A 55,783-nucleotide genomic window follows, 5' to 3' on the forward strand; every position below is an offset into this window, starting at 1 on the left:
ACCAGCACGGCATCACCCTCAACCGCATCGTGTTCGTGCAGCCCACCAGCATGCACAAGACCACCAGCGGCAAGATCCAGCGCGCGAAGATGCGCCAGCTGTACCTGGCGAGCGAGCTGGACCTGTTCGATGAAACCCGCTGAGCCGCTGGTGCAGTGGCTGGCAGACGCCGAAGCGCCGGTCAGCCTGGTCTGCTTTCACTGCGCGGGCGGCAGCGCGCAGAGCTTCTTTGCGTGGAAGCAGGCGGCGGCTGGGGTATGCGAGTTGTACGCTGTGGAACTGCCGGGGCGAAGCCGGCGCTTGCGCGAGCCGTTCGCCCGCTCGGTAACGGAGGTGGCCGCGGCGTTTGCCGAGCAGTGCCAGGCGTTGCCCGACAAGCCGCTGGTGCTGTTCGGGCACAGCCTGGGCGCCCTGCTCGCCTACGAGACTGCGCGGGTGTTGCTGGCGCAGGGGGTGCGCAAGCCCGTGCACCTGCTGGTGTCTTCTCGCCAGAGCCCGGACTGGCTGCCCGTGTGCGCTGGCCTGCCAGCACTCAATGACCAGGCCTTGCGCGATTACCTGGCGAACCTTGCCGGCACGCCACGGGAGGTGCTGGCGAACCAGGCGATGATGGACCTGGCGGTGCCGATACTGCAGGCCGACCTGGAGTTGATTCTGGGGTATCGCCACACGCATGTGCGCGGCCTGGACATCCCGGTGGATGCGTTTGGCGGTATGGGTGACGAGCAGGTGCGCTTTGAATCGCTGGGTTGTTGGCAGCGCGTGACCGAGGGTGGTTTCAGCTTGCGCATGATCGAGGGCGGGCACTTTGCGGTGATGCAGCAGCCGCAGGTGGTGATGGCGCGGGTGCGGGTGATCGGTGACGGCCTTGCAGCGGCCGAGGGGCAGCATCGGCGCCCTTCGCCCGCTGCTGTGCGGGGTGGCTAGTCGGTGAGCATGGCGTGAGCCACGTCCTCGACCAGGGCTTTTGACATGCCGCTGAGGCAGTGCGCGGCCCAGATCAGCGAGGTGTCCTGCTGGGTGCCGGCTTGCAGGGTGAGCCTATACACGCAGCTCATCAGCGCGGCGGCTTGCTCCAGCGCGAAATGCGCATTGTGGCCGGGTTGCACGCAGAACAGCCGGTCGGCGTTGGAGGCTGCTTCGCCTTCGCCGAAGGTGCCGACGCCGATGGTTTTGATCGCGTTTGTGGCGGGTGCAATCGAATCCTTGTCCATCCAAAATGCTCCTGCAGCGTTGCCAATTTCAGGAGGTGTGGGGGCTCTACAGGCGCCGCATAACCCTGTAGGAGCTGGCCTTGCCAGCGAATGCAGACACCGCCGTAGCCGAATGCACACCACAAAACCCTGTAGGAGCGGGCTTGACCCGCGAACGACCGCAACGCGGTCGCATAGCACCCAAGCCCCCTACTACCTCATCAGTGAACAGCCTGAACCCGACTCAACGCCACCTCCACCAACCCCCGCGCGTGTTCTATCTCATGCACGGCCGCCAGGCTGAGCATCTGCTGGGGGGCTTGGGAATGAAGTAGCACCGCGTGCTGCGACACGGTCTGTGCGCAGAGCAGGTATTCGGAGAGTTGGATGAGGATGTCTTCGAGGGATTGGGTGGCGTGGTGCGGTGGGTCTGGGACGATTTTCAGCATGGCTATCTCCAACACTGGTGGAGCCGCCACAGACCCGCTGTCAATCAGAAAGGTGGCAGCTGTACGCGGGTTGACAGACCGAGAGCATTGGAACCCGGCGCACACGAGTGTGCCCCACGCACAGCCGCCATAAAGCGACACACGCAGAACAATGCTCGTCGGCCTGTCAAAACCGGTCGTTGAATTGGCAACGACGGGGGGAGCCTAGTCGGCTGACAGAGCCGGCGCAATGGCTGGCGTGGGGCGGGAGTATGATTGGGAAAGAGGCTACAGGGAATAGGGGAAGGCTGAGGTTTGGATGTAACGGATTGCAAATCCGTTGTGAGAAATGCGCTTTAGCCAGGACTTTAGTTCGCTGGTTGATAGGCCAGGATCGCCTTCGCCAGTTGCATCTCGTCCTCAGTAGTTACCGTGCTTGCGGGCCGCAGCGCTGACAGGGCAGCTTGCAGCTCCACGCCCAGAATGGCGCCGTCGCTTGCCACGTAGGCCGCCGCGTCATTGCGGGCATCCACGATTTTTTTTTCCTGGCTTTTGCTGCTATTTCGGCTGCTGGCTTGCGCGTCCTCGGTCAGGGTCACGGGAAACAGCGTCACGGCCAGAGACGAGGTAACGATTACTCCGAGGAACGTGGGTTCTACGGCGCGTCCATCCCCCGCCAAGGCGGGCAGAGAGCAGGAAAAACCGAGCACTATTGCCGCTAGTAAATGACGCACCTACTCGCTCCATGCGTTAGACCGATCATCAAAATCGAAATGTGCGCGCATTCTGGCGGAGTATCGCCTGGAGGAGAAGTGCTACTCACAAATGCCGAGCTCGGCATTTGCTGGGAAGTCCGGTATGACTTGCCCGTCGAGACCTGTCTTCAGTAAATACCCGTCTTCCGCCGGCTGGCGCATTGCCAGTCGGTGTGCTATCCCTCAGAGACCACATCGATGATCAATGAGGGCATTTATGAAGCTTTTGGCATCATTTCTTCCCGCAATATCTTTGTTGGCCGTACCCCAGGCTTTTGCGCTCGACAGTGTTTGCGATGCAATTCTTAAACACGGAATATACGACAAGGAGAACGTCTTAGACTTCCAGCACAAATACAATCTCTCGAAAGATGTAATTTGTAACTCCGAGGCCAGATCAAGCAACTATGACGGCAGCCTCAACTACAACACTATAACCGGCTCTGCAAGCTCAAATCAGTCGTACTCCAGCAGTTACTGCTCATCGGATTATGATGAAGCCTTATCTAACACCCTCTACAAGAAAATCGCCCAAAAAGCCAGCAACGTGATTGCCAACACTTGGTCTGAATGTATTAGACAAAACAGCTCTGGCGTCAGTCATTATATACAGCCATCTCAAGACCCAAAACGTTTTATTTATCATATCCAGTATTCACCCGGGGGTGAAAAAGGCTTCACAGAAGTTCGCCAGTGGGCAATATCACCCAGTTCAGATGTCAATTGCCAGGGCGATATACCGAAAGCAGGAGACCAGATTACCGCGTCGGGATTTTCATTAATTTGCACTAGAAGGGAAGCTGACCTTGCTGTAATAGTTGTGGCCACTACTACAGAAGGCGGTAAAAATTTGAAATCTGTTGAGCTTCCTCCATACGTTTCTTCACCCGTTCCCGTACCAGAGCCCGAGCCCCCCACACCACCCACTGGGGTTGTCGATGTGACTGCCATTTGGCCTGCGACCGGTAAAAGCGCAGCTCAAAAATGCAGCACGCTTGGAGAAGGATGGTCTTCTTTCTCATTTGATGGAAAATCAGATATTGCTTATTGCAAAAAAACCGGAACATCCAACAGATACATAACAGACTTCAAAGGGTACAACACCGCCAACTCAAACCTACCTTGCTCCAATACATTTGGGAATGACTGGGAGCGGGTCATTTGGGACGGAAAGTCCAAAACGCTAATATGCAAACAAGTCAGGAGTCTAGCTATTATAAATACCGGCCAAGCAAGTTACTTGAAGGACATCGGCTCTGCATGGCCTCATGAGTGCCCACCTACTCAAGGGCGCCTCTACAAAATTAACTATTCGCAAATATCTTTCTGTGGCACGTGGGCAAAGCAGTAAACTTAAGGCCGCTGGAGCATCTCCAGGGGCCTCCAGATAATATCCCGCTATCTTTAATCAGGCACTCTTACAAAAACTGCCTATTAACGAACTCAGCATTTCATGCATAGAATGGCTATCTGGTATTTGAACTAGCCGCCCCTTACTATGAGCGTTTCCTGCTTTCCGGCGGGGGCGACGCTGTCTGCCAACGCAGTTAACTCAAAAGGATCCTTGAAGAGCTCGGGCTCCTAAACCCCAGATTCACGCGCCGGACAGTAGCTAACAGCTAAGCCCGAGGCAACCGCCTCGCAGAAGGAAATCAATCACTGAAAGCGTTGTGCTTTGTTTGTGTCCTGAAACCAGGGCACAAAAATCACGCACATGAAAAAGGCCATCCCTTTCGGAAATGGCCTTACTCACTGAATATATGGTCGGGACGGAGTGATTCGAACACTCGACCCCTTGCAGCTCATGCGTGCAGCAGGCCATAACCCCCTGTAAACGTTGGATTAACCTCAGCGCTCGCTGCAATCGACTGCTCATAGGTGTTTTCAAGCGTTGCCAAGAGTCACGCAAATCTCACGCAGGCTTCCTGCGCCTCCACCGGCGTTCTGCCGACCGTTTCCCTTCCTTTATATGGCTACTCACCCTTTCGACGCATGCCATCGACCACAGCCTCACAGGCCAGACCAGCTATTCGACTTCGCTCAAGCGCTGCCGAGCAGCTTCCCGCCATTCGATCAGCGTCTTCAAGCAATCCCCCGAGCACCACGACGGCAGAGGTTCCTGCTTGGCGCTGCTGGGCAGCGATGGCATTGCAGGTGGCTGAATGTCCGGCGCGCAGCCGGCTGATTTCTCCGCGCAGCCCACCAGCAGCAGACTCGGCAGCAGCAGCGCGATCCGCCGCCAGTTCAAGCTGTTTCCTCGCATTGCTCTCCTCCTCATCCACCACCGCCTGCCGGCGAAGTTCTTCTTTTCTGGCCACCTGCTCAGCCAGGGCCCAGGCCTGCTTGTCACTGGCATCGCGCGCAGCCCACCTGCCCTGCCACTCGGCGTCCATCGTCGTACGCCCATGCTCATAGGCACCCCAGTACAACACCAGAACCAGGGCAAGACACACCGCCGCGCCGGCGGTACGCCACCCGATCACGCCAACACCTTCAGTGCCCGCTCGTACAGAGCCACCCGATCAGCCTGGCCATTGAGTCCGCCGTTGATCTTGCGGGTGATAGCCTCGAACTTTCCGGCGTCCGCCAGCTCGCTCAGTCCGTTCTGCGACCACCACCACGCGGCCGACTGGCAGGCAAATTCAGGCTGCTCCAGAAGCTCAGGCTTATCGATCAGGGGCAGGCCCAGCCCATCAGCGGTGGCGCGGTAGTTCGCCCGGCCGGTGAGCTGGATCAGCCCGCGGCCCCGGTACCGCCAACCAGCGCCCGATGACTCGGGGCCATTCGCCATGCGATCGGCATATACCTTGTTCGCGATCTTCTCAGGTTGCCGGGCATAGGCGGCGCTCGACAGCGCAGTGAACCGGGTGGGCCAGGTCCGTGCCAGCGCATCGGCGCTGTAGTTCAGGTTCTCCACCAGGTTGCGCATCTGGCCGGATTCATGGCCGACTTGGGCAAGAAACGCCGCAGTGCGCAGCCTGCTGTTGATCTTGAAGCGAGCCATCGCACGGTTTAGTGCAGGCAAAAAAATGCCCGCGACTTGGCGAGCATTGGGGAGGATCTGCAGCAACTGCTGCTCGGTGATGGGCATGGTTTCTCCAGGCAATAAAAAACCCGCTCAAGGCGTGTATCGGCATTGAGCTGTGGTCAGGTCGGCCTTGCGGGCCGCCGCCCGATGTCAGGGGCCCTATTGCCCTTCCGTCCAAGCCCGCCAGGGCATCGGGAAGGGCCCACAACATCTGCTGCTCTGAAATATTCATAATCGTCTCTCTATTTGCTACGATAATCGGCTAATCCAAGGTAGGTCCGTAAATGAAAAAACTACTATTAGCATCTGCACTAGTCCTGGGCGGGTGTGGGGACACCGCGCCCGCAGGCCTGATACTGGGCGATGTAATATTTGGTATTGATTCCTCCAAGCCAATGCCAGTAGAAAACGCAAGGCTTAATTACCCAGAAGACGCAGTGGAAGCAAGCGATGGAACTATCTATGTTTCGGATACGCACTTGCACGTGATCAGAAAAATCAAAGATGGCATAGTGGAAAACTTCGCAGGAACTTTTGAATCAGGATTCAATGGTGACGGCCCCAGAGAATCTGTCATGCTCAATCTTCCTACGGGACTGCTTATTTCTGACGATCAGAAGTATCTGAATTTCGCAGACAGTGGCAACAATCTAATTAGAAGAATAAACATAGAAAGCGGTGAAGTTTCAACAATTGCCGGAATTCGTGGCGGAGAAGAGCTGCCTAACGTGGGCACAGCAGCCGCCACCTCTCCAATCGGATACACAGCCTCTTTAAAATATGACGAAAATGGCAATTTATGCTTTCCCTCAACACGCATGATAAAAGGAATTTCTGTTGAGGGTGGCATTTTTTGCATAGACAAATCTCAGACAATAATACCCAGCGCCACGACATCTACTCAAAAATTCGAAAAAGCAAAAGACATACTGATAGGAGAAAATGAATCCTATGTTACGGAAGTAAACAAACTCTACAGATTCAAGCAAAATAAAGATACAGAAGTTCTTAAAATGCAAAGTGGTTACGGGAAGGGGCTTGCGAAACTCGGCAACACTCTTTTCGTAGGCAATCATACATTGCTTTACGCGGTAGACGAGAGCTTTAACTCAAAAATTGCAGCATCTGGGTTTGCTAACATTTCGAATGTCAAACCATATCATGGCGGATTACTGATTACCGACTCCGACCAAGGTGTTATCTACTCGTTCGATGGTGTAAACAAAACCCAGCTCACTGGCACGAGCCCTAATGCGATAGGTGCTCTTACCAGTGTTGCACAATATGGTGAAGGGAAGCTTTTAATACTCGACAATCAGCGACCAAGAATTTTTATACTTGATATAGCTACGGGCGAGTCGTCCGTTTGGGCTGGCACTGGAGAGCAGGGCTGGGCATCGATTAACGTAGATAAACTAAATACGAAATTTTACTACCCAACTACACTGGCAGTAGACAAAAACCTCAATGTATTTGTATCAGAGCAACATCGAATCATGAAGATTGATGCAAGCGGGCAGGTAAGCAGATTCGCTGGCCATGACACCTACGGCGATGTTGACGATGAAAACCCTGAAAATGCTCGCTTCAAATCTATTGCTGGAATGTCATTTGGTGCAGATGGGACCCTATACGTAACGGACACATATAACCACAAGATTCGAAAGATAAGCCCTACCGGAAAAGTTACTACCTTGATAGGGAATGGAAGCGCAGGAACTCCTGTCATAGGGGGCACGGCAAACATGTCAAAACTGAATCACCCTCTCGGTGCTATTGCACTGAAGGATGGTGACGTGTTGATCGCGGACGGCTGGAACAACTCCGTACTTAGAGTCGATACAGATGGAATAATACACAGCTTTGCCGGTAAACAAAAATATTCAATTTATCAAGGAATGGGGTCATACGCTGGCGACAACGGATTGGCTGTGGATGCCGAGCTTAACACTCCAACCAAGCTGGCGGCGGACGAAAACGGAAACGTATTTATTACAGATCAATTCAATCATAAAATAAGGATGGTCTCCAAGGACGGAAAAATAACAACAATAGCTGGAGAGGCGCAAGGATTTGCTCCGCACGGGAAAAGATTGAATTTCCCTAACGGGATTCAAGTTATAGATGGACACCTATATGTTGCCGACAGCGGCAACAGGGTCGTAGTGAAATATAAAATAGCCAAATAACTGCGCAACATAAAATTGGCAGGATGATTACATCCTGCCTTTTTATGCCTCAATGTATCCGTTTATATTCATCTGCGAGTTGATGCGACTGTTGGTTATAGCATCTGCCCCGCCATTTGAATAGTACAGCTCTCCAGGGTATAGAAAAGCCACCAAAATTCCTGTAAAATAATATGGAAGACTTGCAGCGGCAGTTTTAATTATAGTCCCTGTGTAAGCCGTATGATTTCCGCCATCGCCTGCAAAGTACTCTGCCAACTGACCTGTAGACGATGTGCTAATATTTGCAGAGCTATCGAGCATCACGCCAGTGGCGAGAGGGGAAATATATCCAGAGCAGTCTAGCTTCATTGGGCTTGCAATTTTTCCATTGGTGGATGGCGACTGAATAAAAATTCCTCGTGATCTAACTATAGATCCAGTGTCATGAATATTTCTGACCTCTTGGGTATCCATATAGAAAGTGCCCAAATACCCAAACTCTTCAGATGCTGGAGGGGCAGGCAACAAAAAGTCTCCAAAACCAAGTTCCCCTACATCATGGAGAGTTACAGTTCCGTTATTGTTCGCAGTTACAGTGGTTACGCGACCTGAAAATCTCCCGCCTTCAGAAATAATTAGGCACTTTGCGGTTCTTAAGTTGTTTTCTGAGGTCCACGCATAGGTTTGGGCTTGCAAAGTGTGGATGCCCTCCCCGGCCTTGTTTAGAGAGACAACCTTTCCATCAACGGAGGCCACCCTGAGAAATGGCATCACTCGATAGATGCACTGGTATCAGCCGTGTTAGCAACTGCAAACGCCGTGTACCAATTCTGTGTACGGAATGAGCTTTCCGCACCAAGTCCAGCTGGTGAAACTGTGACAATCTGCGTAGAGAGCGGTAGAACTCGCCCACGGTTTTTGGTAAAGCCTGCCATAAATCTAAACTCACCCATGCATGCTTGGCTGGCATGAATCTGCACGCTAGTTGCGTTGTAGTAGCGGATTACTGGGCGCGGCGCAAAAAGCGCCTGTATCGCTCCCGGCCCATATGCGTCCCGGGCCAAGTCTGATAGTGGTACCGGCACAGACCCACCTGTAGGCAAGACATCAGCTGCGAGATTGCCGCTCTCGTCGATGCTTACCTTTCCAGCCCGTGCGGCAGTGAAAGCCGCGTCAGCCGCGTAGTCGGCTCGGCTCACAACTTCGCGAAGCTTCTCCTGAACGGTGCGCGGCACCGTATTCGGACCTGCCGAAGAATAGCCGATTAGACCAGAACCGTTTTGCCCCGACATTGCTTGGACTACTGTGATGCTACCGTCTGGCGCGGCGTAGATCACATTTGCGGCATTGTTGACCGGCCCCTGGCCGGTTGCGAGGATAGAGGCAATAAACGCCTCCGCCCACCCCCTGGTTGCAGCATCCTGTGGGCTCAATGGGTTCGCGAGATTGGCGATCCTCCAGCCTTCGGCATCGAAGTAATCGGCGCCAACTGGGCGTTTCAGGGCACGGCTTGACTCTGAAAACCCCTGTTGAATCAGCATGGTCAGCCGATCAAAAACGTTCTCATGCGTCTCAGCCAGGAACCTGCCCTGGTTGCGCAGATCCGTTGGCTGGACGGCAATCATCACCCTGGAGATCGTCAAGGTGGTCCCACTGGCAGCATATGCCGAGGTGAGCGTACCGCCGCCTTGCGTACCAGCGCCGGTCAGCGAGTACTGAGCCCCAGTCAGCGTTTCGGTTGTTCCGTCCTGCTTGACCAGAACGGCCTCGATGTCAGAGTTCTGCAGGAATCGAAAAATGGGATCGGAAAGTTCGGTCCACCCGTGCTGTATGTTTTAACGCTATCGGTGGTCGATACGGTCAATTTTCTATGCTCCAGAAAGAGGTTCATGAACGGTGTATTGTTTTGAGCCAGGCGGAGGGCTGATGGTGTAGTGTCGTCACCCGCCTTGGCCCATAGGTTGATCAGGTCGGGGGCGGTGCCCAGGGCAAGCCCTGCAGCTGATTCGAGCGCAGTATTACCGAAGCGGTTGGGCTCGCCGAATAGGTAGTAGCCGAAGATGCCCAGGCTGCCGCCCTGCACCATCGCCGCCAGCAAGGTCTTGGGATAATCGGCCGGACGAGGCTAGCCCCCTCTTGTGACGTTCTTCGATGCGGTCGATAGGTAGCCGAACGCAGTGGTCCACAAGATAAGTTGTGCCAACGCCAGTCGCTCGCCGTTTCCGTTGCGCAGCGCCTGCACCAGGTCTCGCCCGCCACGGAAGTTACTGCTCAGGGCAGTCGGCGTGTACCCACGGCCATACAGCTCTCGACCGAGTGCCTTCTCCATGTAGGCAGCCGGGAAGCTCTTGAACTGGGTGATGAAACGCAGGAGATCACCCAGGACGGTACCGGGCTGGGTGCCCTGGGCCGGATGTGCTGATGGACTTCCGGCAACTGCCCTTCGAGGATTCGACATCCCGCGTGGTGGTGTTCGATCCGCCGCACCTCACCCGCACCGGCGTCGATAGTTGGATGCGAGCCAAGTACGGCCTGCTCACCAGCGACTGGCGCGAAGACATCCAGCAGGGGTTCGCCGAGTGTTTCAGGGTTCTGGAACCTGAAGAAATCCTGATCTTCAAGTGGAACGAAACCCAGGCGCTGGCCAGCGAACTGCTAGCCCTAACCGATGAAAAGCCCCTGTTTGGCCACAAGTCCGGCAAGCGCGAAAAGACGCACTGGACCACCTTCATGAAGCGCCCCGCCTCAGCCTACCCCCTCCCCTACAACTCAAGCCCGCCGACATGCGCGGGCGAAGATTCCCTATGTCCGCAATCAACCGATTTGTAGTGGTCTAATGATTCCGGACACCCATTTAGGCGAGAATGCTCGCTACAGAGAGGTGTCCGATGACCAAGCAACGCCGTACCTTTACCCCTGAGTTCAAGCGCGAAGCTGCCTGCCTGGTGCTCGATCAAGGCTACAGCCACATCGAAGCAGCCCGTTCGCTCGGCTTGGTGGAGTCGGCCCTGCGTCGATGGGTCAACCAGCTCCAGCAAGAGCGAGGCGGTGTCACTCCGACCAGCAAGGCGCTGACGCCCGAACAGCGAAAAATCCAGGAATTAGAAGCCCGAATCAATCGGCTGGAACGGGAAAAATCGATCCTAAAAAAGGCCACCGCGCTCTTGATGGCCGAGGAACACGAGCGTTCGCGCTAATCGATCAGCTCCGCTCTGAAGAGCCTGTTGATCTGTTGTGCTCGGTATTTGAAGTCACCCGATCTTGCTACTACGCGCACTGCCGAAAACGTCGAATTCCCGACGTTGAGCGGCTGGTTTTACGCAGCCGAGTGAACGAACTGTTCACCCAAAGCCGCAGCGCGGCGGGCAGCCGAAGCATCATGTTTATGATGCGCGAGGACGGCATAAAAATTGGGCGCTTCAAGGTGCGTAAGCTGATGAGCGAAATGAAGCTAATCAGTAAGCAACCCGGTTCACATGCCTACAAAAAAGCGACGGTCGAGCGACCAGATATCCCGAACGTGCTGGATCGAGCGTTCACCGTATCGGCACCAAACGAAGTTTGGTGCGGTGACATCACTTATGTCCTGGGCTCAAGGTCGCTGGCACTATTTGGCTGCCGTCATCGATCTATTCGCCCGCCGCGTGGTGGGCTGGGCATTTTCAGCGAAGCCCGATGCCGACCTGGTGATCAAGGCATTGGACATGGCCTATGAACAGCGTGGTCGGCCACAGAGCGTGCTGTTTCACAGCGACCAAGGCAGCTAATACGGCAGCCGAAACTTCCGTCAGCGGCTGTGGCGTTATCGGTTCAAACAGAGCATGAGTCGACGGGAAAACTGCCACGACAACGCGCCGATGGAGCGGTTGTTTCGCAGTTTGAAAACAGAATGGGTGCCAACAGTGGGATACATGAGTGCTTCCCTGGCACAGCAGGATATTGGTCGGTTTTTGATGCAGCGCTACAACTGGCAACGGCCACACCAATTCAACGGCGGACTAGCGCCCGCCGTGGCTGAAGAAAAACTTAACGCAGTGTCCGGGATTAGTTGACCACTACAGGCCGATGGCCAGCAGTGGGAAACTGAGGTGGGATTGGGAGGTATCGGTGTGGGAACTTGGGACCAGTGTATACCTGATCCCCGCTGACTTCGGCGGGAGACACGCCCGGTCGGGCGTAAAGAATGGCGACGAGCGCCTGGTGGTGTTGAACACCGTGGCCAAGTCGATCATTGAAAAGCAGCGCGGGATCAGCAAGGAATGGGTATCTCCATACAACGGCACCGCGATGTAGCGAATGAACGTCTCGGCCTGGAAGAAGGCACGGGTGAGAGCGGCGAAACTCTGGCAGGAGGAAAACCTTCGCCCCGCTCAACCTGGATATGCCTCTATCAGGATTCACGACTTGAAGCACACATTCGGTCGCCGACTGCGGGCAGCAGGCGTTACTGAAGAGGACCGGAAGTCACTGCTCGGGCACAAGAACGGCAGCATCACCAGTCACTATTCCGGCGCTGAGCTGGGCAAGCTGATTGAGGCTGCAAACATGGTATCAACAACCGACTCGCGCGGGCCGGTGTTGACGATCTTAAAGAGGAAAATCGGATGATGTTCCGAAAAAGTCCCCACACGCAGAAATGAAAAAGCCACCCGAAGGTGGCTAAGTCATTGAAATATATGGTCGGGACGGAGTGATTCGAACACTCGACCCCTTGCACCCCATGCAAGTGCGCTACCGGGCTGCGCTACGCCCCGACTGGGCTTGAAGCATGTTCCCCTTGTTGCTGAGAACGATGAAGAATTTACCTTAAGCTTTTGAATTATGGAAGCTTTTTTTCCAAAATTCGTGAAACGGCTTCGGTCACTTCTTCAACACCACCAGCACATCCTCCAATTCGACAATCATCTGCCGAATCATCTGTTTGTACTGGGTCGTGTCATCCTTGGCTTCATCCCCCGACAGGCGCAACCGCGCACCGCCGATGGTGAAGCCCTGGTCGTACAACAGCGCCCGGATCTGCCGGATCATCAGCACGTCCTGGCGCTGATAATACCGGCGGTTACCGCGGCGCTTCACCGGGTTAAGCTGGGGAAACTCCTGCTCCCAGTAACGGAGCACGTGCGGTTTTACCGCACAAAGCTCGCTCACTTCACCAATGGTGAAGTAGCGTTTGCCTGGAATCGGCGGAAGCTCGTCGTTATGACTTGGTTCCAGCATAGGCCTCAACTCGGGCTTTCAACTTCTGCCCTGGACGAAAGGTGACGACTCGACGCGCCGTGATCGGGATCTCTTCACCCGTTTTCGGGTTGCGGCCCGGCCGCTGGCGCTTGTCACGCAAGTCAAAGTTGCCGAAACCCGACAATTTGACCTGCTCGTTGTCTTCAAGAGCGTGCCTGATCTCTTCAAAAAACAGCTCGACCAATTCCTTGGCCTCGCGCTTGTTCAGGCCCAGCTCCTCGTACAGCCGTTCGGCCATCTCAGCTTTCGTCAGAGCACCCATACGCTATTTCCTTAACGTGGTGTTCAACCTTTGTTCAAGCGAGGTGAGAATGTTTTGCGTGGTGGCGTTCACCTCATCGTCGTTAAGAGTGCGCGATGGATGCTGCCAGGTCAAGCCGACGGCCAGGCTTTTTCTATCAGGATCAATACCTTTACCCTGATACACATCAAACAGCCTGAGGTCGGTGAGCCACTCGCCCGCGTTTTCACGGATTACATCCAGCACCGCGCAGGCCGCCACATCACGCCCTGCGATCAACGCCAGGTCACGGCGTACTTCGGGGAAGCGCGACAGTTCGTGGAACTTCGGCAGGCGCCCTTCCACTACATCCGCCAGCACCAGCTCGAACACATACACGGTGCGGTCCAGGCCCAGGGTCTTGACCAGCTCGGGGTGCAAGGCGCCCAGGTAGCCGACTTCGACGCCGTCACGCTCGATGCGCGCGGTCTGGCCTGGGTGCAGCGCCGGGTGTTTGCCGGGCACGAAGGTGAAGTCGTCGAGCGAACCGGAGAAGCCCAGTACCGCTTCAACGTCGGCCTTCACATCGAAGAAGTCGATGGTGTCGCGGCCGTTGGCCCAGCCTTCCGGCAGGCGGCTGCCGCAGACCACACCAGCCAGCATCGGCTGTTGCTTGAGGTCGCCCAGCTGGCCGACGAAGCGCTGGCCGCTCTCGAACAGGCGCACGCGGTCTTGCTGGCGGTTGAGGTTGTGCTGCAGTGCCTTGACCAGGCCCGGCCACAGGCTGACACGCATGGCCGCCATGTCGCTGGAAATCGGGTTGGCCAGCAGCAGCGGCTCTACGCCAGGGTTGAACAGCTCGAACTGCTTGGGGTCGATGAAGCTGTAGGTGATCGCTTCCTGGTAGCCACGGGCAACCAGCAGGCGACGCAGCGCAGGCAGTTCGCCACGCACTTCAGACCTGGCCTGCGGGGCCAGGCGCGCTTGCGGGTAACGGACCGGCAGGCGGTTGTAGCCGTACAGACGGGCCAGCTCTTCGATCAGGTCCACTTCCAGGCTGATGTCGAAGCGATGGCTGGGCACTTCGACCTGCCACTGCCCGGCCTCACCGCTGGTTTTCAGGCCCAGGCCGTTGAGCAGTTGCTCGACTTCGGCGCTGTCCATCTCCATGCCCAGCATCTGGGTGATGCGCTCGGCACGCAAGGTGACCGGGGCGATGTTGGGCAGGTGCTCTGGGCTGACGGTCTCGATGATCGGGCCGGCTTCGCCGCCTACGATATCCAGCAGCAGGCCAGTGGCGCGCTCCATGGCTTCGCGGGCCAGTTGCGAGTCGACGCCACGCTCGTAGCGGTGCGAGGCATCGGTGTGCAGGCCGTAGGAGCGGGCCTTGCCAGCCACCGAGATCGGCTCGAAGAAGGCGCTTTCAAGGAAGATATCCTTGGTGGTGGCCGCAACGCCGCTGTGCTCGCCACCCATCACGCCGGCAATGGCCAGGGCGCGATCGTGGTCGGCGATGACCAGCGTGTCGGCACGCAGGGCAACTTCCTGGCCATCGAGCAGGACGAGCTTCTCGCCCTCCTCGGCCATGCGCACTCGGATGCCACCGTTGATTTCAGCCAGGTCGAAGGCGTGCAGCGGCTGGCCCAGCTCGATCATCACGTAGTTGGTGATGTCGACGGCAGCATCGATGCTGCGCACGTCACTGCGGCGCAGACGCTCGACCATCCACAGCGGGGTCGGGCGTGACAGGTCGACGTTACGGATAACGCGGCCCAGGTAACGCGGGCACGCGGCAGGCGCCAGCACGTCTACCGGGCGCACGTCGTCGATGCCTGGCGCAATGGCCGGCACGGTCGGGCGGGTGACCGGGGCGCCGTACAGGGCGCCGACTTCACGGGCGAGGCCGGCCAGGGACAGGCAGTCGCCGCGGTTCGGGGTCAGGTCGACCTCGATGCTGGCATCGTCCAGGTCCAGATACACGCGAATGTCCTGGCCAACCGGGGCGTCTGCCGCCAGTTCCAGCAGGCCGTCGTTCTCTTCGCTGATCTGCAGCTCGGCGGCCGAGCACAGCATGCCGTTGGACTCGACGCCACGCAGCTTGGCCTTCTTGATCTTGAAGTCGCCTGGCAGTTCGGCGCCGATCATGGCGAACGGGATCTTCAGGCCAGGGCGCACATTCGGCGCGCCGCACACTACCTGGAAGGTCTCGCTGCCATTGCTGACCTGGCACACGCGCAGCTTGTCGGCGTCGGGGTGCTGCTCGGTGCTCAGCACCTCGCCCACCACGATGCCGCTGAATTGACCGGCGGCCGGGGTTACGCTGTCGACCTCAAGACCGGCCATGGACAGACGTGCCACCAGCTCGTCACGGGATACCTGCGGGTTGACCCAACCGCGCAGCCACTTTTCACTGAATTTCATCCTGCTCTCCTAAAGATTCGTTACGGGTGCGCGACCTAGCGAAATTGCGCAAGGAACCGCAAGTCGTTGTCGAAGAACAGGCGCAAATCGTTGACGCCGTAACGCAGCATGGCCAGGCGCTCGGCCCCCATGCCAAATGCGAAGCCCGAGAACTCTTCGGGGTCGATACCAGACATGCGCAGCACGTTCGGGTGCACCATGCCGCAGCCCATGACTTCGAGCCAACCGGTCTGCTTGCACACACGGCAGCCCTTGCCGCTGCACATCACGCACTGGATATCGACTTCAGCCGAAGGCTCGGTGAAGGGGAAGAACGACGGACGGAAACGTACCGCCAGCTCTTTTTCGAAGAACACGCGCAGGAATTCTTCGATGGTGCCTTTGAGGTCGGCAAAATTGATGTCGCGATCGATCAGCAGGCCTTCGACCTGGTGAAACATCGGCGAGTGGGTAATGTCCGAGTCGTTGCGGTACACGCGACCCGGGCAGACAATGCGAATCGGCGGCTGGGTGGACTCCATGGTCCGCACTTGCACCGGCGAGGTGTGGGTGCGCAGCAGCATGTTGGCATTGAAGTAGAAGGTGTCATGCATTGCCCGGGCCGGGTGGTGGCCGGGAATGTTGAGCGCTTCGAAGTTGTGGTAGTCGTCTTCGACTTCCGGGCCTTCGGCGATGCCGTAGCCGATATGGGTGAAGAACTGCTCGATGCGTTCGAGGGTACGGGTGACAGGGTGCAAACCACCGGAGGTCTGGCCACGGCCAGGCAAGGTGACGTCAATGCATTCGGCAGCCAGGCGAGCGCTGAGCTCGGCTTCTTCATAGGCGGCCTTGCGGGCGTTGAGCACCTCGGTCACGCGTTCCTTGGCTTCGTTGATCAGCGCGCCGACTTTGGGCCGCTCTTCAGCCGGCAGGTTGCCCAGGGTCTTCATCACCTGAGTCAGTTCGCCTTTCTTGCCAAGGAATTGAACCCGGATCTGCTCCAGGGCATTGATGTCTTCAGCGCGCTCCACAGCCTCGAGGGCTTGGGAGACCAACGCATCCAGGTTTTCCATGTACAGACTCCAGATACAAAATAGGGGAAGAGCTTACAGGCTCTTCCCCTATCTATGACGTTTAACATCCGCCGCCGACATCGACGGCGAATGATTGTCGTGGGTACTTAAGCCAGAACGGCTTTAGCCTTTTCGACAATCGCAGCAAACGCCGCTTTTTCGTTCACTGCCAGATCAGCCAGAACTTTGCGGTCGATTTCGATCGACGCTTTTTTCAGGCCAGCGATCAGGCGGCTGTAGGACAGACCGTTGACGCGAGCACCAGCGTTGATACGAGCGATCCACAGAGCGCGGAACTGACGTTTTTTCTGGCGACGGTCGCGGTAGGCGTATTGGCCTGCCTTGATGACCGCTTGCTTGGCAACACGGAATACGCGCGAGCGAGCGCCGTAGTAACCTTTAGCCAGTTTCAGAATTTTCTTGTGACGCTTACGAGCGATGACGCCACGCTTTACACGAGCCATGAGTAATTTCCTCTATCTATAACCAAAAATTAACGAAGGCGCAGCATGCGCTCGACTTTTGCAACGTCCGACGCGTGCAGCAGGCTGCTACCGCGAAGTTGACGCTTACGCTTGGTCGACATTTTGGTCAGGATGTGGCTCTTGAAAGCGTGTTTGTGCTTGATGCCGTTAGCCGTTTTCAAGAAACGCTTGGCTGCACCGCTTTTGGTTTTCATTTTTGGCATGTTCGGATACTCCGCATTCAGTTGATAAACATAACCGCAAGGCCTGCCGTGCCCTGGTGGTTATTTCTTTTTCTTGGGGGCGATGACCATCAAAAGCTGGCGTCCTTCCATCTTAGGATGCTGTTCGACGGTCCCGTATTCGGCAAGATCAGCTTCGATCCGCTTCAACAGTTCCATACCCAGCTCCTGGTGGGCCATCTCACGACCACGGAATCTCAGAGAGATTTTGGTCTTGTCCCCATCAGTAAGGAAACGTACCAGGTTGCGTAGTTTTACCTGGTAATCCCCTTCCTCCGTCCCTGGACGAAACTTGATTTCTTTGATCTGGATGATCTTCTGGTTCTTCTTCGCCGCAGCCTGCTGCTTTTTCTTCTCGAACAGGCTTTTGCCGTAGTCGAGGACTTTGCAGACAGGCGGAACGGCGTCAGCAGAAATTTCTACCAGGTCCAGTTTCGCTTCTTCAGCGATACGAAGCGCTTCTTCAATCGAGACGATGCCCAACTGCTCGCCGTCAGCGCCAATTAACCGAACCTCACGTGCCGAGATATTCTCGTTGATCGGGGCTTTCGGTGCAGCTCGTTTATCTTGTCTCATATCACGCTTAATAGTAATTACTCCGAATCTTGGCGACCACGCCGGGAAACCGCTTGCGCGAGCAGGTCCGCAAATTGGGCGACGGGCATGGAGCCCAGGTCAGCACCTTCGCGGGTACGCACAGCGACAGTTTGCGTTTCGACTTCCCGATCCCCGATAACCAGGAGATAGGGAACCTTGAGCAAGGTATGCTCGCGGATTTTAAAGCCGATTTTCTCATTTCTCAAGTCGGACTTGGCACGGAAGCCGCTTTCGGCCAGAGTTTTTTCCACTTTCTGGGCGAAATCCGCTTGTTTGTCGGTGATATTCATGATCACCGCCTGCGTAGGCGCCAGCCAGGCTGGGAATGCACCTTCGTAGTGCTCGATGAGAATTCCGACGAAACGCTCGAACGAACCGAGGATTGCACGGTGCAGCATCACCGGATGCTTGCGGCCGTTGTCTTCGGAGACGTATTCGGCGCCCAGACGGATCGGCAGGTTGAAGTCGAGCTGCAGGGTACCACACTGCCACACACGGCCAAGGCAATCCTTCAGCGAGAATTCGATTTTCGGGCCGTAGAACGCCCCTTCACCCGGCTGCAGGTCGTACGGCAGGCCGGCGCTGTCGAGCGCGGCGGCCAGTGCGCCTTCGGCACGGTCCCACAGGTCGTCGGAGCCCACGCGCTTTTCAGGGCGCGTCGAGAGCTTGAGCTCGATGTCCTTGAAGCCGAAGTCCTTGTACACATCCAGGGTCAGCTTGATGAACGCGGCGGACTCGGACTGCATCTGTTCTTCGGTGCAGAAGATGTGCGCATCGTCCTGCACGAAGCCGCGCACACGCATGATGCCGTGCAGGGCGCCCGAAGGCTCGTTGCGATGGCAAGCGCCGAACTCGGCCAGACGCAGCGGCAGCTCGCGGTAGCTCTTCAGGCCCTGGTTGAACACCTGTACGTGGCACGGGCAGTTCATCGGCTTGATGGCGTAGTCGCGGTTCTCGGACTGGGTGGTGAACATGTTGTCACCGTAGTTGGCCCAGTGCCCGGACTTCTCCCACAGCGTGCGGTCGACCACTTGCGGGGTCTTGATTTCCAGGTAGCCGTTGTCGCGCTGCACCTTGCGCATGTACTGCTCGAGCACCTGGTACAGGGTCCAGCCATTGGGGTGCCAGAACACCATGCCCGGCGCTTCTTCCTGGAGGTGGAACAGGTTCAGGCGCTTGCCGATCTTGCGGTGGTCGCGTTTCTCGGCCTCTTCGATGCGCTGGATGTAGGCGGCCAGCTGCTTCTTGTCAGCCCAGGCCGTGCCGTACACACGTTGCAGTTGCTCGTTCTTGGCGTCGCCGCGCCAGTAGGCACCGGACAGCTTGGTCAGCTTGAACGACTTGAGAAAGCGCGTATTGGGCACGTGCGGGCCGCGGCACATGTCGACGTATTCTTCATGGAAGTACAGGCCCATGGCCTGTTCGTTCGGCATGTCTTCGACCAGGCGCAGCTTGTAGTCTTCGCCACGGGCCTTGAACAGCTCGATCACCTCGGCGCGCGGGGTGACCTTCTTGATGACGTCGTAGTCCTTCTCGATCAGCTGCTGCATGCGCTGCTCGATCGCCGCCAGGTCTTCCGGGGTGAAGGGACGCTCATACGCGATGTCGTAGTAGAAGCCCTCGTCGATGACCGGGCCGATCACCATCTTGGCGGTCGGGTACAGCTGCTTGACGGCATGACCGACCAGGTGAGCGCAGGAGTGACGGATGATCTCCAGCCCCTCTTCGTCCTTGGGCGTGATGATTTGCAGGCTGGCGTCCTGCTCGATCAGGTCGCACGCGTCGACCAGCTTGCCATCGACCTTGCCGGCCACGGTGGCCTTGGCCAGGCCTGCACCAATGGATGCGGCGACCTCGGCTACGGTTACGGCCTTGTCGAACGAACGTTGACTGCCATCGGGAAGAGTAATAGTGGGCATGGCGCCTCCTCTCCTAGTGGTGACCCCTACCAAAGGTCACGTGGGTTGGGATGAGCCAGTACGCGATTCGACCCTGTCTTTGCAATGCAAAGCCTGCCTCACAGTGGCAGAAGCCCAAGGGCCTGCCAGGGTACGAACCAGAGTGACTGGATACATATATATAGAAAGATTTGAGCGGCAAGACGAATCGGCCAAATCCTGAGCCAGGCATGCTAGCACAAAGCTTTCGGCGCGTAGGGCCATGGGCCGGGGATATGCAGAAATATTCTGAAATTAGACCGATGCGGTGAACTTGAGCGGTTTTTTTCCGCTCAGAGATTAGGAAGCGACCTACTCTAGATACACCCGACCTAATAAAGGAGTGACCGGTATGCGACTTCATTCTCTTCTGGCCTTGGCGGCCACTGGTGCCCTGCTGCTGCCGCTTGGCGCCAACGCAGGCACTGTTCCACCAGGCTACCTGACGTCCTGCGTGGCCACCGCCTCTGCCCAGCCGGGCATGACGAAACAATCCGCCGAAAAGCACTGCAGCTGCAGCGTGAATGTGATCGAAAAAAACTTTTCGGACGCAGAGATCAAAGAGCTCAACAGCACTGACGGCGTAGACCAGAAGCTCATAGACAAGGCAACCCAGCTGGTTACGAAGGCCTGCAAGCCCCAGAAATAAGGGCGCAGGCCATACAAAACTCAGTTAATTTGCGCCAGATCAGCATTCGGCACACGTAAAAGTCACCACAAGCGCAAAATTAGACTATGATGCCTCTGTGCACCTTGTTGGCCTCGGCGACACCGCACTACTGAAAAACATCATGTTTCCTGGAGATACACCCATGTCCAATCGCCAAACCGGCACCGTCAAATGGTTCAACGATGAAAAAGGCTTCGGCTTCATCACTCCACAAGGTGGCGGCGACGACCTGTTCGTACACTTCAAGGCCATCGAGTCTGACGGCTTCAAGAGCCTGAAAGAAGGCCAGACCGTCTCCTTCGTTGCCGAAAAAGGCCAGAAGGGCATGCAGGCTGCACAAGTTCGTCCAGAGTAAGTTCTGACGAATTAAAAAAACCCGTCCTTGGACGGGTTTTTTTGTGCCTGCCGTTTATGCAACGGCAGGCCCGGGGCGGAATCAGCCGCAGTTGACCCGGGTGACCACGCCCTTGTCGTCGGCGTTGAGGTTCAAGCGCTCGGAACGGTACTCCAGGGTGATCATGTCGGTCGGCTTGAGCACGCGGGCGATCTGCGCCCCGCTCGCCTTGCGCGCCTGCTCCAGCAGCTCGGGGGTTGCCGGCTTGCCGACAGTGAATGCGGCGTTGCTGGCATCGCAGCGACCATCGAGGTTCGGTGCTGCCGCTACCTCTGGCGCCTTGGACGATGAGCCATCGGTACTGCAACCTGCCAGAACCACGGCTGCCAACAGGCTCGCCAATGTTGCACGCGTGCGGAACATGAATCCTCCTTTCAAATACTGGAATGCTGTCTGATACGACAGTTTTAAGCACTTTTGGTTGCAAAAACGTCCCAGTCTGCCTGAGACGTGCTCGTCAGGGAAACCTCAATCGTGACCGGATTTTGCCTGAGCGCAGCGGTTCAGTAGATATCGATGTAGTCGCTGGCGGGCTTGGGCCAGTTGCTGGCCAGCACGTTGTACACCTGCATGACCCAGCGTTCGTCGTCGGCGGCAACAGGGCCCACGCAGCCCGAGCCGGCGGCCCAGGTCTCGAGGCGAAACAGCAGGCCATCGAGCTCGCGCCCGCCGGTAATCTGCGACAGGTAGGCAATGCCGCCGCGGGTGACGCGCAACTGGTTGTGGATTCGGTCGTTGCCTTCGGCCAGCAGCTGGCGCACCTGCTGGGGGGTGAGCTGCTCGGGGGTGTTCAAGTCGATCTGCACGGGGTGTCCTCGGGCGTGCGCGGTGGCTGTGGGGTGCAGGGTACATCAGGCGGACTCTGTACGCCCTCTTCGCTGGCAAGCCAGCTCCACGGCTACCGCGCCGACCCAAGTGCCAACGACGAATCGGTACAGACGTCACGAATAGGCGAACCCAACCACCATTTAGTTTGCCTAGCCCCGCTGCTTATGCATAAGTAGCAGTGCTGGCCCTGTTGCAACATGTTTAACTTGTACCTGTTGGCGGAGCGCAATCATGCCCCCGCTGTAGACGCCAGGGCCCGGCATCTGCACCAAACAGCACGCGTATTTTCGATCGAGACCCCCATGAATAGCCCCACCCTGGACACCAACATCAAGGTCACATGGCCTGACGGCCATCGTTCCTACAGCCCCGGCACCACCGAAGAGCTGTTCATCATCGCCGCCGACCTGCTGCTTCAAGACCTCGGCCACGAAGCTGCCCGCACCTTCGTCGACCAGGTGTTCGAACGCCACTGGCCCGCGACCGAACACCAGCCCACACCCATTACTGCAATCGAGCAAGACGCTCGCTGAGCAAATCGAAAAAGCCCTGGGCATCGCCGCTCTCGATCCACATCACATTGGCCGGTAGCTCGAGCGTGCCGTACCAGTCCGCAATGGTCTGACCAAAGGTCGGGCCTTCGCGGCTATCCACGCTCATGTGAATCTGCCGGCCACTGAACAGCTCGGGCTTGAGCAGGTAGGCAATCACGCTGGCATCATGCACCGGCCCACCCGGCAGGCCGTAGTGCGCCATGTCCCCCTTGACGTAAGCATCCAGAATATCGCCCACCAGCTTGCTGGCGTGGTTGTTCAACCCGCGAATCTGCTTCAGGCGCGCCTCGCTGGTGAGTACCTTGTGGGTCACGTCCAGCGGCAGGTAGGTGAGCTTGACCCCGCTGCGCAACACGACCTCTGCCGCCTGTGGGTCGGCGTACAGGTTGAACTCGGCCACCGGGGTGATATTGCCGCCATTGAAGTGGGCACCGCCCATCACCACCACTTCCTTGATGCCCTTGACGATCTGCGGGGCCTGAATCAGCGCCAGTGCCAGGTTGGTCTGCGGGCCGAGCATGGCAAGGGTGATGCTGTTGGGTTCAGCGCCACCGAGGGTGTCGATCAGGTACTGCACCGCGCTGCCCTGGGCCAGGCCCTTTTTCGGCTCGCGCACCGCCACGCCAGGCAAGCCCTCCTCGCCATGGATGTTCTCGGCATAGATCGGCGTGCGCACCAGCGGCGTGGGCGCGCCGGCGTACACCGGCACCTCTTCGCGCCCCGCCCACTCCCGGGCCAGCCGTGCGTTGCGCGAGGTCTTGTCGAGTCGCACATTACCGGCCACGGTGGTAATGGCGCGCACCTTCAGTTCCTCTGGCGACGCCAGGGCGAACAACAACGCCACCACGTCATCCGCGCCGGGGTCGGTATCGATGATCAGGTCGCGGGGCGCGGCCAGCACGGCAGTACTCGACAGGGCAGACATAAGCACTACACCTCGTAGCAAACGTTTGGCTTTATGGACACGTTCAGGCATCGGGCACTCCTTGTGCTCAGGGGACAACAGTCAAAAGGTCACGCCCGCCACCAGCGCGATGTTGGTATAGGGCTGGCATTCGCCAGTGCGCACGATGGCCCTGGCCTGCGCACCGAGCTGCTTGAACGCCGCATGGCTCATCAAATGGCGCGCGCCCAGCTCGCCGCGGGCATGCAGTAGCTCGATACCTGCCAGGGCCGGCGGCCTGTGTTGCAGGGTCTCGTCGGCCAGCACGTGGCTTTCGACCTGCATTTCGGCCAGCACCGTGTGCAAGGTACTGATGAAATCCGGTATGCCGGGCGTCAGTGCAAGGTCGATCAGCTCGACACCGGCAGGTACGGGCAGGCCGGCGTCGCCGATCAGCACCACATCGCCATGCCCCAGCGACGCGATCAGGCGCGACAGGGCGATGTTGAGCAACGGGGTCTTCTTCATGGCGTGCTCCCCTGCAGTTCGCTCAGATACGGAATGGAGGGCTGGGCACCGGCGCGGGTGACCGAAATGGCGGCGGCCTGCTGGCCGAAGGCAATGGCCTCGCGCTCCGACCTGCCAGCGGCCAACGCAGCGGCAAAGCCACCGACGAAGGTATCTCCGGCCGCCGTGGTGTCCAGTGGCTGCACCCGCGTCGCCGGAAAATGCGCAAAACCCTGGCCATCGGCGAACAGAGCGCCTTGCGCGCCCAGGGTGACGATCACCTTGCCCACCCCCAGCGCCAGCAGTCGGCTGGCGGCTGCCTGCGCCTCCTGCAGCGAAGCCACCGGCAGCCCGGTCAGGGCGCTGGCCTCGCTCTCGTTGGGGATCAGGTAGTCGATGTTGGCAAACCAGTCAGCCGGCAGCGGCCCGGTGGCCGGTGCCGGGTTGAGGATCACGGTCTTGCCCAGCGCCCGGCCACGGGCCAGGGTATGTGCCACGGTGGCCTGCGGTACTTCGAGCTGGCAGATGATCACATCGGCAGCCTGCAGCAGGCTGTCCAGGCGCTGTACCGATGCCGGCAGCAAGTGCCCGTTGCCACCGGCCACGATGACGATGGCGTTCTGGCTGCTGGCATCCACCACGATCAGTGCCACACCACTGGAAACACCCGCCGCCGTGTCCACGCCCTGGCAATCGATGCCCTCGTCGAGCAGCGCCTGACGCAACTGCGCACCGTAGGCGTCCTCCCCCACACAGCCGATCATTGCCACCGCTGCCCCCAACCGCGCAGCTGCTACCGCCTGGTTGGCGCCCTTGCCGCCCGGCACGGTGCCGAACCACTCGCCGGCCAGGGTTTCCCCCGCCTGCGGCAGGCGCTCGGCGCGGGTCACCAGGTCCATGTTCAGGCTGCCTACCACCACTACATTTGCTTGCATGGCATGTCGGTCCTAGCGGTAATCATTGAAGAGGTCGGGACGCGGCCCGGTGGACTCGCGCAGCACGATGCTCGGCGCGACGATGCGCTGCTCCACCCCACTGCGCTGCGGCTCGCCGATACGCCGCAGCAACAGTTCGGACGCCATCTCGCCCAGCTCACGGATCGACTGCCCTACCGTGGTCAGCGCAGGGTAGACGTACTGGCTCATCTGGATATCGTCGAAACCGATCACCGACAGTTCGCTCGGCACGCAGATGTTGCGCTCGGCCGCGGCACGCAGCACGCCCATGCCGATCATGTCGTTGGCCGCGAAGATCGCGGTCGGGCGGTCGTGGCCCAGCAGTTGCGCTGCGGCGCCATAGCCGCCCAGGCTGGTGAAGTCGCTGTCCACCACGCGGCCCTCGCGCAGGGGCACCCCGGCCTGGGCCAGTGCCCGGTGAAAGCCGGCCAGGCGCATCTTGGCCACGCTGGTGTGTGCCGGGCCGTTGATGCAGGCGATGTCCTGGTGCCCCAGCTCCAGCAGGTGCCGGGTGGCCAGGTAGGCCCCCTGCTCGTGGTCGATGCGCACTAGGTCGGCGTCGACGCCCGCCAGCGCGCGGTCGACGATCACCATGGGCGTGCGCACGCTGGCCAGGCTGTCGAGCAGGTCGGCCTCCTCGCCCACCGAGGCCACGATCAGACCGTCGATGCGTTTCTCCAGCAGCACGCGCAGGTAGCTGCGCTGCTTGCGCGGGTCGTCATCGGAGTTGCACAGGATCACGCAGTAGCCATTGCGCTCGCAGCCATCCTCGATACCCCGCGCCAGTTCGGCGAAATACGGGTTGACGCTGTTGGGCACCAGCAGGCCGATGGTGGCCGTGCAGCGCGCCTTGAGCGAGCGCGCCACCGCACTGGGCACGTAGTCCAGCTCGGCAATCGCCGCCTCTACCTTGCGCCGCACCGGTTCGCTCACCGGGCGGGTCTTGTTCAGCACGTGGGAAACGGTGGTATAGGAAATACCCGCCAGCGCCGCTACATCTTTGATGGTTGCCATTGTTCAGGTCCGCCGGCGCGCGCGCCGGCTGCGGTAAGTGTCGAGAACCACGGCGATCACGATGACCGCCCCGGTGATGATGCGTTTGGTCGGCTCGCTGGCGCCGATCTGCGCCAGCCCTGCGGCCAGCACCGAAATGATCAGCACACCGAAGAAGGTGCTGATGACCGAACCGCGACCGCCCATCAGGCTGGTGCCGCCGATCACCACGGCGGCAATCACCTGCAGCTCCAACCCGGAGCCGGCGTTGGGGTCGGCGGCCTCCAGCCGCGAGATCTGGAACAGCGCCGCCAGGCCGGCCAGCAGGCCCATCAGCGAGAACACCAGGATCTTGTACGGGCGCGGATCGATGCCGGCCAGGCGCACGGCCTCTTCGTTGGTGCCGATGCCGATCAGGTAACGGCCGAACACGGTGCGGGTCAGCACCAGTTGCGCCACCACGATCACCAGCAAGGCGATGATGAAGGCCGGCGAAATGCCGAAGGCCACCGGCTCCGACAGCCAGGCAAAGGCATCACCGATGTACGCGGTGCGCGAGTCGGTGAGCTGGTAGGCCACGCCACGCGCCATTTCCAGCACACCCAGCGAGACGATGAACGAAGGGATGCGCCAGGCCACGGTGATCGAGCCGGTAAGGGTCCCGGCCAGTGCCGCGCACCCCATGCCGAGCAGTGCCGCCGGCAGCACGCTCCAGCCCCAGCCCAGAATCGCCACGCTGACCGCCGACGCGGCCAGGGCCAGTACCGAGCCCACCGACAGGTCGATGCCGCCGATGATCAACACGAAGGTCATGCCCACCGCCAGCACCATCAGGTCGGGGATCTGGTTGGCCAGGGTGCTGAAGGTGCCGTACGACAGAAAGTGGCTGCTCAGCAACGAGAACAGCACCACCATCGCCAGCAGCGCACCGGCCAGGCCCAGGTAGGTCCCCAGGCCGAGGTAGGTACCGCTGCGCCGGGCCGGTGGGCCAGGCGGTGTGTCTATCGGGGAGGTGTTCATGCGGGGTTCCTGGGCACTGCGTCTTGCAGCAGCGCGTCACGTTTCTGATAGCCGGCAAAGGCGGCGGCCAGTAGCTGGTCCTGGCTCCAGTGCTCACGCTCGAAGGTTTCAATCAGGCGCCCTGCCGAAAGCACGCCGATGCGATCGCAGATCAGCATCAGTTCGCGCAGGTCGCTGGACACCACCACCAGCGCCTTGCCCTGGCGGGTCAGCTCGGCGAGCAGCCCATAGATGTCGAACTTGGCGCCCACATCGATACCGCGCGTGGGCTCGTCGAACAGCAGCACGGCGCAGTCGCGCTCCAGCCAGCGGCCGATCACCACCTTCTGCTGGTTGCCACCCGACAGCTCGCCCACCGTTTGTGCGGGCCCGGCGCTGCGGATGCGCATGGCCTGGATCTGGCGCTCGGCCAGGGCACGCTCGGCAGCACCATCCACCAGGCCCGCGCGTGAGATCGCCGGCATGTTGCCCAACGCCAGGTTGGCACTGACCGACTGCGACAACAGCAGGCCTTCGCCCTTGCGGTCTTCGGTAATCAGGGCCACGCCGTGGCGCACTGCAGCCATGGGCGAGTCGATGTGCACCGGGCGCAGCGGGCTGCCCAGCTCGATGCTGCCACTGTCGGCCGTGTCGGCACCGAAGATCAGGCGCAGCAGCTCGGTACGCCCGGCACCGATAAGCCCGGAGATGCCGAAGATTTCGCCGCTGCGCACCTCGAACGAGACGTCCTGCACCTTGTCGCCCCGGCCCAGGCCGCTGACACGCAGTACCGGCTCGCCGATCGTGCGGCGCCCCAGGTCGATATGCTCGCCCAGCTCGCGCCCCACCATCAGGTTGACCAGTTGCTCGCTGCTGTAGCGCTGCATCGGTTCCACGCACACCAGCTTGCCGTCGCGCAGCACGGCAATGCGCTGGGCGATGCGCTTGAGCTCTTCGAGGCGGTGGGAAATGTAGATGATCGACACACCCCGTTGCTGCAGGCGCTCGATCTGGCGGAACAGCAGCTCCACCTCGCGTGCGGTGAGCATCGCGGTGGGCTCGTCGAGAATCAGCACATGGCAGTCGCCGATCAGGTTGCGGGCGATCTCCACCATCTGCTGATGGCCGATGCCCAGCTCGCCGACCAGCGTATCGGGGTCGATCGCTTCGAGCCCCACCTGCGCCATTGCCGCGGTCGCCAGTTGGCGCAGGCGCGTGCGATTGACCCAGCCGGCGCGGCTGGGCAGGTTGTGCAGAAACAGGTTCTCGGCCACGCTCAGGGTCGGCAGCAGGTTGAGCTCCTGCATCACCATGCGCACGCCCTGGCGCTCGGCCGCGGTGCGGCTGGCGGGCTGATACACCTGGCCCTGGTAGAACATCTGCCCGGTGGTGGGGGTTTCGAGCCCGCCGATGATCTTCGACAGGGTGCTCTTGCCCGCACCGTTCTCGCCAGTCAGGGCCAGCACTTCGCCGCGCAGCAGGGACAGTTCGATATCGCCCAGCACGGGCTGGGCGTAGGTCTTGCCGATTGCACTGACCGACAACACGACATCCGCAGTCGCCGACATAAGGTGTTCTCCTGGCGCCCGCACCACGGCAGGCACCGTCAGCGGGCTAGGGCTGCTTGACCAGCTCGACCGGGGTCTGGATGACGTTGTCGGCATCCACGTCCGGCTTCTCGCCGCGCAGCATCTTCAGGGCCGCCTCGATACCGAACACCGCCTGTTTGGCGGCGTATTGATCGGCCGTGGCCAGCACACGACCGTCGCGCAGCATCGGCTGGATCGCCTTGATGTTGTCGTAGCCCACCACCTGCACCGCACCGACCTTGCCTGCCGCGCGCACCGCCGACACCGCGCCGAGCGCCATGCTGTCGTTGCCGGCCAACAACGCCTTGAGATCGGGGTATTCGTTGAGCATGGCCGAGGCCACGGCATTGCCCTTGTCGATCTCCCAGTTGCCCGATTGCACCGAGACGATCTTGATCTTGGCTGCCTCCATGGCGTCCTTGAAACCGGCGGTACGCTGCTGGGCGTTGGTGGTGGTCGGCACGCCCTCGATGATGCCGACCTGATCGCCCACGCTCAGGCGGGTGGCCAGGTACTCGCCCACCAGGCGCGCGCCCTTGCGGTTGTCGGGGCCCACGAAGGGCACGCTGAGGTTCTTGCTCTTGAGCACATCCGGGTCGAGGCGGTTGTCGATGTTGACCACGGTGATCCCCGCGTCCATGGCCTTCTTGACCACTGGCACCAGGGCCTTGGAATCGGCCGGGGCAATCACCAGCGCGTTGACGCCGGAGACGATCATCTGCTCGACGATGCGGATCTGGTTGCTGGTATCGGACTCGTCCTTGATGCCATTGGACACCAGGTCGAACTCGCCTGCGTGGTCTCTCTGGTAGGCCTTGGCGCCGTCTTCCATGGTGAGGAAGAACTCGTTGGCCAGCGACTTCATCACCAGGGCCACCTTGGGCTTGGCGGTGTCGGCATGGGCGTGGCTGAAGGGTACGGCGGTGGCGAGGGTGGCCAGCATGGCAACGGCCAGCAGGCGTCCAGCGAAGGGCAGCGTCATGGGTTCACTCCGAATCTTATGATTTTTGTCGGGTCGCAAACGTTTGCGGTTAACAACTATGGAAACGCTACCGGGTTTTGTCAAATCTGCCGACCGCCCTTCATGGCCCCAATAGTGCCGGGAATTATCCTTAAAATCTTCGGAAAACCGAACATCCGGCACCGCAATAATTCGGGTTTCCGAAAGCAGTGCCAGGCAATACGGGGCATAAGCCTAAATAAATTTCTTATAAATCAATGAATTGACGTCAACGCTCAGTTAATTGGGCAACTGGTACGCTTTCTGCTGAACTTGTGTGGGCAACACAGCAATTTCACTCATAAGGAACAATAACGATGAAAGCTGCGCTTCACTCCTTCGCTCCGGCCGCCCTGGCCCTGTTCATGTTCTTCCCTGCTGGCGCCTACGCCAAGGAAGCCGAAACCCAACAGAAACTCGCGAACGTGGTTATCCTCGCCACCGGCGGCACCATTGCCGGTGCTGGTGCCAGCGCCGCCAACAGCGCTACCTATCAAGCCGCCAAGGTGGGCGTCGACAAGCTGATTGCCGGTGTTCCGGAGCTGGCCAACCTGGCCAACGTACGCGGCGAGCAGGTGATGCAGATCGCCTCCGAAAGCATCACCAACGAAAACCTGCTGCAACTGGGCAAGCGCGTTGCCGAGCTGGCCGACAGCAAGGACGTGGACGGCATCGTGATCACCCACGGTACCGACACCCTCGAAGAGACCGCCTACTTCCTCAACCTGGTGGAAAAGACCGACAAGCCGATCGTGGTCGTGGGTTCCATGCGCCCCGGTACCGCAATGTCGGCTGACGGCATGCTCAACCTGTACAACGCCGTGGCCGTGGCCAGCGACAAGCAATCGCGCGGCAAGGGCGTGCTGGTGACCATGAACGACGAGATCCAGTCCGGTCGCGACGTGAGCAAGTCGATCAACATCAAGACCGAAGCGTTCAAGAGCGCCTGGGGCCCGATGGGCATGGTCGTGGAAGGCAAGTCGTACTGGTTCCGCCTGCCGGCCAAGCGCCACACGATGGATTCGGAGTTCGACATCAAGACCATCAGCAGCCTGCCTGCCGTGGACATCGCCTACAGCTACGGCAACGTCAGCGACACCGCCTACAAGGCACTGGCGCAAAATGGCGCCAAGGCCATCATCCATGCCGGTACCGGCAACGGTTCGGTGTCCTCGCGCGTAGTGCCGGCCCTGCAGGAACTGCGCAAGAACGGCGTGCAGATCATCCGTTCGTCCCACGTCAACCAGGGCGGGTTCGTGCTGCGCAACGCCGAGCAGCCTGACGACAAGAACGACTGGGTAGTGGCGCACGACCTGAACCCGCAAAAAGCGCGCATCCTGGCCATGGTCGCCCTGACCAAGACCCAGGACAGCAAAGAGCTGCAGCGCATCTTCTGGGAATACTGAGTGCAGTAGCCCGGCAGGCCGCCCTTCCTACAGCGGGGCGGCCTAACCTCTTGTAACCTCGCCACTTTTATTTTGCCCACGGTGCAGCAAAGCCTGCGCCGTGTGGTCACATGGGTTCTTTGAGCGACACGCAGTTGCGAAAAGCCTTACAGTAAAATACTGTATGCGCATACAGCAAAAACAAGGAACCTGTACCTGTGGCCACCTCCTCTGCCGCCAAGCCCGTCAGCAGCTACGAGCAACTGGGCATCCGCATTCAGAAAATCATCAACTCGCCAACCGCGCAGAAGTCCCGCGCGGCGCTGATCTTTCGCCTGGAGCACGAGTCGCCTGCCGACTGGGAGACCCTGCTCGAGGAAATCGCCGAAAACGACAACGTCACCCTGGCCTACCGGGATGACGGCGGCGTGCAGATTTTCTGGGTTGTGCCCAAGGAAGACTGAAGCCGTCGCCAGGCGCTGCCCGCCCACCCTGCTCCGACTTGTCGCCCTTCTGGGCGATGGTGTTATCCATAGAATCTGGAAGTAATGATGTTCAAGAATCTTGCAGCTGCAGTGATGCTGCTGATGTTGTTGTGTGGCCAGGTGTTTGCTGAAACGCGTATCGGCACCTGGAACCTGGAACACCTGAGCGACCGTTCCAACAAGGACTTCAAGGCCATTGCCAAGGTCGCCAAAAATGTGGATTTTCTGGCTGTGCAGGAGCTGATGAGCGAAGCGGCCCTGGACAAGCTGGCCAGGGAACTCAGCCGCCAGAGCGGCGAGCCCTGGAGCCACATGGCCTCCGATGCGGTAGGCAGGTCTTCGTACAAGGAAATGTATGGTTTCGTGTGGAAGGACAGCAAGGTCGCCTATGAAGACGGTGCGGTGTCCTACCTGGACCGCAAGAAGATCTTCGAGCGCGAGCCCTACTCCGCGCGCTTCAAGTCACTCACCGACAATGCCTATTTCGTGGTGGCCACGGTGCATATCGTGTACGGGAAAAAGCCGTCTGACCGGGTCGCTGAAATCGATGCGCTGTCGAGCTACTGGACCTGGCTGAAGGAAGTCTACCCCGGCAACAATCACATTCTGCTGATGGGCGACTTCAACATGCCACCCACTTCACCTGCCTGGAAGTCGCTCAATGCCGCCGCCAGACCACTGGTGGTCGCAGGCGCCAGCACGCTGTCCACAACCGACGGCAAATTCGCCAACCTTTACGACAATATCTTCGTCAGCCATTCCTCGCCGCTGAAGGTCAACAGCGTGGGCGTGTACGACTACCCGAAACACCTGGGCATGACTCACCAGCAAGGCCGGGCGAACATCTCCGATCACGCGCCGATATTCCTGCGTGCAGAGCTGGGGCAAGGCAAGGGCACGGCCACGACCGCCGCTTCACCGGCAAGACCCGCCGCACCCGCCAAAACCAAGGCTGCAACTGTGGCCGACGCCACCGGGCAAGTGCGCGGCAACCGGGCCAAGAAGCGCTACCACCGCCCGGACTGCCCGTCGTACAACAGCATTGCCGAAAAGAATCGGGTCGAGTTCAGCAGCGAATCTGCCGCCCAGGCAGAGGGCTACAGCATCGCCGGCAACTGCCAGAAGGCCAGCTGAGGGGATAACGGTGCAGCCTTGACGCCAAGGCTGCACCTGAAGATCACTTGACCAGCTGGAACTGACTGGCGCCCTGCAACTCCAGACGCGGCACGCCCTTGTACTGCTCGATACGCCCTATCACGCACACCGTGCGCCCCTCCAGCGGCTGCGCCAGCAACGAGGCGAACGCCGGGCGATGCTCGCCCCATACCACCAGCCCCAACCGTCGCTTGCTGGGGAAGCTGGCACCCAGGTCGATCCAGGTCGGCTGGCCCCTGGACGACGGTTTGTAGGTCACCTTCATGATCGGGCCCAGCACCGCAGCGCTCTGCCCGATATGGTCGGCGGCCTGACGCCAGTCCAGCGGGTTGTCGCAGGTGGCGCCCTGCAAGGTGGCGGGTGACGCCGGCGCCGCCACTGCCTGGCTGACCACGGCCGAGCCTGCAACCGACTCGGTGCCCTTGAACGCAAACACCACGATCAGAACCCCGATCAGCGCAGTGAATGACATGATCGTGTACTTCATGACCGAAACCTCCTTGTTGAGCCCTTTGATCCGGCTGCCCTGCGCCTGCGCCAACTGCTGCACGCTGGCGCTCTGGCGCGTGCTCGACAGCAGGTCGTGGGCTTTTTTTCGCTCGGCATCGAGCAGTACGCTGATATCCCGAGCGCAACGCTGCGGGTGATCCCTGACGTCGCGGTTGGCAAAGCGCAGCACCCGCCAGCCCTGGGAAGTGAGTGCAGACTGACGCCGCTGCCAGTCGATGAACTCGGGGTGCGACATGCCGGTGCCCGTACCGCTTTTGTCATAGCCATCGATTTCGATGGCGATGCGCACGTCTCCCTCTTCATTGATGACAAGGTCGCAGTAGCGTTGCTTGCCGTCATTGTCCTTGAAGGGGTATTGCGCACTCAGCGACTCGTAACGGATGCCCGCCACGAGGCTGAGCACGTTGCTAGCGAACAATCGTTCGTAGTCACTGCCGAACCGCGCCGCATTGGCCTTCAACCACTCGTCCTGGGTCATGTCCTGTCGTCTGCGCTGGAAAGTCGGGCCGGTGCAAAAGCACCCACTCTCGACCGATGCAGTCAAAAAGCCATAACGCAGCCGAGCCGCCGATTCTGGCCGACTCTGTAGGAAAAGTCGATTTTCAAGTGGGATCAGACGGCGGTCATTCGGGCGACTTCGCCGGCAAGGCCGGCCCGTGCAGGGGGTGACCGGTGGCGCTCAACATGGCTTCGCCCACTGCTGGTTTGCCCGACGCCTTCAACCCCTGGGCGGCGCCCTGGATATCCCGCGCCTCCTTGTTCTGGCCCAGCTTGAATTTGCCGACCAGACGGGTGATCTCGATCTCGAGCCCGACGATGGCCTTGAGCATGTCGCGGATGTAGTCCTTCGGCGCGTCGGACATCTTCCACGGCACGGGCTGGGATGCTTCGTGGGTTCGCGTGAGCAGCGCCACCAGGCCACGCACGTAGTGCTCGTCATCGTGCAAGGTCACGCGGCCATGGGCGTGCACCACCTGATAGTTCCAGGTGGGCACCTGTTTGTGGGTCTCGTGCTTGCTGGGGTACCAGTTGGGCGAGATGTAGGCATCGGCGCCGCGGAAGATCACCAGCACTTCATCGCCATCCTTGAGTTCGCGCCACAGCGGGTTGGCCCGCGATACGTGAGCATGCAGCACCCCCTGCGTGCCCTCCTGCGGCTTGAAGTGGAACGGCAGATGGTTGGCATCCAGCCCACCCTCGCCGTGGCTGACCAATACACCCAGCGGGTTCTGCATGATCAGTTGATGCAGCACCTCGGGGCGCGACTCGTTGAAAGACTGCGGTACGTACATGGTTTGCATCCATCCGGCACAGGGCGATGGCAAATTGTGTGGCGCAACTGGCCCATGGTATAGATCCACTATCGAACAAAATGACTGGACCAGAAAACATGGCGCGCAAAGCCAACGTGGTGGATATTCCTTCGCTGGGCACGCTGGACCGCAGCAGCGGCCAACTGGGGCGCCAACTGGCCCAGGCGCTGCGTGCGGCGATCCGGCGCGGCGACCTCAAGCCCGGCGAGGCGCTGCCCTCGACCCGCATGCTGGCCAGATCGCTGATGATCGCGCGGGGCACGGCCATCGAGGCGTTCGAGCAACTGACGGCCGAGGGGTTTCTGGAGTCCCGCGGCCGTGCCGGCACGCGGGTCGCGCACAGCCTTGAAGAGCCACCTGCCGCGCACACGACAGGTGTGGCGCGGCCCGCCGCCAGCTCGGCACGCATCGAACGCTTTGCACAACTTGCCCGCCGCTTCGGCGAGGTACCCCAGGTACCGTTCGCCGTCTCGGTACCGCTGGGCAAGGCCGCGCCGGATGATATCTGGCGGCGCCTTGGCAACCGGGTGCGCGCCCGCGGCCCGGGTGCCCCTGCCGGCTATGGCGACCCGCTGGGGGAAATCGAGCTGCGCGAGGCGGTGGTGGACTATGTGCGCAAATCCCGCTCGGTACGCTGCGAGGCCAGCCAGGTGATCATCACCTCCGGCACCCAGCAGGGCCTGTACCTGGCCTGCCAGGTGCTGCTGGACATCGGCGACTTCGCCTGGGTCGAAGACCCGGCCTACCGCGGTATCACCGCCATTCTCGAAAGCGCCGGGCACAGCGGGCAGATGGTGCGCGTACCGGTGGACGCCGAGGGCATGGACGTGGAACACGCCGTCGCCACCTGCCCCCACGCCCGCGCCGCCTTCGTCACCTCTTCGCACCAGTACCCGCTGGGCATGCCGATGAGCATGACCCGGCGCGAGGCACTGCTGAGCTGGGCCAGAACCCACAATGCATGGGTGATCGAGGACGACTACGACGGCGAGTTGCGCTATGCAGGGCACCCATTCCCCTCGTTGCAGGGGCTGGACCCTGAACGGGTGATCTACCTGGGCACCTTCAGCAAGATCCTGTTCCCGTCACTGCGCCTGGGCTATGCGATCGTGCCGCCGGACCTGGTGGACGCCTTCTGCGGTGCCCGCGTGCTGATGGACCGTCATCCGGCCAACGCCGACCAGCAGGTACTGGCGGCCTTCATCAACGAAGGCCATCTGGACCGGCACATCCGCCGCATCCGCGGTGTGTACGCCACCATCCACCGCCAGGTGAACGAAGCGGTGGCGCGCTGGCTGGAGCCTGAGCTGGCCTGGTTGCAACCGACCGACCAGGGCATGCACCTGGTGCTGTGGCTGGCAGCCGGTATCGACGACAGGCAGGTAGCGGACCAGGCCGCAGAGGCCGGGGTGGTGGTGCGCGCGGTATCCCCCATGTATGCGGGGCCGCACGGCAGGCCCGGGCTGGTGCTCGGCCTGGGTGGGTTCAGTGGCGAAGCCATCGATGCGGCGATGCAGCGCCTGGCACGGGTGATCGAAAGCGCCAGCGTTCAGGCCAGCGCCTGCAGGTAGGCGCTGGCCTGTTGATAGCGCTGCAGGCGCGCGATGTCTTCGGGGCCGGGCATAGCGATGCGCGAAAGGTCGCTGTTGTCGGCAAGGTCGGCAAGCTTTACCACCCGTGCCAGCGGGTCGCTGCCCAGCCGCGCGACGAAGGCCTCGTAGCTTTCGTCATCGCGCCGGCTCAGCGCCTGCACCGCCGCCAGTATCTTCAGGGCGAAGCCTTCGCGGGCCAGGTCCGACAAGCTCATGCTGGTATCTTCAAGCACGTCGTGCAGCACCGCGACGATGCGCTGTTCGGTGGTCTGCACCCTCAGCATCACCCGCAACGGGTGCAGGATATACGCAGTGCCGCCCTTGTCCTGCTGCCCTTCATGGGCCCTGGCGGCAACCGCAATGGCTCGCTCCAGTGTGGACATAAGCCCCCTCCTCTAACCCTCGCGCCGTCGCAGGCGCGCCATGCTGCAGGCATCGGTGAACACACCGTCACGTAAAGCATAGTCGCGCAAATGCCCTTCCACCTCGAAGCCGTGGCGCCGGTACAGCGCCAGTGCCGGCTGGTTATCGGCGTAAACAGTGAGTTCGACGCGCTGCAGGCCCATCCAGTTGTCCGCCACCTCGAGCACCGCCGACAACAGCCGTGTGCCCACCCCCTGCCCTTGCCAGGCCGGGGCGACGCCCATGCCGATGCCGCCGCAATGACCGCGACGTACACGTATGAACTGCTCGAGCGTACAGCTGCCGATCACCTCGCCTTGATGTAAGGCCACCAGAAACACCATTCGTTCGTTGTCGGTGGCGATGCGTTTGCGCCACAGGTCGGCGCTCTGATACGGCATCTGCAGCACCTGCCGCGCCACCTGCGGGTGGTTGTACAGGGCCGTGAGCCCCTCGACGTGCTGTTCGGTACAACGTTGAAGGGTAATGGCGAAGGGCGAATCACTCATGACGGCTCATCCTTGAAGACAAGCCGTGAGTGTAAGAGGCGCCGCCGCGTGCTGGCTAGCGCTCGGCGCCGTGCTGGATGACCACCGAATCGGTACCCAGGCGCGCCATCACATCGTTCTTGCTGGCCAGGGCCTCCTCTTTGGTCGGGTAAGGGCCCAGCAGTACCACCGGCTTGCCGTCGCGGTACACCACCGAGGATGGAATCTGTTTTTCGATCAGGCGCGCGGTCATGTCGCTGAGGGCGCCCATGTTCGGGCCCTGGATGATCTCGACGTCCCAGCCTTCGGGCGCGGGCTGGTCGGCCAGGGCATCGGCACGGCGCTGCAGGTCGGCACCACCGCAGATTTCGCGGATGCGCAGGTCGCCGCCGGTTTCGTCGATGATGATCTGGTAGTCGTCGCCCTGCTTGATGGCCACGTAGCTGCGGTAAGGCTGGAACACACCGGCCGCGTCCTTGCCACGGAACTGGCCGCAGATATCGCCCTGCTTGTTGAATCGCACGTTGGCGAACTTGGCCGTCTTCGGGTTATCCAGATGCTCGGCAACCTGCTTGTGTACCCGTTCGGCATCGTTGTCACAGCCGGCCAGGGCCAGCACTGCCATTACCACCGCCACTTTGCGCACGCGTCTATCTCCAGGTTTCAAGCGGCGGATTTTAGCATCTGTGCAAGGCCGGGGGTTACAATCACCCGGCCTTGAACTTCCATAGGGCATTCCATGCGCCAGGTACTGCTGATTATCGACGTACAACCCTCGTTCAACCCGCCGCAATGGCTGGTAGACGGCATAGCATCACTGATCGGCCGCATGCCGTCGGTGGCGAGCGTGGAGCGCCATGATGAATCGGTGACCCCGTTTCAACGTCAGCTGGGCTGGCAACCGGCGGCGCACGACCAGAGCCTGGTGGCGGCAGATCGTATCTTCATCAAGCATGGCTACGCCCCGACGGCCGAGATGCTGGATTACCTCAGGCAATTGAACCCCGAGCGCGTGCTGGTGTGCGGCATACAGACCGACACCTGCGTGCTGGCGGCGGGGTTCGCGCTGTTTGATGCGGGGCTGCAGCCGACCCTGATCAGCGACCTCACGGTAGGGTCGTCGCTGGATCGGTCGGGGCAGTTGGGGGTGAGCCTGTGGCGGCATCATTTCGGGCACGTGGTGAGCACGCAACAGTTGCGGTGAAGGCTTCGCCGGCATTGGCGGCGAAGCGGCCAGCACAAGCCATCCCTCATTCGCGGATGCAATCCACCGTATACACGTCCCCCACCTCATGCTGCAGCCCGTGCACATCGGCCACAAACCCGGGGAACCCACGGTCGAACGCCCGTGCAAAGCTCAGGTAGTCGATGATCGAGCGTGTCGACTCGGTAAAGCGCTCCCCGGGCATGATCAACGGAATCCCCGGCGGGTACGGCACCAGCATCACCGCCGCCACCCGCCCGATCAGGCGCTCGATCGGCACCGCCTCGACCTCACCGCGCACCAGCTTGTCATACGCATCCCCCGGCTTCATCACCACCTCGGGCAAACGCGTGTACAAGCGCTTGAGCTGCTTGGCCGTGGCGTTGGCGCGGTAGCATTCGTGCAACTGCTCGCACAGGTCGCGCAGGCCCATGCCGTGGTAGCGCAACGGGTCCAGCTGCGCCACGCACGGCAGGCTCTGCAGCAGCGCGGTATTGGCGTCGTAGTTGCGCTTGAACTCCAGCAGTTCGGTGAGCAAGGTGCTCCACTTGCCCTTGGTGATCCCCATCGAGAACAGCACCAGAAACGAATACAGGCCGGTCTTCTCCACCACCAGCCCGCGCTCCCACAGGAACTTGCTGACCACTGCCGCAGGAATACCATGCTCGCCCAGGCTGCCGCCCGCATCCAGCCCCGGCATCACCAGCGTGACCTTGATCGGGTCGAGCAGCACGTAGTCTTCGCTCACATCGCCAAAACCGTGCCATTCGGCCTGGGGTTGCAGCAGCCAGTCCTCGGTCGCCACGCGGTGAATGCCACCCACCTGCGGCGGTTGCCAGATACTGAACCACCAGTCGTCGTCGGCCAGGTGCTCGCGCAGGTTGGCCAGCGCACGCCGGAAGCTCAGCGCCTCGTCGAACATTTCCTGCAGCAGCGAGCGCCCAGCCGGGCCTTCCATCATCGCCGACGACACGTCCAGCGAGGCCAGGATGCTGTACTGCGGCGAGGTGGAGATATGCATCATGAACGCCTCGTTGAATCGATCACGGTCGAGCTGGCGTGCACCGCCGTCCTGTACGTGGATCATCGAGGCCTGGCTGAACGCGGCCAGCAGCTTGTGGGTGGAATGGGTGCTGAACACCAACGGGCTGTCGGCACTGCGCGAAGTACCCATGGCGTAACGCCCGGCAAAGAATTCGTGAAACGCCGCGTAGGCGTACCAGGCCTCGTCGAAATGCAGCACCTCGACACTGCTGCCCAGCACCTGCTTGATCATCTCGGCGTTGTAGCACAGCCCGTCATAGGTGGAGTTGGTCACCACCGCCATCTTCACCCGCGGCTCGCGCCCTGCGGCCAGCGGGTTGGCTTCGATCTTGGCCTGGATCGCCTCGCGGCTGAACTCGCTCAGCGGGATGGGGCCGATGATGCCCAGCTCGTTGCGCTCCGGACACAGGTACAGGGGGATTGCGCCGGTCATGATGATTGCGTGCAGCACCGACTTGTGACAGTTGCGATCCACCAGCACCAGGTCGTCACGCCCGACCATCGAGTGCCAGACGATCTTGTTGGCGGTGGAGGTGCCGTTGATCACGAAGAAGGTGTGGTCGGCGCCGAAGTTGCGCGCCGCACGCGCTTCGGCCGCTGCCAGGGGGCCGGTATGGTCGAGCAGCGAACCCAGCTCCGGCACCGACACCGACAGGTCCGAACGCAGGGTGTTCTCGCCGAAGAACTGGTGAAACGCCTGGCCCACCGGGCTCTTGCGATACGCCACGCCACCGCCATGGCCCGGCGTGTGCCAGGAGTAGTTCGATTGCGCGGTGTGCTGCACCAGGGCCTTGAAAAACGGCGGCAGCAGGCCGTCCAGGTAGTTGTGCGCCGCCCGCGCCACTTGCCGGGCCAGAAACGGCACGGTGTCTTCGAACAGGTAAAGGATGCCGCGCAACTGGTTCAGTTCGCTCATGGCGTCGGCTGGCGCGTTCTCCAGGGTCACCTGCTCGCCCAGTGCGAAGATCGGCAAGTGCGGTGCGCGCACACGCGCCAGGCGGATCAACTCGACCATGTTCTGCAGCAGGTGGGTGTTTTCCCCCGCGCCTTCGGCCGCAATCAGCATGCAGGCCAGGCCGTGGTGGGTGGCCGCTACCAGGCGGCCCTCGGCGTAGTCCACCGCCGGCAGAATGGTAAAGCCGTCCTGGGCCAGTTCCTGGGCAATGCCGCGCACGCGATCACCGGCCACACTGTCGGCCTTGATATCGCGGTGCACGATGAGTATCGGAAACTTGAGGTCCTTGTACATGGGCGCCGGCACCTTCTGAGCGACAGGCCGTGAGGCCGTTCATTTCAGGGTAGAAGGTCGGCGCCAGGTACGCGGCGGGATTTGCTTCAGCGGGCCTCGAGCAGTTGCTGCCACAAGGCGGGGCCACCGGTGGATTTTGCCACTGCTTCAAGGCGCGCCATGTGCGCTTGCAGCTCTGCCTCGGTGGCCGGGATGATGCGCCCCGGCTGACGCCCCACCAGCCGACGGATCTCGCTGCCCTGGCTGGACTGGCCTTCGCCCTCGCTGTCGCTGCCGGCCAGTGACAGGCTGGTCTGGCCGCCGGTCATGGCCAGGAACACGTCCGCCAGCAACTCGGAGTCGAGCAACGCGCCGTGCAGTTCGCGGCCGGAGTTGTCTACGCCATAGCGTTTGCACAAGGCATCGAGGCTGTTGCGCTGGCCCGGGTGACGCTCGCGGGCCATCAGCAGGGTGTCGAGCACCTCGCAGTGCTGTGCGATATCGGCGCGATCGTGCTGGCCGAGCATGGCGAATTCGTTGTTGATGAAACCAACGTCGAACGCCGCGTTGTGGATGATCAGCCGCGCGCCCTTGATGTACTCGAAGAACTCGTCGGCGATTTCGGCGAAACGCGGCTTGCCCACCAGGAATTCGTCGGTGATGCCGTGCACCCCGATCGCGCCCTCGTCGCTTTCGCGGTCGGGCTGCAGGTACACGTGGAAATTGCGTCCGGTCATGCGCCGGCCGACCAGCTCGATACAGCCGATCTCGATGATGCGGTGACCATCGGCCACCGGCATACCGGTGGTTTCGGTGTCGAGCACTACCGACCTGTTGTTCTGCATCTCCACGTCGGTCATCTCCTGCCGCGTACTGCCTGAATATTGAAAGCGGCGAATTTTACCTCACCCGGGGCAGGATGTGGCGAATTCGCTAAAGGGAGGGTTCAGCGTTGCTTGCGCAGATCGTCGACGCCGCGGTTGGCCAGCTGGTCGGCACGCTCGTTGCCGGCGTGGCCGACGTGCCCGCGCACCCACTGCCATTTCACGTTGTGGCGGTTGACCTGTTCGTCGAGCTGCTGCCACAGGTCGGCGTTCTTGACCGGCTCCTTGGCGGCGGTCTTCCAGCCACGCTTCTTCCAGTTGACCATCCACTCGGTGATGCCTTTCATCACGTACTGCGAGTCGGTCACCAGCAGCACATCACACTGGCGCTTGAGCGCCTCGAGGCCCTTGATGGCGGCCATCAGTTCCATGCGGTTGTTGGTGGTTTCGCGCTCGCCGCCCCACAGCTCCTTTTCGACGCCCTTGCAGACCAGCAGCGCGCCCCAGCCGCCCAGGCCAGGATTGCCCTTGCAGGCACCATCGGTGTAGATCTCGACGCTTTCGACGCTTTCGCTCATGTACAGCCTTTATTCATCATTGAAGGTGCGGCCCTCGGGGTGAGGCGTGCGCCGGTTGACCTTGGCCATCGGCAACGGCAGCAGCTTGCCCATCGGCTCGCGGCGCACCTGGCGCAGCGGGCGCAGGCCCACCACCATCTTGCGCGCCACCAGCACGTACACACCGCCACCGGATATCTGCCAGCGCCCGGCAGCACGCTCCCAGCCAGACAACCGTGCCTGCCAGGCCGGCGAGGCAAGCGGCGGACGATAGCACCCGAAGCGGCGTTTCTCCAGCGCGAAGCCCAGCAGGTTGAGCCAGTCGCCCACCCGCGACGGCGAGATGCAGCGCGCCTTGCGCAACGCATCATGGGCAAACACCCGGCGCAGGCCCCAGGTGCTCCAGGGGTTGATCCCGACGATCAGCAGGTGCCCGCCAGGGCGCACGCTGCTGGCCGCCTCGCGCAGCAGGCCGTGGGGCGAGAGGCTGAAGTCCAGCCCGTGCTGCAGCACCACCACGTCGGCGGCGTGCTCGCTCAGGGGCCAGGCCTGCTCCTCGCACACGATCTCGACGCCCGGCAGCGGCGCCCCCAGGCGCACGTTGCGTTGCACCTGCGGGGCATTGGGCGGTGCCTCGGCGCAAGGGCCGTAATGCACCAGGTAGCCACCGAAGAAGCGCCCCAGCTCCTCTTCGAGCAGGCGCTGTTCCCCGGCGAGCAGCTGCTGGCCCAGCGGGCCGGCGAACCACTCGCGCGCCTGGCTGATCAGCTCGAGCCACTGCGGGTCGGCCTGGGCAAAGGCTTGATCGGTCATTGCTGTCTCCCTTGGAAGGTTCTCGACAACGCACATAGCTACTAAGATGCACCCATGTCCACCGTTTGGCGAATCGCACGATGATACAGATACAGGCCCTGCCCGCTTTCAGTGATAACTACATCTGGTTGTTACAAGATGCCGTGAACCAGCGTTGTGCGGTGGTCGACCCGGGCGATGCCGCCCCCGTGCTGGCCTGGCTGCAGGCGCATGCCGACTGGCAACTGACCGACATTCTGATCACCCATCACCACCACGATCATGTGGGCGGCGTTGAGCAGCTCAAGGCGCACACCGGCGCCCGCGTCAGCGGCCCGGCCAACGAACGCATACCCGCCCGCGACCAGGCCCTGAACGACAATGACCGCCTCGAGGTACTGGGGCTTGAGTTCCAGGTGTTCGCCGTACCCGGCCACACCCTGGGGCACATCGCCTATTACTGTGCCCAGCCGCAGTTGCCGATGCTGTTCTGTGGCGACACGCTGTTCGCCGCCGGCTGCGGGCGCCTGTTCGAGGGCACGCCGGAGCAGATGCACCACTCGCTGGAGCGCCTGGCAGCGCTGCCGGCGGCCACCCAGGTGTATTGCGCCCACGAATACACCCTGAGCAACCTGCGCTTTGCCTGTGCGGTCGAGCCGCAGAACCCGCACGTTATCCAACGCTTCGAAGACGTTACCGCACTGCGCGCGCAAGATCGCATCACTTTGCCCTCCACCATCGCGCTGGAGAAGCTGACCAACCCGTTTTTGCGGGTAGCAGAAACATCCGTTAAACAAAAAATAGACGAACGGGTGGGCCGCATAAACCCTACGCCCAGTGCTGTTTTTGCAGGGTTGCGGGCCTGGAAAGACACGTTCTAAACAGGCGCTGTGAAGGTCGGAAAATTCTCAAAGGTTGACCGATGGGGGGTGCCTTTCTAGAATCGCCCGACATTTTTGCCCGGAACTTTCCCCCAGCCAATGTCGTCCCCTAGCCGCAGAACCTTCAATTCCGTTGCCCTGACGCGCCTGGCCCAAGCCAGTGCGCTGGCCCTGGCCGCCACCCTCGTGGGCTGCCAGAGCACGCGCCAGGTCGATGAATCCGATAGCGTTCGCGCGCACAACTTCCAGGCGCGGATCAAGCAGAAACCGATCTTCGTGCATGACAAGAAGCCGGTCGAGCCAGCCGTGGCCCAGGACGTCTGGGAACGCATGCGCCAGGGCTTCCAGTTGCAGGACGGCATTGCGGTGAACCCGCGCATCGAGCAGCAGCGCCTGTGGTTCGCCAGCAACCCTTCGTTCCTGGAAGGCGCCGGCGACCGCGGCAGCCTGTACATCCACTACATCGTCGAGCGTCTTGAAGAGCGCGACATGCCGCTGGAGCTGGCCCTGCTGCCGGCAATCGAAAGTGCCTACAACCCGATGGCCTATTCCCGCGCCCACGCGGTGGGCCTGTGGCAGTTCATCCCGTCGACCGGGCGCTACTTCAACCTGCGCCAGACGCGCTTCTACGATGGCCGTCGCGACATCACCGCCTCGACCAACGCGGCGCTGGACTACCTGACCCGCCTGCACGACATGTTCAACGGCGACTGGCTACTGGCCCTGGCGGCCTACAACGCCGGTGAAGGCACGGTCAGCCGCGCCATCGAGCGCAACGAGAAGCTTGGCCTGCCAACCGACTACTGGAACCTGCCGCTGCCCAAGGAAACCCGTGACTACGTGCCAAAGCTGCTGGCCCTGTCGCAGGTGGTGCTGACCCCGCAGGCGTATGGCGTGAACCTCAACCCGATTGCCAACGAACCCTACTTCGAAGCCGTGGCGATCAAGGACCGGCTCGACCTGTCGCGGGTCGCCGCACTGGCCGAGATCGACGAAGACGAGCTGTTCCAGCTCAACCCGGCCTTCAAGAAACGCATGACCGTGGACGGCCCGCAGCAATTGCTGGTGCCCACCGCCAAGGCGCAACTGCTGACCACCAGCCTGTCGAACATGAAGCCCGAAGAGCTGCTCAGCCTGCAGCCGAAAAAGGCGGTGTTCGAAGCAGCCCTGGCCGAAGCCTCGACGCCGGTGCGCAACAGCCGCTACCGGGTCAAGCGTGGCGACAACCTGGGCAGCATCGCCCGGGCCAACAAGGTCAGCGTCAAGGACCTGCAGCGCTGGAACAAGCTGCGCGGCAACAACCTCAAGGTCGGCCAGACCCTGGTGATGCAAGGTGCGCAGCCTGCCAGCGCGGCCGGCAACCAGAAGAAGCCTACCCAGTACAAGGTGCGCAAAGGCGATTCGCTGTACATGGTGGCCAAGCGTTTCAACGTTGAAATGCAGCACCTCAAGCGTTGGAATCCGCGCAGCGGCCACGCCCTCAAGCCCGGCCAGACCCTCACCGTCTACCTGCCGCACTGAGACCCGGGCCAGGCCTGCCTGGCCGCGGCCCCGGCGATCTCCGGGGCTGCTCTTTTTCCTGCCGATACAAGCTGTTACTGTAGCCGGAATAAAGCCCAAGCCCGGATCGGATCGCCGACTTGATACGTCCCCTCCTGTTGCTGTCATTCAGCCTGGCCTTGAGCTTTCCCGCGGGCGCGACCATCAGCGAAAGTCACGGTTACGCCCAGTTCGGCACGCTCAAGTACCCAGCCAAATTCACCCATTTCGATTGGGTAAACCCGCAAGCGCCCAAAGGCGGCACCTTGCGCGCCATGGCATTCGGCACGTTCGATACCCTCAACCCCTATACCTTCAAGGGCTCAAGCCCGGTCACCACGCCCAACTTCCTGCAGTACGGGGTGAACGAGCTGAACGAGACCCTGATGGTCGGCACCGGCCAGCGCGACCCCTCCGGCGATGAAGCCACCTCCAGCTACGGGCTGATCGCCCGTTCGGTGGAGTACAGCGAAGACCGCAGCTGGGTGGTGTTCAACCTGCGTCCCGAGGCACGCTTTCACGATGGCCGGCCGATCACCGCCGCCGACGTGGCGTTCTCCTACCGCACCCTGCTCAAGGAAGGCCACCCGCTCTACCGCACCAACCTGCAGGAAGTGCAGCGGGTCGACATCCTCAACCCCAAGCGCATCCGCTTCGTGTTCAAGCGTGCCGGCAACCCGCTGCTGATCTTGCGCCTGGGCGAAATGCCGGTGCTGCCCCAGCATTACTGGAAAGGCCGCGACTTCAAGGCCACTACCTTCGAACCGCCACTGGGCAGCGGCCCGTACCGCATCACCCAGGTACAGCCAGGTCGAAGCCTGGTGTTCGAGCGGGTCAAGGACTATTGGGGCAAGGACCTGGCAGTCAACCGCGGCAAGTACAACTTCGACCGCGTCGAGTTCGAGTTCTACCGCGACAGCGATGTGGCCTTCGAGGCCTTCAAGGCGGGTGAATTCGATGTCTACATCGAGCACCAGGCCAAGAACTGGGCCACCGGCTACAACTTCCCCGCTGTGCGTCGTGGCCAGGTGATCCAGGCGCAGATCGCCCACCAGATCCCGACCCAGACCCAGGGGTTGTTCATGAACAGCCGGCGCGCCGCCTTCAGCGACGACCGCGTGCGCCAGGCGCTGGGCCTGATGCTGGACTTCGAATGGACCAACCGCACCCTGTTCAGCAGCGCCTACAAGCGCGCCAGCAGTTACTACCCCAACAGCGAGTTCAGCGCCACCGGCCTGCCGGTGGGCAAGGAGTGGCTGCTGCTGGCGCCGTACCGTGACCAACTGCCTGCCGCCCTGTTCACCCAGCCCTACAGCGTGGGCAAGACCAACGGGCGCGGTATCGACCGCGATACCCTGCGCCAGGCCCTCAACCTGCTCGGCCAGGCAGGCTGGAAGCTCAGCGGCCAGCGCCTGCTCAACAGCAACGGGCAGCCGCTGAAGCTGGAAATTCTGCTGGTGAACCCGAACCTGGAGCGGATCCTGCAACCTTATGTCGAAAATCTTGCCAGCATCGGTATCGACGCGCGCTTGCGCACGGTAGACCGGGCCCAGTACAAACAACGGCTGGACCAATTTGATTTCGACATGATTCTGATGACCCTGAACCAGACCCTGAGCCCGGGCCTTGAGCAGTGGCTGTATTTTCATTCCAGCCAGGCCGCCACCAAAGGCAGCAAGAATTACGCGGGCGTGAAGAGCCCGGTGGTCGACCACCTGCTAGAGTCCCTGCTCAATGCACAGAGCCGCGACGACCAGGTGGCTGCGGCGCGCGCCCTCGATCGAGTGCTGCTATGGCAGCACTACATGGTTCCCAACTGGTATCTCGACTATCACCGCCTGGCCTACCGCAACCGGTTTGCCTTTGTCGCCACGCCGCCCTACACCCTGGGGCTGAACAGCTGGTGGCTCAAGCCCACGGAGAACGCCCAATGATGCCATTGCCGTGCCTGCGCCTGATCGCAGGCGGCCTGCTGCTGGCCAGCCTGAGCCTTCAGGCCCTGGCCGCCCCGCAACATGCAGTGACCCTCTACGACGAAGCGCCCAAGTACCCGGCCAACTTCAAGCATTTCGACTATGTGAACCCCGACGCGCCCAAGGGCGGCACCTTTCGCGTCAACGGCTCCGGCAGCTTCGACAGCCTCAACCCCTTCATCAACAAGGGCGTGCCGGCCGACAACATCGATCTGGTATACGACACCCTGGCGCGCAACAGCCTTGATGAGCCATTCACCGAATACGGGCTGCTGGCCAGGCAGATCGAAAAAGCCCCCGACAACAGCTGGGTGCGCTTCTACCTGCGCCCCGAGGCGCGCTTTCAGGATGGCCATCCGGTTCGTGCCGAAGACGTCGTGTTCACCTTCAACACCCTGGTCACCAGCGGCGCACCGCTGTACCGCGCCTACTATGCCGACGTCGACGAAGTGATCGCCGAAGACCCGCTGCGTGTGCTGTTCAAGTTCAAGCACAAGGGCAACCGTGAACTGCCGCTGATCCTCGGCCAGTTGCCGGTGCTGCCCAAGCACTGGTGGGCCACCCGCGACTTCACCAAAGGCAACCTGGAGATCCCCCTGGGCAGCGGGCCGTACAAGGTCGCCGAGGTCAAGGCCGGGCGCTCGGTCCGCTACGTGCGCGACCCCGACTACTGGGGCAAGGACCTGCCGATCAACCTCGGCTTCTACAACTTCGACACCATTCGCGTCGACTACTACCGCGACAACACCGTGGCGCTCGAGGCGCTCAAGGCCGGCCAGTTCGACTACTGGCTGGAGGTCAGCGCCAAGAACTGGGCCACCGCCTACAACATCCCGGCAGTTCGCCAGAACCGCCTGATCCGCGAAGAGATCGCCAACGGCAACCCGACCGGCATGCAGGGCTTCGTGTTCAACCTGCGCCGCCCGATCTTCCAGGACGTGCGCGTGCGTGAGGCACTGAGCCTGCTGCTGGACTTCGAGTGGACCAACAAGCAGCTGTTCAATGGCGCCTACACCCGCACCACCAGCTACTTCGAAAACTCCGACATGGCGGCCAGCGGCCTGCCGGATGCGGCCGAACTGAAACTGCTGGAACCGCTGCGCGGGCAGATCCCCGACAAGGTGTTCACCGAAGCGTTCAAGAACCCGGTCACCGATGGCAGCGGCATGATCCGCGAGCAGCAACGCCAGGCCTACAAGCTGCTGCAGGAAGCCGGCTGGCGCATCCAGGACGACAAGATGGTGGATGCCCAGGGCAAGCCGGTGGTGATCGAGTTTCTGCTCGCCCAGACCGAGTTCGAGCGCATCCTGCTGCCCTACAAGCGCAACCTGGCCGACCTGGGCATCGAGCTGAACATTCGCCGGGTGGACGTATCGGAATACATCAACCGCCTGCGCTCGCGCGACTTCGACATGATCGTGGGCGGCTTCCCGCAATCCAACTCGCCGGGCAACGAGCAACGCGAGTTCTGGCAGAGCGCCAGCGCCGACAAGCCCGGCAGCCGCAACTTCATGGGCCTCAAGGACCCGGCCGTGGACACCCTGGTGGACGGCCTGATCAATGCCGACTCGCGCCAGAGCCTGATCGAACACACCCGTGCCCTGGACCGCGTGCTGCAATGGGGCTACTACGTGGTACCCAACTGGCACATCAAGACCTGGCGCGTGGCGTACTGGAACCATATCGGCCACCCGGCCACGCCGCCCAAGTACGACATCGGCATCAACACCTGGTGGATCAAGCCGGACGTGAAACCGGTGGTGCCGGGGGCCGCAGACGCCGCCCCAGCCGATGCTGCCCCAGCGGGCGAGGCACCTTGACATGCTGGCCTATATCTTTCGCCGCCTGTTGCTGATCATCCCCACCCTGCTGGGTATCCTGATCATCAACTTCGTGATCATCCAGGCCGCACCCGGTGGCCCGGTGGAACAGATGATCGCCAAGCTCGAGGGCTTCGACGGCGCCACCAGCCGCATCGCCGGTGGCGGCTCGGAAGTATCCGTGGCCGGCTCCAACTACCGTGGCGCCCAGGGCCTGGACCCTGCCCTGGTCAAGGAAATCGAGCGCATGTACGGCTTCGACAAGCCGGCGCCGGAACGCCTCTGGATCATGATCAAGAACTACGCCCGGCTGGATTTCGGCGACAGCTTCTTCCGCGACGCCAAGGTCATCGACCTGATTGCCGAGAAGATGCCGGTGTCGATCTCGCTGGGGCTGTGGAGCACGCTGATCATGTACCTGGTGTCGATCCCCCTGGGGATCGCCAAGGCTACCCGGCACGGCAGCCACTTCGACGTGTGGACCAGCTCGGCCATCATCGTCGGCTATGCGATCCCGGCATTCCTGTTCGCCATCCTGCTGATCGTGCTGTTTGCCGGCGGCAGCTACCTGGACTGGTTCCCCTTGCGCGGGCTCACCTCGAACAACTTCGATGAACTGAGCACCACGGGCAAGATCCTCGATTACTTCTGGCACCTGACCCTGCCGGTGACCGCGCTGGTGATCGGCAACTTCGCCACCATGACCCTGCTGACCAAGAACAGCTTCCTCGACGAGATCAACAAGCAGTATGTGATCACCGCCAAGGCCAAGGGCCTGAGCCCCAACCGGGTGCTTTACGGGCACGTGTTTCGCAACGCGATGCTGCTGGTGATCGCGGGCTTCCCCTCGGCATTCATCGGCATCTTCTTCACCGGCTCGCTGCTGGTGGAGGTGATCTTCTCCCTCGACGGCCTGGGCCTGATGAGCTTCGAGGCGGCCATCAACCGCGACTACCCGGTGGTGTTCGGCACGCTGTTCATCTTCACCCTGCTGGGCCTGGTGGTGAAGCTGATCGGTGACCTGACCTACACCCTGGTCGATCCGCGGATCGACTTCGACAGCCGGGAGCACTGAGATGACCCTATCCCCTCTCAACCGCCGCCGCTTCGAACGCTTCAAGGCCAACCGCCGTGGCTGGTGGTCGCTGTGGCTGTTCCTGATCCTGTTCGGGCTGAGCCTGGGCGCCGAGCTGATCGCCAACGACAAGCCGCTGGCGGTGCGTTACGACGGCGAATGGTACTTCCCCGCCCTCAAGCGCTACCCCGAGACCACCTTCGGCGGCGAGTTCCCGCTGGAGGCCAACTACAAGAGCCCGTATATCCGCGAGTTGCTGGCAGCCAAGGACAGCTGGGTGCTGTGGGCACCGATCCCGTTCAGCTACCAGAGCATCAACTACGACCTGAAGGTGCCCGCCCCGGCTCCGCCCTCGGCGCAGAACCTGCTGGGCACCGACGACCAGGGCCGCGACGTGCTGGCGCGGGTGATCTACGGTTTTCGCATCTCGGTGCTGTTCGCCCTGACGCTGACGGTGTTCAGCTCCATCATCGGGGTGATCGCAGGCGCCCTGCAGGGCTTCTATGGCGGCTGGGTCGACCTGGCCGGGCAGCGCTTTCTGGAGATCTGGTCGGGGTTGCCGGTGCTGTACCTGCTGATCATCCTGGCCAGTTTCGTGCAGCCCAACTTCTGGTGGCTGCTGGGCATCATGCTGCTGTTCTCGTGGATGAGCCTGGTGGACGTGGTGCGCGCCGAGTTCCTGCGCGGGCGCAACCTGGAATACGTGCGCGCGGCGCGGGCGCTGGGCATGCAGAACGGCGCGATCATGTACCGGCACATCCTGCCCAACGCGATGGTCTCGACCATGACCTTTTTGCCGTTCATCCTGACCGGCGCCATCGGCACCCTCACGGCGCTGGACTTTCTCGGCTTCGGCCTGCCACCGGGCGCGCCGTCGCTGGGCGAGCTGGTGGCCCAGGGCAAGTCCAACCTGCAGGCGCCGTGGCTGGGCATGAGCGCCTTCGCGGTACTGGCACTGATGCTCAGCCTGCTGGTGTTCATCGGCGAGTCCGCCCGCGATGCCTTCGACCCGAGGAAATGAGATGAGCAACGACACCTTGATCGAAGTGCGCGACCTGTCGGTGGAGTTCGTCACCGGGGCGCAGCAGCAACGCGTGGTCGAAGGCATCAGCTTCGACATCCGTCGTGGCGAGACATTGGCACTGGTGGGCGAAAGCGGCTCGGGCAAGTCGGTGACCGCGCATTCGATCCTGCGCCTGCTGCCCTACCCGCTGGCCCGCCACCCCAGCGGGAGCATCACCTACGAAGGCCAGGACCTGCTCAAGCTCGAAGAAAAACAGATGCGGCGCATTCGCGGCAACCGCATCGCGATGATCTTCCAGGAGCCGATGACCTCGCTCAACCCGCTGCACAACATCGAGAAGCAGATCAACGAGATTCTCATGCTGCACAAGGGCCTGCGCGGCAAGGCGGCCACCGAGCGCACCCTGGAACTGCTGGAACTGGTGGGCATTCCCGACCCGGTCAAGCGCCTCAAGGCCCTGCCCCACGAGCTGTCGGGCGGTCAACGCCAGCGGGTGATGATCGCCATGGCCCTGGCCAACGAGCCGGAGCTGCTGATCGCCGACGAACCGACCACCGCGCTGGACGTCACCGTGCAGCTGAAAATCCTCGAATTGCTCAAGGACCTGCAGGCGCGCCTGGGCATGGCGCTGCTACTGATCAGTCACGATTTGAACCTGGTGAAAAGAATTGCCCACCGCGTATGTGTCATGCAGCGCGGTTGCATCGTCGAACAGGCGTCGTGTGACGAATTGTTCCGTGCCCCGCAGCATCCGTATACGCAAATGCTGCTCGGTGCCGAGCCCAGCGGCAAGCCTGCCGACAACCCGGTGGGCCCGCCGCTGCTCGAGGTCGAGGACCTGCGCGTGTGGTTCCCGATCAAGAAGGGCCTGCTGCGCAAGACCGTGGACCACGTCAAGGCGGTGGACGGCATCAACTTCAGCCTGCCCCAGGGCCAGACCCTGGGCATCGTGGGCGAGAGTGGTTCCGGCAAGTCTACCCTGGGCCTGGCGATCCTGCGGTTGATCGGCAGCCAGGGCGCGATACGCTTTGAAGGCCAGGCGCTGGACGGCCTGACCCAGCAACAGGTGCGGCCGTTGCGCCGCCAGATGCAGGTGGTGTTCCAGGACCCCTTCGGCAGCCTGAGCCCGCGCATGAGCGTGAGCGATATCGTCGGAGAGGGCCTGCGCATTCATCGGATCGGCACGGAGGCAGAGCAGGAACAGGCGATCATGGAGGCGCTCGAGGAAGTAGGACTGGATCCGCAAACCCGGCACCGCTACCCTCACGAGTTCTCCGGTGGCCAGCGACAACGTATTGCCATTGCCCGGGCACTGGTATTGAAACCGGCGCTGATACTGCTGGACGAGCCCACTTCGGCGCTCGACCGGACCGTTCAGCGCCAGGTGGTGGAACTGCTGCGTACGCTGCAGACCAAGTACAACCTGACCTACTTGTTCATCAGCCATGACCTGGCGGTGGTCAAGGCGCTCAGCCACCAGTTGATGGTGGTCAAGCAGGGCAAGGTGGTGGAACAAGGTCCGGCTACGGGTATTTTCAGCGCCCCGCAACATCCCTATACACAGCAGCTGCTGGAAGCCGCCTTTTTGGCCCCCACAGCTGTCGATTAACCTGAAGAGGAACAACACATGGGTTTTCTCGCCGGTAAGCGCGTACTGATCGTCGGTGTCGCAAGCAAACTGTCCATCGCATCCGGCATCGCTGCCGCCATGCATCGCGAGGGTGCAGAACTTGCCTTCACCTACCAGAACGAAAAGCTCAAGGGCCGCGTCGAAGAGTTCGCCGCTGGCTGGGGCTCCAGCCCTGAGCTGTGCTTCCCCTGTGACGTTGCCAGCGATGAAGAAATCGCCAAGGTCTTCGAAGAACTGAGCAAGAAGTGGGACGGCCTGGACTGCATCGTGCACTCCGTAGGCTTCGCGCCGGGCGACCAGCTCGACGGCGACTTCACCCAGGCCACCACCCGTGATGGCTTCCGCATTGCCCACGACATCAGCGCCTACAGCTTCGTGGCCCTGGCCAAGGCCGGTCGCGACATGATGAAGGGCCGCAATGGCAGCCTGCTGACCCTGTCGTACCTGGGCGCCGAGCGCACCATGCCCAACTACAACGTGATGGGCATGGCCAAGGCCAGCCTGGAAGCCGGCGTGCGCTACCTGGCGCGCAGCCTGGGCCCGGAAGGCACTCGTGTGAACGCCGTTTCGGCCGGCCCGATCCGTACCCTGGCAGCCTCGGGTATCAAGAACTTCCGCAAGATGCTGGACGCCAACGAAGCGCAGACCCCGCTGCGTCGCAACGTCACCATCGACGAAGTCGGCAACGCCGGCGCGTTCCTCTGCTCGGACCTGGCGTCGGGCGTGAGCGGTGAAATCATGTACGTGGACGGTGGCTTCAACACTACCGCCATGGGCGACCTTACCGAGTAAGGTTGGCAGGATGGGAAAAGGCCGCTGATGCGGCCTTTTCTTTTGTCCGGGATCCGGCCATTCGCCGGCAAGGCCGGCTCCTGAAGAGGTTGTGATCCCTGTAGGAGCCGGCCTTGCCGGCGAACGCCCCCGTACAACCAACACAAAAACAGAAAGGGCCGCATCAGCGGCCCTTTCCGTTTACAGCAGCATCACTCAGTAACGGGTGATGTCCGCCTTCTCTTCCAATTGCTTGCGGTATGCAGCGAAGTCCTGCTGGCCAGCACGCGACGCCAGGAAGCGACGGTAGGCCGCCTTCTCTTCGTCACTTGCCGCAGCACCTTCGTTGACGCCGTTCAGGCGCAGGACCACAAAGCTGCCGTCGTTCAAGGTGACGCTACCGAAGGTCGGCTTGTCCTTGGCTTGCGGCTTGCTCATGCGGAACACCGCCTGCAGCTCGGCCGGGTCGATGGCCTCCTGGTTGCGTGTGACCGCTTCCTGGACCTTCCAGCTCTGACCTTCCTGGCTGGCTGCCAGTTCGACCTTGCCGTCGCGCAGGCCGGCGATCAGCGCCTCGCCCTTGGCCTTGGCCGCCGCACTGGCGTGCTCCCTGGCCAGGTGCTTGCGAATGCTGTCGCTCACCACTTCCAGCGGCAGTTGCTCAGGCTTGCGGTGCTCCTTGACACGGATGACCACGACCGTCTCCGGGTCCAGCTCGATGGCGGTGCTGTTGGCACCCTCTTCCAGCACTTCCGGGCTGAACGCCGCCTGGATCACTGCACGGTTGGCCGTGATGCCATCGCCACCTTCACGGCCGAACGGCGCCGAGGTGTTCAGCTTCAGGCCAAGCTCCTGGGCCGGCTGGGCCAGGTCGGAGGCTTCGAACGCCGAGTCCTCAAGCTGCTTGGTCACTTCGACGAAGCGCTGTTCGACCTGCTGGGTCTTGAGCTCACGGGTCAGCTTGTCTTTCAGGCTGGCGAAGGTCGGCACTTCAGGTGCCTGCACATCCAGCAGCTTGATCAGGTGCCAACCGAAGTCGGTACGCACCGGCGCCGATACCTGGCCCTTGTTCAGCGCATACAGCGCCTCTTCGAAGGCCGGGTCGTAGACGCCCTGGCCGGCATAGCCCAGGTCACCACCCGTGGCGGCAGAGCCCGGGTCCTGGGAGAACTCCTTGGCCAGCTTGGCAAAGTCTTCGCCTTTGTCCAGACGCTGCTTGATCTCTTCGATGCGGGCCTTGGCCTGGGCATCGTCAAGCTTGTCGTTGACTTCGATGAGGATGTGCGCGGCATGGCGCTGCTCGGCCAGGTTGGCGATTTCCTTCTGGTACAGCGCCTGGAGCGCCTCGTCGTCGACCTTGACCTGGTCGAAGAACGCGGCCTTCTTCAGCTCGATGTAGTCGATGACCACCTGATCGGGGCTCATGAACTCCTTGGCGTGCTCGTCGTAGTGCGCCTTGATCTCTTCGTCGGTGACCTTGACCGCGGCCGGGTCGGCCTTGAAGGTCAGCGAAGCGAAATCACGGGTCTGCTTCTCCAGGCGGGCAAATGCCTCGACCTGCGAATCGGTAACAAAACCGCTGCCGGCCAGGCCAGCACGCAGTTGGCCGATCAGCATTTCCTGCGCCAGCATGTCGCGGAACTGCAGGCGACCGTAGCCCAGCTGACGAATCACCTGGTCGAAACGCTCGGGGCTGAACTTGCCGTCAACCTGGAACTCCGGCGTTTGCAGGATGACCTGGTCAAGCGCGGCCTCGGAGAAGCTGAACTTGGCATCCTTGGCGCCCTGGAGCAGCAGCTTGCGCTCGATGAGGCCCTTGAGTGCTGCTTCACGCAGCATTTTTTCATCCAGCAGGGAGGCGTCGAAATCCTTGCCCAGCTGTTGCATCAGTTGCCGACGTTGCATGTCGACAGCCTGGCTCAGCTCATTCTGGCTGATGGTGTCGCCATTGACCTTGGCAGCGTCCTGGCTATGGGTGGTGGCCTGGAAGATGGCATCGAAGCCGGTCAGCGCCATCAAGGCCACGATGACACCGATGATGGTCTTGGCAATCCAACCTTGTGAATTGTCCCTGATATTTTGAAGCATGCGTCCCCCAGAAACGGCCGTACTAAATAAACAACCGCGGAGCGTGGGTAGAGTCCTGATAGAAGAAAGGCGCATCCGAGGATGCGCCTTCTCGTAACTGGCGAAGCACACGGGAATCTGTTTTTGCGATTCCCCGTGCTGCGCTACCAGGCCAGGCGAAACCCGACCCGGTTAGGCGAAGCCTGAAAGAGACGCCTTAGTTGACGGCTTCTTTCAGTGCTTTGCCGGCCTTGAAGCCTGGCTTCTTGGCAGCAGGAATTTCCAGAGTCTTGCCGGTTTGCGGGTTGCGACCGGTACGGGCAGGACGATCGGTTACCGAGAAGGTACCGAAACCGACCAGCACCACGGAATCACCGGCTTTCAGGGCGCCGGTGACGGATTCGATGACTGCGTCCAGCGCACGGCCGGCAGCAGCTTTCGGGATATCAGCAGATGCGGCAATAGCGTCAATCAGTTCCGACTTGTTCACTCTAAGTCCCCTTATCTCTATTTGAGTTTGTTTCTAAGTATGTAATGAAAAGCAAAACGATTGCCGGGTGGCCCACCGACAAGTGGGCGCCGCTTTATAACAAGGGCCCGAATTAACGTCGTGGAGGCCCCCCAGCCAAATACGTACTAATGGGTACTGATTCGTTCCTTGGAATCGCTGTCGCGCTTTTCATCCTTGGCGACAATCTCGGGAGCCACATCTGGCAAGGGCTCCGGGGCGTATTGCAGCGCAATTTGGAGGACTTCGTCAATCCATTTGACAGGTTTAATCTGAAGATCCTGTTTAATATTGTCAGGAATTTCCTTCAGGTCGCGCACATTCTCTTCTGGAATGATCACGGTCTTGATCCCGCCGCGGTGTGCTGCCAGCAGTTTTTCCTTCAAACCGCCAATGG

Annotated in this window: 57 protein-coding genes, 1 tRNA gene and 3 pseudogenes (2 of these 61 running past the window's edge); 23 read left to right on the forward strand and 38 right to left on the reverse strand. The window is 61.1% G+C overall.

Annotated features, from left to right (window positions below):
- Together LOY33_RS16530 and LOY33_RS16535 are read left to right on the forward strand one after the other, a co-directional pair.
- Window positions 1-143, forward strand: the final stretch of a protein-coding gene (locus LOY33_RS16530; RefSeq protein ID WP_123752379.1) for a fatty acyl-AMP ligase. The gene continues 1,588 nt to the left of window position 1, outside the view; only the last 143 of its 1,731 coding nucleotides appear in the window; its start codon lies off the left edge, out of view; its stop codon occupies window positions 141-143.
- A complete protein-coding gene (locus LOY33_RS16535; protein WP_236176648.1) occupies window positions 130-927 on the forward strand; it encodes a thioesterase II family protein in 798 nt (265 codons plus the stop codon). Before LOY33_RS16530 ends, LOY33_RS16535 begins: the two co-directional genes overlap by 14 nt.
- On the opposite strand, the gene LOY33_RS16540 is transcribed toward LOY33_RS16535, so the two are convergent.
- From LOY33_RS16540 to LOY33_RS16550, 3 genes are all read right to left on the reverse strand, one after another.
- Window positions 924-1,214: a DUF3077 domain-containing protein gene (locus LOY33_RS16540; RefSeq protein WP_258659414.1), complete on the reverse strand. Its 291-nt coding sequence runs from the start codon at window positions 1,212-1,214 to the stop codon at window positions 924-926. The genes LOY33_RS16535 and LOY33_RS16540 overlap by 4 nt on opposite strands.
- 200 nt (window positions 1,215-1,414) lie before the next feature.
- Window positions 1,415-1,642, reverse strand: coding sequence for a hypothetical protein (locus LOY33_RS16545; protein WP_054915177.1), 228 nt, complete (start codon window positions 1,640-1,642; stop codon window positions 1,415-1,417).
- Between the two features lie 347 nt (window positions 1,643-1,989).
- Window positions 1,990-2,355, reverse strand: coding sequence for a DUF2388 domain-containing protein (locus LOY33_RS16550; protein ID WP_258659415.1), 366 nt, complete (start codon window positions 2,353-2,355; stop codon window positions 1,990-1,992).
- Between the two features lie 238 nt (window positions 2,356-2,593).
- On the opposite strand from LOY33_RS16550, the gene LOY33_RS16555 reads away from it, so the two are divergent.
- Window positions 2,594-3,727 carry a hypothetical protein gene (locus tag LOY33_RS16555; protein ID WP_258659416.1) on the forward strand — a complete coding sequence of 378 codons (1,134 nt, stop codon included), beginning with the start codon at window positions 2,594-2,596 and terminating at the stop codon, window positions 3,725-3,727.
- 622 nt (window positions 3,728-4,349) lie between these two features.
- Here LOY33_RS16555 and LOY33_RS16560 read toward each other — a convergent pair.
- Window positions 4,350-4,859, reverse strand: coding sequence for a DUF2514 domain-containing protein (locus LOY33_RS16560; protein WP_258659417.1), 510 nt, complete (start codon window positions 4,857-4,859; stop codon window positions 4,350-4,352).
- Window positions 4,856-5,467: a glycoside hydrolase family 19 protein gene (locus tag LOY33_RS16565; RefSeq protein WP_258659418.1), complete on the reverse strand. Its 612-nt coding sequence runs from the start codon at window positions 5,465-5,467 to the stop codon at window positions 4,856-4,858. Before LOY33_RS16565 ends, LOY33_RS16560 begins: the two co-directional genes overlap by 4 nt.
- A gap of 221 nt (window positions 5,468-5,688) precedes the next feature.
- Here LOY33_RS16565 and LOY33_RS16570 point away from each other — a divergent pair, with 221 nt between their 5' ends.
- Window positions 5,689-7,593 (forward strand): SMP-30/gluconolactonase/LRE family protein, encoded by a 1,905-nt coding sequence (locus tag LOY33_RS16570; protein ID WP_258659419.1) that lies wholly within the window; start codon window positions 5,689-5,691, stop codon window positions 7,591-7,593.
- A 42-nt stretch (window positions 7,594-7,635) separates the two neighbouring features.
- Here LOY33_RS16570 and LOY33_RS16575 read toward each other — a convergent pair whose 3' ends face one another.
- The 3 genes from LOY33_RS16575 to LOY33_RS16585 all read right to left on the reverse strand — a co-directional run bounded on the left by LOY33_RS16575 (window position 7,636) and on the right by LOY33_RS16585 (window position 9,673).
- A complete protein-coding gene (locus LOY33_RS16575; RefSeq protein WP_258659420.1) occupies window positions 7,636-8,349 on the reverse strand; it encodes a hypothetical protein in 714 nt (237 codons plus the stop codon).
- Window positions 8,346-9,200, reverse strand: coding sequence for a hypothetical protein (locus tag LOY33_RS16580; protein WP_258659421.1), 855 nt, complete (start codon window positions 9,198-9,200; stop codon window positions 8,346-8,348). The genes LOY33_RS16575 and LOY33_RS16580 overlap by 4 nt, the downstream gene beginning before the upstream one ends.
- 101 nt (window positions 9,201-9,301) lie before the next feature.
- Entirely contained in the window at window positions 9,302-9,673 is a 372-nt protein-coding gene (locus LOY33_RS16585) for a hypothetical protein (protein ID WP_258659422.1), read from the reverse strand.
- Window positions 9,674-9,984: 311 nt separating this feature from the next.
- Between LOY33_RS16585 and LOY33_RS16590 the strand changes: the two are divergent.
- From LOY33_RS16590 to LOY33_RS16600, 3 pseudogenes are all read left to right on the forward strand, one after another.
- Window positions 9,985-10,317 (forward strand): annotated as a pseudogene (locus LOY33_RS16590) (SAM-dependent methyltransferase); the annotation flags it as partial.
- Window positions 10,318-10,463: 146 nt separating this feature from the next.
- Window positions 10,464-11,627 (forward strand): annotated as a pseudogene (locus tag LOY33_RS16595) (IS3 family transposase).
- 28 nt (window positions 11,628-11,655) lie between these two features.
- Window positions 11,656-12,183 (forward strand): annotated as a pseudogene (locus tag LOY33_RS16600) (tyrosine-type recombinase/integrase); the annotation flags it as partial.
- Between the two features lie 69 nt (window positions 12,184-12,252).
- Here the strand turns inward: LOY33_RS16600 and LOY33_RS16605 are convergent.
- The 9 genes from LOY33_RS16605 to thrS form a co-directional block, all read right to left on the reverse strand.
- Window positions 12,253-12,329, reverse strand: a tRNA-Pro gene (locus LOY33_RS16605).
- Window positions 12,330-12,435: 106 nt separating this feature from the next.
- Window positions 12,436-12,792 carry a MerR family transcriptional regulator gene (locus tag LOY33_RS16610; protein WP_043860798.1) on the reverse strand — a complete coding sequence of 119 codons (357 nt, stop codon included), beginning with the start codon at window positions 12,790-12,792 and terminating at the stop codon, window positions 12,436-12,438.
- Window positions 12,773-13,075: an integration host factor subunit alpha gene (gene ihfA, locus LOY33_RS16615; RefSeq protein WP_002553164.1), complete on the reverse strand. Its 303-nt coding sequence runs from the start codon at window positions 13,073-13,075 to the stop codon at window positions 12,773-12,775. Before ihfA ends, LOY33_RS16610 begins: the two co-directional genes overlap by 20 nt.
- Window positions 13,076-13,078: 3 nt before the next feature.
- Window positions 13,079-15,454, reverse strand: coding sequence for a phenylalanine--tRNA ligase subunit beta (gene pheT, locus LOY33_RS16620; RefSeq protein WP_258659423.1), 2,376 nt, complete (start codon window positions 15,452-15,454; stop codon window positions 13,079-13,081).
- A 35-nt stretch (window positions 15,455-15,489) separates the two neighbouring features.
- Entirely contained in the window at window positions 15,490-16,506 is a 1,017-nt protein-coding gene (pheS, locus tag LOY33_RS16625) for a phenylalanine--tRNA ligase subunit alpha (protein ID WP_054915262.1), read from the reverse strand.
- Window positions 16,507-16,613: 107 nt separating this feature from the next.
- Window positions 16,614-16,970, reverse strand: a complete 357-nt coding sequence (rplT, locus tag LOY33_RS16630) for a 50S ribosomal protein L20 (RefSeq protein ID WP_043860801.1) — start codon at window positions 16,968-16,970, stop codon at window positions 16,614-16,616.
- A gap of 29 nt (window positions 16,971-16,999) precedes the next feature.
- On the reverse strand, window positions 17,000-17,194 hold the full coding sequence (gene rpmI, locus LOY33_RS16635) for a 50S ribosomal protein L35 (protein ID WP_027620572.1): 195 nt from the start codon (window positions 17,192-17,194) through the stop codon (window positions 17,000-17,002).
- A gap of 60 nt (window positions 17,195-17,254) precedes the next feature.
- Window positions 17,255-17,806: a translation initiation factor IF-3 gene (gene infC / locus LOY33_RS16640; RefSeq protein ID WP_173925091.1), complete on the reverse strand. Its 552-nt coding sequence runs from the start codon at window positions 17,804-17,806 to the stop codon at window positions 17,255-17,257.
- The gene (thrS, locus tag LOY33_RS16645; protein ID WP_043860803.1) at window positions 17,806-19,728 is read right to left on the reverse strand and encodes a threonine--tRNA ligase; all 1,923 of its coding nucleotides are present in this window, start codon (window positions 19,726-19,728) and stop codon (window positions 17,806-17,808) included. Before thrS ends, infC begins: the two co-directional genes overlap by 1 nt.
- Window positions 19,729-20,098: 370 nt before the next feature.
- Here thrS and LOY33_RS16650 point away from each other — a divergent pair, with 370 nt between their 5' ends.
- Together LOY33_RS16650 and LOY33_RS16655 are read left to right on the forward strand one after the other, a co-directional pair.
- The gene (locus LOY33_RS16650; protein WP_043860804.1) at window positions 20,099-20,395 is read left to right on the forward strand and encodes a hypothetical protein; all 297 of its coding nucleotides are present in this window, start codon (window positions 20,099-20,101) and stop codon (window positions 20,393-20,395) included.
- 163 nt (window positions 20,396-20,558) lie between these two features.
- Window positions 20,559-20,771: a cold-shock protein gene (locus LOY33_RS16655; protein ID WP_003179963.1), complete on the forward strand. Its 213-nt coding sequence runs from the start codon at window positions 20,559-20,561 to the stop codon at window positions 20,769-20,771.
- Between the two features lie 81 nt (window positions 20,772-20,852).
- Here LOY33_RS16655 and LOY33_RS16660 read toward each other — a convergent pair whose 3' ends face one another.
- Together LOY33_RS16660 and LOY33_RS16665 are read right to left on the reverse strand one after the other, a co-directional pair.
- Window positions 20,853-21,173 carry an I78 family peptidase inhibitor gene (locus tag LOY33_RS16660; protein WP_043860805.1) on the reverse strand — a complete coding sequence of 107 codons (321 nt, stop codon included), beginning with the start codon at window positions 21,171-21,173 and terminating at the stop codon, window positions 20,853-20,855.
- A gap of 140 nt (window positions 21,174-21,313) precedes the next feature.
- The gene (locus LOY33_RS16665; protein WP_054915264.1) at window positions 21,314-21,616 is read right to left on the reverse strand and encodes a hypothetical protein; all 303 of its coding nucleotides are present in this window, start codon (window positions 21,614-21,616) and stop codon (window positions 21,314-21,316) included.
- 324 nt (window positions 21,617-21,940) lie between these two features.
- Between LOY33_RS16665 and LOY33_RS16670 the strand changes: the two genes are divergently transcribed.
- Window positions 21,941-22,171 (forward strand): hypothetical protein, encoded by a 231-nt coding sequence (locus LOY33_RS16670; protein ID WP_043860807.1) that lies wholly within the window; start codon window positions 21,941-21,943, stop codon window positions 22,169-22,171.
- On the opposite strand, the gene LOY33_RS16675 is transcribed toward LOY33_RS16670, so the two are convergent.
- The 7 genes from LOY33_RS16675 to LOY33_RS16705 are packed head-to-tail and all read right to left on the reverse strand — an operon-like array spanning window position 22,143 to window position 29,101.
- Entirely contained in the window at window positions 22,143-23,168 is a 1,026-nt protein-coding gene (locus LOY33_RS16675; RefSeq protein WP_258659424.1) for a nucleoside hydrolase, read from the reverse strand. The two genes, LOY33_RS16670 and LOY33_RS16675, sit on opposite strands and share 29 nt — an antisense overlap.
- Window positions 23,169-23,198: 30 nt before the next feature.
- Window positions 23,199-23,603 carry a D-ribose pyranase gene (gene rbsD / locus LOY33_RS16680; protein WP_043860809.1) on the reverse strand — a complete coding sequence of 135 codons (405 nt, stop codon included), beginning with the start codon at window positions 23,601-23,603 and terminating at the stop codon, window positions 23,199-23,201.
- On the reverse strand, window positions 23,600-24,517 hold the full coding sequence (gene rbsK, locus LOY33_RS16685; protein ID WP_078479646.1) for a ribokinase: 918 nt from the start codon (window positions 24,515-24,517) through the stop codon (window positions 23,600-23,602). Before rbsK ends, rbsD begins: the two co-directional genes overlap by 4 nt.
- Before the next feature lie 12 nt (window positions 24,518-24,529).
- Window positions 24,530-25,552 (reverse strand): LacI family DNA-binding transcriptional regulator, encoded by a 1,023-nt coding sequence (locus LOY33_RS16690; protein ID WP_043860811.1) that lies wholly within the window; start codon window positions 25,550-25,552, stop codon window positions 24,530-24,532.
- Window positions 25,553-25,555: 3 nt separating this feature from the next.
- Window positions 25,556-26,551 carry an ABC transporter permease gene (locus LOY33_RS16695; protein WP_054915267.1) on the reverse strand — a complete coding sequence of 332 codons (996 nt, stop codon included), beginning with the start codon at window positions 26,549-26,551 and terminating at the stop codon, window positions 25,556-25,558.
- Window positions 26,548-28,098: a sugar ABC transporter ATP-binding protein gene (locus LOY33_RS16700; RefSeq protein ID WP_088515220.1), complete on the reverse strand. Its 1,551-nt coding sequence runs from the start codon at window positions 28,096-28,098 to the stop codon at window positions 26,548-26,550. Before LOY33_RS16700 ends, LOY33_RS16695 begins: the two co-directional genes overlap by 4 nt.
- 46 nt (window positions 28,099-28,144) lie before the next feature.
- A complete protein-coding gene (locus tag LOY33_RS16705; RefSeq protein ID WP_043860814.1) occupies window positions 28,145-29,101 on the reverse strand; it encodes a sugar ABC transporter substrate-binding protein in 957 nt (318 codons plus the stop codon).
- Between the two features lie 335 nt (window positions 29,102-29,436).
- On the opposite strand from LOY33_RS16705, the gene LOY33_RS16710 reads away from it, so the two are divergent.
- The 3 genes from LOY33_RS16710 (at window position 29,437) to LOY33_RS16720 (ending at window position 32,123) form a co-directional block, all read left to right on the forward strand.
- Window positions 29,437-30,525, forward strand: coding sequence for an asparaginase (locus LOY33_RS16710; RefSeq protein ID WP_043860815.1), 1,089 nt, complete (start codon window positions 29,437-29,439; stop codon window positions 30,523-30,525).
- Between the two features lie 197 nt (window positions 30,526-30,722).
- A complete protein-coding gene (locus LOY33_RS16715) occupies window positions 30,723-30,968 on the forward strand; it encodes a DUF1654 domain-containing protein (RefSeq protein ID WP_043860816.1) in 246 nt (81 codons plus the stop codon).
- Between the two features lie 87 nt (window positions 30,969-31,055).
- On the forward strand, window positions 31,056-32,123 hold the full coding sequence (locus tag LOY33_RS16720) for an endonuclease/exonuclease/phosphatase family protein (protein WP_258659425.1): 1,068 nt from the start codon (window positions 31,056-31,058) through the stop codon (window positions 32,121-32,123).
- Between the two features lie 43 nt (window positions 32,124-32,166).
- On the opposite strand, the gene LOY33_RS16725 is transcribed toward LOY33_RS16720, so the two are convergent.
- Window positions 32,167-33,132, reverse strand: a complete 966-nt coding sequence (locus tag LOY33_RS16725; RefSeq protein ID WP_078479643.1) for a DUF559 domain-containing protein — start codon at window positions 33,130-33,132, stop codon at window positions 32,167-32,169.
- A gap of 145 nt (window positions 33,133-33,277) precedes the next feature.
- Complete coding sequence (locus tag LOY33_RS16730) at window positions 33,278-33,946, reverse strand: FMN-binding negative transcriptional regulator (RefSeq protein ID WP_078479642.1); 669 nt, start codon at window positions 33,944-33,946, stop codon at window positions 33,278-33,280.
- 98 nt (window positions 33,947-34,044) lie between these two features.
- On the opposite strand from LOY33_RS16730, the gene LOY33_RS16735 reads away from it, so the two are divergent.
- The gene (locus LOY33_RS16735; RefSeq protein ID WP_043860820.1) at window positions 34,045-35,538 is read left to right on the forward strand and encodes a PLP-dependent aminotransferase family protein; all 1,494 of its coding nucleotides are present in this window, start codon (window positions 34,045-34,047) and stop codon (window positions 35,536-35,538) included.
- On the opposite strand, the gene LOY33_RS16740 is transcribed toward LOY33_RS16735, so the two are convergent.
- Genes LOY33_RS16740 through LOY33_RS16750 form a run of 3 tightly spaced genes read right to left on the reverse strand, consistent with a single transcriptional unit; the run spans window position 35,517 to window position 37,095 of the window.
- Window positions 35,517-35,942 carry an HD domain-containing protein gene (locus tag LOY33_RS16740; protein WP_043860821.1) on the reverse strand — a complete coding sequence of 142 codons (426 nt, stop codon included), beginning with the start codon at window positions 35,940-35,942 and terminating at the stop codon, window positions 35,517-35,519. The genes LOY33_RS16735 and LOY33_RS16740 overlap by 22 nt on opposite strands.
- Before the next feature lie 12 nt (window positions 35,943-35,954).
- Window positions 35,955-36,470, reverse strand: a complete 516-nt coding sequence (locus LOY33_RS16745; RefSeq protein WP_043860822.1) for a GNAT family N-acetyltransferase — start codon at window positions 36,468-36,470, stop codon at window positions 35,955-35,957.
- Window positions 36,471-36,525: 55 nt separating this feature from the next.
- Complete coding sequence (locus LOY33_RS16750; protein ID WP_054915273.1) at window positions 36,526-37,095, reverse strand: SPOR domain-containing protein; 570 nt, start codon at window positions 37,093-37,095, stop codon at window positions 36,526-36,528.
- Window positions 37,096-37,188: 93 nt separating this feature from the next.
- On the opposite strand from LOY33_RS16750, the gene LOY33_RS16755 reads away from it, so the two are divergent.
- Entirely contained in the window at window positions 37,189-37,653 is a 465-nt protein-coding gene (locus LOY33_RS16755) for a cysteine hydrolase family protein (RefSeq protein ID WP_043859730.1), read from the forward strand.
- 46 nt (window positions 37,654-37,699) lie between these two features.
- On the opposite strand, the gene LOY33_RS16760 is transcribed toward LOY33_RS16755, so the two are convergent.
- From LOY33_RS16760 to LOY33_RS16775, 4 genes are all read right to left on the reverse strand, one after another.
- A complete protein-coding gene (locus LOY33_RS16760; RefSeq protein WP_258659426.1) occupies window positions 37,700-39,946 on the reverse strand; it encodes an Orn/Lys/Arg decarboxylase N-terminal domain-containing protein in 2,247 nt (748 codons plus the stop codon).
- A gap of 86 nt (window positions 39,947-40,032) precedes the next feature.
- On the reverse strand, window positions 40,033-40,785 hold the full coding sequence (dnaQ, locus tag LOY33_RS16765; RefSeq protein WP_229589435.1) for a DNA polymerase III subunit epsilon: 753 nt from the start codon (window positions 40,783-40,785) through the stop codon (window positions 40,033-40,035).
- 86 nt (window positions 40,786-40,871) lie between these two features.
- Window positions 40,872-41,327 (reverse strand): ribonuclease HI, encoded by a 456-nt coding sequence (gene rnhA / locus LOY33_RS16770; RefSeq protein ID WP_043859728.1) that lies wholly within the window; start codon window positions 41,325-41,327, stop codon window positions 40,872-40,874.
- A gap of 9 nt (window positions 41,328-41,336) precedes the next feature.
- The gene (locus LOY33_RS16775; RefSeq protein WP_043859727.1) at window positions 41,337-42,119 is read right to left on the reverse strand and encodes a class I SAM-dependent methyltransferase; all 783 of its coding nucleotides are present in this window, start codon (window positions 42,117-42,119) and stop codon (window positions 41,337-41,339) included.
- A gap of 80 nt (window positions 42,120-42,199) precedes the next feature.
- On the opposite strand from LOY33_RS16775, the gene gloB reads away from it, so the two are divergent.
- The 8 genes from gloB to fabI all read left to right on the forward strand — a co-directional run bounded on the left by gloB (window position 42,200) and on the right by fabI (window position 52,832).
- Window positions 42,200-42,979 carry a hydroxyacylglutathione hydrolase gene (gene gloB, locus LOY33_RS16780; protein WP_043859726.1) on the forward strand — a complete coding sequence of 260 codons (780 nt, stop codon included), beginning with the start codon at window positions 42,200-42,202 and terminating at the stop codon, window positions 42,977-42,979.
- Between the two features lie 99 nt (window positions 42,980-43,078).
- Window positions 43,079-44,500, forward strand: a complete 1,422-nt coding sequence (locus tag LOY33_RS16785; RefSeq protein WP_043859725.1) for a LysM peptidoglycan-binding domain-containing protein — start codon at window positions 43,079-43,081, stop codon at window positions 44,498-44,500.
- Between the two features lie 119 nt (window positions 44,501-44,619).
- Window positions 44,620-46,452: an extracellular solute-binding protein gene (locus tag LOY33_RS16790; RefSeq protein WP_054915278.1), complete on the forward strand. Its 1,833-nt coding sequence runs from the start codon at window positions 44,620-44,622 to the stop codon at window positions 46,450-46,452.
- Window positions 46,449-48,311: an extracellular solute-binding protein gene (locus tag LOY33_RS16795; protein ID WP_236176627.1), complete on the forward strand. Its 1,863-nt coding sequence runs from the start codon at window positions 46,449-46,451 to the stop codon at window positions 48,309-48,311. The genes LOY33_RS16790 and LOY33_RS16795 overlap by 4 nt, the downstream gene beginning before the upstream one ends.
- Before the next feature lies 1 nt (window position 48,312).
- Complete coding sequence (locus LOY33_RS16800; RefSeq protein ID WP_043864486.1) at window positions 48,313-49,386, forward strand: microcin C ABC transporter permease YejB; 1,074 nt, start codon at window positions 48,313-48,315, stop codon at window positions 49,384-49,386.
- A gap of 1 nt (window position 49,387) precedes the next feature.
- Entirely contained in the window at window positions 49,388-50,407 is a 1,020-nt protein-coding gene (locus tag LOY33_RS16805; protein ID WP_043864487.1) for an ABC transporter permease, read from the forward strand.
- Between the two features lies 1 nt (window position 50,408).
- A complete protein-coding gene (locus LOY33_RS16810) occupies window positions 50,409-52,019 on the forward strand; it encodes an ABC transporter ATP-binding protein (protein ID WP_043864488.1) in 1,611 nt (536 codons plus the stop codon).
- An 18-nt stretch (window positions 52,020-52,037) separates the two neighbouring features.
- A complete protein-coding gene (gene fabI / locus LOY33_RS16815) occupies window positions 52,038-52,832 on the forward strand; it encodes an enoyl-ACP reductase FabI (RefSeq protein WP_043864489.1) in 795 nt (264 codons plus the stop codon).
- Between the two features lie 195 nt (window positions 52,833-53,027).
- On the opposite strand, the gene LOY33_RS16820 is transcribed toward fabI, so the two are convergent.
- From LOY33_RS16820 to lon, 3 genes are all read right to left on the reverse strand, one after another.
- Entirely contained in the window at window positions 53,028-54,899 is a 1,872-nt protein-coding gene (locus LOY33_RS16820) for a SurA N-terminal domain-containing protein (RefSeq protein WP_054915281.1), read from the reverse strand.
- Between the two features lie 196 nt (window positions 54,900-55,095).
- Window positions 55,096-55,368, reverse strand: a complete 273-nt coding sequence (locus LOY33_RS16825; protein ID WP_003183171.1) for an HU family DNA-binding protein — start codon at window positions 55,366-55,368, stop codon at window positions 55,096-55,098.
- Window positions 55,369-55,514: 146 nt separating this feature from the next.
- Window positions 55,515-55,783, reverse strand: partial view of an endopeptidase La gene (gene lon, locus LOY33_RS16830; protein WP_043864491.1) — the 3' portion only. It continues 2,128 nt past the right edge of the window; only the last 269 of its 2,397 coding nucleotides appear in the window; the start codon falls outside the window, past its right edge; it ends in the stop codon at window positions 55,515-55,517.

The sequence above is a fragment of the Pseudomonas sp. B21-036 genome, from assembly GCF_024748925.1.
Lineage (GTDB): Bacteria > Pseudomonadota > Gammaproteobacteria > Pseudomonadales > Pseudomonadaceae > Aquipseudomonas > Aquipseudomonas palmensis.

Coding starts and splice junctions, on each gene's coding strand:
- LOY33_RS16535 (WP_236176648.1), top strand. CDS start 130: ATGAAACCCGCTGAGCCGCTGGTGCAGTGGCTGGCAGACGCCGAAGCG.
- LOY33_RS16540 (WP_258659414.1), bottom strand. CDS start 1,214: ATGGACAAGGATTCGATTGCACCCGCCACAAACGCGATCAAAACCATC.
- LOY33_RS16545 (WP_054915177.1), bottom strand. CDS start 1,642: ATGCTGAAAATCGTCCCAGACCCACCGCACCACGCCACCCAATCCCTC.
- LOY33_RS16555 (WP_258659416.1), top strand. CDS start 2,594: ATGAAGCTTTTGGCATCATTTCTTCCCGCAATATCTTTGTTGGCCGTA.
- LOY33_RS16565 (WP_258659418.1), bottom strand. CDS start 5,467: ATGCCCATCACCGAGCAGCAGTTGCTGCAGATCCTCCCCAATGCTCGC.
- LOY33_RS16570 (WP_258659419.1), top strand. CDS start 5,689: ATGAAAAAACTACTATTAGCATCTGCACTAGTCCTGGGCGGGTGTGGG.
- LOY33_RS16580 (WP_258659421.1), bottom strand. CDS start 9,200: ATGATTGCCGTCCAGCCAACGGATCTGCGCAACCAGGGCAGGTTCCTG.
- LOY33_RS16610 (WP_043860798.1), bottom strand. CDS start 12,792: ATGCTGGAACCAAGTCATAACGACGAGCTTCCGCCGATTCCAGGCAAA.
- ihfA (WP_002553164.1), bottom strand. CDS start 13,075: ATGGGTGCTCTGACGAAAGCTGAGATGGCCGAACGGCTGTACGAGGAG.
- pheT (WP_258659423.1), bottom strand. CDS start 15,454: ATGAAATTCAGTGAAAAGTGGCTGCGCGGTTGGGTCAACCCGCAGGTA.
- pheS (WP_054915262.1), bottom strand. CDS start 16,506: ATGGAAAACCTGGATGCGTTGGTCTCCCAAGCCCTCGAGGCTGTGGAG.
- rplT (WP_043860801.1), bottom strand. CDS start 16,970: ATGGCTCGTGTAAAGCGTGGCGTCATCGCTCGTAAGCGTCACAAGAAA.
- rpmI (WP_027620572.1), bottom strand. CDS start 17,194: ATGCCAAAAATGAAAACCAAAAGCGGTGCAGCCAAGCGTTTCTTGAAA.
- thrS (WP_043860803.1), bottom strand. CDS start 19,728: ATGCCCACTATTACTCTTCCCGATGGCAGTCAACGTTCGTTCGACAAG.
- LOY33_RS16650 (WP_043860804.1), top strand. CDS start 20,099: ATGCGACTTCATTCTCTTCTGGCCTTGGCGGCCACTGGTGCCCTGCTG.
- LOY33_RS16655 (WP_003179963.1), top strand. CDS start 20,559: ATGTCCAATCGCCAAACCGGCACCGTCAAATGGTTCAACGATGAAAAA.
- LOY33_RS16660 (WP_043860805.1), bottom strand. CDS start 21,173: ATGTTCCGCACGCGTGCAACATTGGCGAGCCTGTTGGCAGCCGTGGTT.
- LOY33_RS16670 (WP_043860807.1), top strand. CDS start 21,941: ATGAATAGCCCCACCCTGGACACCAACATCAAGGTCACATGGCCTGAC.
- LOY33_RS16675 (WP_258659424.1), bottom strand. CDS start 23,168: ATGCCTGAACGTGTCCATAAAGCCAAACGTTTGCTACGAGGTGTAGTG.
- rbsD (WP_043860809.1), bottom strand. CDS start 23,603: ATGAAGAAGACCCCGTTGCTCAACATCGCCCTGTCGCGCCTGATCGCG.
- rbsK (WP_078479646.1), bottom strand. CDS start 24,517: ATGCAAGCAAATGTAGTGGTGGTAGGCAGCCTGAACATGGACCTGGTG.
- LOY33_RS16690 (WP_043860811.1), bottom strand. CDS start 25,552: ATGGCAACCATCAAAGATGTAGCGGCGCTGGCGGGTATTTCCTATACC.
- LOY33_RS16695 (WP_054915267.1), bottom strand. CDS start 26,551: ATGAACACCTCCCCGATAGACACACCGCCTGGCCCACCGGCCCGGCGC.
- LOY33_RS16700 (WP_088515220.1), bottom strand. CDS start 28,098: ATGTCGGCGACTGCGGATGTCGTGTTGTCGGTCAGTGCAATCGGCAAG.
- LOY33_RS16705 (WP_043860814.1), bottom strand. CDS start 29,101: ATGACGCTGCCCTTCGCTGGACGCCTGCTGGCCGTTGCCATGCTGGCC.
- LOY33_RS16710 (WP_043860815.1), top strand. CDS start 29,437: ATGAAAGCTGCGCTTCACTCCTTCGCTCCGGCCGCCCTGGCCCTGTTC.
- LOY33_RS16720 (WP_258659425.1), top strand. CDS start 31,056: ATGTTCAAGAATCTTGCAGCTGCAGTGATGCTGCTGATGTTGTTGTGT.
- LOY33_RS16725 (WP_078479643.1), bottom strand. CDS start 33,132: ATGACCCAGGACGAGTGGTTGAAGGCCAATGCGGCGCGGTTCGGCAGT.
- LOY33_RS16730 (WP_078479642.1), bottom strand. CDS start 33,946: ATGTACGTACCGCAGTCTTTCAACGAGTCGCGCCCCGAGGTGCTGCAT.
- LOY33_RS16735 (WP_043860820.1), top strand. CDS start 34,045: ATGGCGCGCAAAGCCAACGTGGTGGATATTCCTTCGCTGGGCACGCTG.
- LOY33_RS16740 (WP_043860821.1), bottom strand. CDS start 35,942: ATGTCCACACTGGAGCGAGCCATTGCGGTTGCCGCCAGGGCCCATGAA.
- LOY33_RS16745 (WP_043860822.1), bottom strand. CDS start 36,470: ATGAGTGATTCGCCCTTCGCCATTACCCTTCAACGTTGTACCGAACAG.
- LOY33_RS16755 (WP_043859730.1), top strand. CDS start 37,189: ATGCGCCAGGTACTGCTGATTATCGACGTACAACCCTCGTTCAACCCG.
- LOY33_RS16760 (WP_258659426.1), bottom strand. CDS start 39,946: ATGTACAAGGACCTCAAGTTTCCGATACTCATCGTGCACCGCGATATC.
- dnaQ (WP_229589435.1), bottom strand. CDS start 40,785: ATGACCGACGTGGAGATGCAGAACAACAGGTCGGTAGTGCTCGACACC.
- rnhA (WP_043859728.1), bottom strand. CDS start 41,327: ATGAGCGAAAGCGTCGAAAGCGTCGAGATCTACACCGATGGTGCCTGC.
- LOY33_RS16775 (WP_043859727.1), bottom strand. CDS start 42,119: ATGACCGATCAAGCCTTTGCCCAGGCCGACCCGCAGTGGCTCGAGCTG.
- gloB (WP_043859726.1), top strand. CDS start 42,200: ATGATACAGATACAGGCCCTGCCCGCTTTCAGTGATAACTACATCTGG.
- LOY33_RS16785 (WP_043859725.1), top strand. CDS start 43,079: ATGTCGTCCCCTAGCCGCAGAACCTTCAATTCCGTTGCCCTGACGCGC.
- LOY33_RS16795 (WP_236176627.1), top strand. CDS start 46,449: ATGATGCCATTGCCGTGCCTGCGCCTGATCGCAGGCGGCCTGCTGCTG.
- LOY33_RS16800 (WP_043864486.1), top strand. CDS start 48,313: ATGCTGGCCTATATCTTTCGCCGCCTGTTGCTGATCATCCCCACCCTG.
- LOY33_RS16805 (WP_043864487.1), top strand. CDS start 49,388: ATGACCCTATCCCCTCTCAACCGCCGCCGCTTCGAACGCTTCAAGGCC.
- LOY33_RS16810 (WP_043864488.1), top strand. CDS start 50,409: ATGAGCAACGACACCTTGATCGAAGTGCGCGACCTGTCGGTGGAGTTC.
- fabI (WP_043864489.1), top strand. CDS start 52,038: ATGGGTTTTCTCGCCGGTAAGCGCGTACTGATCGTCGGTGTCGCAAGC.
- LOY33_RS16820 (WP_054915281.1), bottom strand. CDS start 54,899: ATGCTTCAAAATATCAGGGACAATTCACAAGGTTGGATTGCCAAGACC.